Origin of the sequence: Uliginosibacterium sp. 31-12 (assembly GCF_030548425.1) — a bacterium.
Taxonomy (GTDB): domain Bacteria; phylum Pseudomonadota; class Gammaproteobacteria; order Burkholderiales; family Rhodocyclaceae; genus Uliginosibacterium; species Uliginosibacterium aquaticum.
The window spans coordinates 113070-168886 of record NZ_JAUOOA010000006.1; the positions used below are offsets into that span (position 1 = coordinate 113070).

Here is a 55817-nt window from a genome sequence, read left to right on the forward strand (position 1 = left end):
CTCGCCCCTGCCTGAGGTAATCAGCGCACTGCAAGCCGCGCCGGACATCTTCTGGCTACACGCGCACCTGCCCGATGTTTCCCCGAATTCTTCTCTCGCCTGATCCCGCCATGACCCAAGTCTTCAACATCCAGCCTCTCTCCCGCTCCCTCGCCAGCGCCCTTCAGCAGCGCATCGACACCCGCACCAAGCCGCTCGGCAGCCTCGGCAAGCTTGAAGCCATCGCCCTGCAGATCGGCCTGATCCAGCAGAGCCTGCATCCGGAAATCCGTCAGCCGCGCATCGCCGTGTTTGCCGGTGACCACGGCGCGGCCAAAGCCGGTGTGGGCGCCTATCCGCAGGAAGTCACCGCCCAGATGGTGCTGAACTTCCTCGCCGGTGGCGCCGCCATCAATGTGCTGGCACGCCAGGCGGGGCTGGAAGTTTCGGTGATCGACTGCGGCGTGGCGAGCAAGGTGGCCGGAGCCAGTCGACCCGGCGTGGAGTACGTCATTGCCAAACAAGGGCTGGGCACCGCCAACTACCTTGAGCAAGCGGCGATGACGCCCGCCCAGCGCGATGCGGCAATCGCCAAGGGCGCCGAACTGGTACGCGGTTGGCATGCAGCGGGCAGCAATGCCATCGGCTTCGGCGAGATGGGCATCGGCAACACCTCCACCGCCAGCCTGCTGACCCACTTCGTCACCGGCGCGGATCTCGATGCAGTGATCGGCCGTGGCGCCGGGCTGGACGATGCGGGGTTGGCGCGCAAGCGCGGCCTGCTCGCTCAAGCAGCGGCCCGTGTGGGCGAGCGCAAGCTGAACGCACTGGAGGCTCTGGCCGAGTTCGGCGGTTTCGAAGTCGCCACCATGGTCGGTGCCTATCTGGCTGCGGCCGAGGCGCGCATGCTGATCGTGGTGGACGGCTTCATCGTCACCAGCGCACTACTGGTCGCCCATGCCATCAACCCGGCAGTACTGGATTACTGCGTATTCGCCCATGGCAGCGCCGAGCCGGGGCATGTCGCACAACTCGCCCACCTCGGCGCCGAGCCGCTACTGCAACTGGGGATGCGTCTGGGTGAGGGCACGGGCGCCGCCAGTGCCTTCCCGTTGATCCGCGCCGCCATCGCCTGCATGAACGAGATGGCCGGGTTTGAAGATGCGGGGGTCAGCGAAGCCCATTGATGCAGGGGCGACGCCACCAGGCGCTCCTGCGATACCACTCCCGACGCTCGAAACCATGACTGAACTCCGCCGCCTCCTGATCGCACTGGGCTATTTCACCCGCCTGCCCATCCCGGCCTGGGTGGGCTGGTCGTCCAGCGAACTGAACCGTGCCACGCGTTACTTCCCACTGGTGGGCCTGCTGGTGGGCCTGATCAGCGCGGCAGCGCTGTGGGCGGCGCAGCAGTTCTGGCCCGGCCCCGTCGCGGTGCTGTTGGCCATGCTGCTCGGCCTGCTGCTGACAGGTGCTTTCCATGAGGACGGTCTGGCCGATTCAGCCGACGGTTTCGGTGGCGGCTGGGAGACGGCCAAGGTGCTGTCGATCATGAAGGATTCGCGTATCGGCACTTACGGCGCCATCGCGCTGGTGAGTGCTCTACTGCTCAAGTACACCACGCTGACGACGCTGGGCGCCAGCGCCCTACTGGCCCTGCCACTTGTGCACGCGCTCTCGCGCATACCACCGCTGCTGATCATGGCCAGCATGACTTACGTGCGCGAAGACGACAGCACGCGCGCCAAGCCGGTTGCGGAAGGGCTTGGCCCGGTCGAATGGCTGGGCGGCAGCCTGCTTGGGCTGGCGCCCCTGGCCGCGGCCGTGGCCCTGGGCCTGCTCTCGCCCGTGCGCGGGCTGGCCCTACTGCTCGCCCTGACCTGCGCCGGGCTGATCTGCGCACGCTATTTCAAGGGCCGCATCGGCGGCTATACCGGCGATGCGCTGGGCGCTGCGCAGCAGGTCTGCGAACTGACGGGTTATCTGGTGCTGTGCGCTCACGGGGCCGGATAACAAGGAACAAACTTCCCTCCATGAATTCCGATCACGCCGCCCCCTCCTCCGCACCACTTTCGCAAGACGCCACCAGCATCTACCTGATCCGCCACCCCTCTGTCGCGGTGCCGCCGGGCGTTTGCTATGGCCAGAGCGATGTGGCGCTGGCCGAACCGGTCGACGCGCTGGCGGCCGGACTGCGCGCGCAGCTGCCCGCCGAATTCGCGCTCATTTCCAGCCCGCTGACGCGTTGCCGGCAGCTGGCCGAAGCACTGGGCCAGCCTATATTCGATGCACGTCTGATGGAAATCGATTTCGGCCGCTGGGAGCTACGGGCCTGGGATCAGATCGAGCTCAGCCTGATTGATGCCTGGGCTGCCGATCCACTGCACTTTTGCGGGCATGGCGGCGAGAGCGTACTGCAGATGGCGGCGCGGGCACAGGCGGCACTGGCGGCAGCACTGAGTGGTGACACCCGTGCGCTGGTAATCGTTGCCCATGGCGGCCCGCTGCGAGCCATCGCCGGCCAGCTGCTGGGCCTTAAGGAAGAGGAATGGATGCAGCTCCGTTTTGCGTGCGGCGAGCTGCAGTTGATCACCAGGGGCTGATCAGCCTATCGAAGGAATACTCTCCGGCGGCTGACTGCGCGCAAACTGCTGCATCTGGAAGGCAAGTGCCGCATCCATGGTCGAGGAGTGATGCTGGAACCAGTCTCCCAATGATTCGGTGAGCTCACGCCCGGCGCCATGCTGACCACGCTTCAAGTCGCTCAGGGCGCTCTGCAGCAGGCTCACCACACCTTCGTGATCGCGCTGATGGTTTTCCGCCCCGACGATGCCGGACTCCCGCATCCAGAACTCTTCCTGCGCAAAGTGGGCCTCGCAGTGTGCCAGCAACTGCTGCAGGCTGCGGATCTCATCCTCGTCATCGGAAGCGGCAAGGATGTTCGTCAGCGTCAGGAACTCCTGATGGGCATCATCCATCGGGCCTGAAGCCAGGGCGTGCCGGGCCGGATTCCAGTCGAGCTTGCTCATGTGTCTCATCTCCATGTTTCTAGATTTCTGGCCACTTTGACAAGCAGCTTCTCTTGTTAGTGCCAGCGTAGCAGTTCGGAGCGCCCACGTCGCCTGCGATGCAACATGGCGCGCTCCGCTACAATCCGCCCATGCTCAACCCGCCCGCCACCACCTATCTGGCTGATGCCATCGATCCCGCGCAGCTGCGTCGGGCACTGGTGATCAAACTGCGCCATCACGGCGACGTGCTGCTCAGTTCGCCCGTGCTCTCCAGCCTCAAGGCCGCTGCGCCGGCCTGCGAAATAGATGCCCTGGTCTTCGCCGATACCCGTGCGATGCTCGAGGGCCACCCGGATCTCGCCCGCCTGCACAGCATTGGCCGCCACTGGAAGAAACTGGGCCCGCTGGCTCAGCTGCGTCATGAATGGACGCTGCTCAAGGCCCTGCGTGCCCGCCAATACGATCTGGTCATCCACCTCACCGATCATCCGCGCGGCGCCTGGCTCACCCGCCTGCTCGCACCACGCTGGGCAGTCGCCCCGCAACGCGCGGGCAAGGCCAAGTGGTGGAAAAACTCCTTCAGCCACCTGTACCGCACGGTCGGCGGCGGGCGCCGCCATACCGTCGACACCCATCTGGATGCGCTGCGCCGCCTTGGCATCCAGCCCGCCCCGGAGGCGCGCCGACTACAGATGGTGCCGGGCGCCGAAGCCGAAGCGAAGATCGCTGCGCTGCTGGCCGACCATGACCTCACGGCCGGCCGTTTCATCCAGCTGCACCCGGCCTCACGCTGGTTCTTCAAGTGCTGGCCGGCCAGCCTTAACGCTCAGTTGCTGCAGGCCCTGGCTGCACGCGGCGAGAAGATCGTGATCACTGCCGCACCCGATCCGCGCGAGCAGCAAATGGTGGAGGAAATCATTGCGGCAGCTAAGGTGCCGGTGGTGAATCTCGCCGGCCAGTTCAGTCTGCGCGAACTCGCTGCGCTGACGGCCCGCGCCAGATTGTTCATCGGTGTGGATTCCGCCCCGATGCACATCGCAGCCGCCGTCGGCACGCCTTGCGTGGCCCTCTTCGGGCCCTCCGGCGACAAGGAATGGGGGCCATGGATGGTGGCGAGCGAGATTGTCAGCAGCCAGCACAGCTGCCGCCCCTGCGGTCAGGATGGCTGTGGCGGCGGCAAGATGTCAGAATGCCTGTATGCCATCGGCGTGCAGCAGGTGCTGGATGCCATCGACCGGGTTGCCCCCTGATGAAAGAAAGCCACGACGCTGCCGCACCGCTGCACCTGGCCCTTGTACGCCAGGCCTACAACCCCTACGGCGGCGCCGAACGCTTCATTGAGCGCGCACTGAAGGCGCTCGGCGAAGACGCCGTACAGATCACCCTGATCACGCGCAACTGGGGCGGCGAGCACAAACCGGGTGTCAAGGTGAAGCTGCTCGGAGCCCCGCGCCTGGGCCGCCTGCTGCGCGACATCACTTTCACGCGCAGCGTGCGCTCGCTGATCAAGACCCAAGTCTTCGATCTGGTGCAGAGCCACGAGCGCATTCCTGGCTGCGACATCTTCCGCGCCGGTGACGGCGTACATGCCAGCTGGCTCGAGCAGCGTGCCCGCACGCTGGGCCCGCTGGGCCGCCTCGCCCAGAGCCTGTCGCCCTGGCATCGCTACATTCTGCGCATGGAAGACCGCATGTTCCGCGATGCCAAGCTGCGCGCGGTGATCTGCAACTCCGAGATGGTGCGGCAGGACATTGCCCACCGTTATCCCCAGCTCGCCAGCAAGCTCCACGTGATCCACAACGGTGTGGATCACGTTCATTTCCACCCGGGCCTGCGCGAACTGCATCGCGAGAAGGTCCGTGAACAGCTGGGAGTGCCCGAGTCCACCCGTGTGCTGCTCTTCGTCGGCTCCGGCTTCGAACGCAAGGGGGTGCCGCAGCTGATCGAGGCACTGGCCCAGCCGGCGCTGGCGCAGGCCGAACTGTGGGTAATCGGCAAGGACAGGCATGCCCGCCGCCTCCAGAAGCGCGCCGAGCGCCTGGGCGTGGCCAGCCGGGTGCGCTTCCTTGGTCCGAAGAAGGACGTTGCCCCCTACCTCGGCGCAGCCGACGTGTTCGCCCTGCCCACGCTCTACGATCCGATGCCCAATGCGGCCATCGAGGCTCTTGCCAGCGGTCTGCCGGTTCTGACCTCGACCAGCTCCGGCGCAGCCGAACTGGTGCGTCTCGGCGAGAACGGCGAGCGCGTCGATGCCCTGGACATCCCCGGCATGGCCGCCGCCGCTCACCGCCTGCTCGAAGCCATGCACGATCCGCTGCGTTGCAGCACCTTCCGCAACGCCTCCAGAGCCAGTGTGGACACCCTCAGCAACGAAGCGATGGCCGCTCAATTGGTGGCGCTTTACCGGCAACTGCTCGGCGGAGCCAGCCAGCTATAATCCACCCTTACTTTCTTCGGCACCTGCACCCATCATGGCGCAATACAACACCCTGCTATCCGTACGCTCGCTGCATATCGTGCACACCGAGTCCTCCTGCGGCTGGGGCGGTCAGGAAATCCGCATCCTCGAAGAATCGCGCGGCATGATGGAGCGCGGCCACCGCGTGACCATCCTCTGCCCGGTGGAATCCACCCTCTACGCGCGTGCCCGCGACTGGGGCGTAAAAACCGTCTCACTGCCGATCCGCGAAAAGCGCTGGCCGGACTTCAAGGCCATGCGCGCCTGGATCGTCGCCAATCGTGGCGAGATCGACGTCATCAACACCCACAGCTCGACCGATTCCTGGCTCGTCGCGCTGGCCAACCTCTCGCTCGGCAAGAAATCCGTGCCAGTGCTGCGCACCCGCCACATTTCGGCGCCGGTGGCCAACACCTTCGCCAACCGCTGGCTCTACGGCAAGGCCGCCTCGCACATCATCACCACCGGCGAAGGCCTGCGCCATGAGCTGATCGACGGCCTGGGCCTGCCGGCCTACCGTGTGCAGTCCGTATTCACCGGCATCAACACCAAGCGCTTCGTGCCCGGCAACAAGGTCGAAGCGCGCGAAAAGCTGGGGCTGGACGTGAATGCCGTATGGATCGGCATCATCGCCACCCTGCGCTCCTGGAAGGGCCACAAGTTCCTGCTCAAGGCCGTCGCCGAACTCAACGATCCGCGCATCCGCCTGGTGATCGTGGGTGATGGCCCGCAGCGCGACAAGCTCAACCGCCTCACCGTGGAGCTGGGCCTCACCCGTGTGGTGCGCTTCGCCGGCCAGCAGCGCGACGTGGTGCCCTGGCTGCAGGCGCTGGATGTGTTCGCCCTGCCTTCCTTCGCCAACGAAGGCGTGTCTCAGGCCGTGATGCAGGCCATGTCGGTCGGCCTGCCGGTGATCACCACCCCGATCGGCAGCTCGGCCGACGTGGTCAAGGCCGGCCTCACCGGCGTGCTGGTGCCGCCCAAGGACAGCAAGGCCCTGGCCAGCGCAATCCGCAAGCTGCTCGACAATCCGCAGGACGCCGACAAGCTCGGTGCCGCTGCACGCGAGTTCGCCGTCGAAAACTGTGGTCTTGAGCGCATGATCACGCGCATGGAAGCAGCCTTCCAGCGCGTGGCCGGATGAGTCGGGCCCGCGCGCGGCTGAGCATTTTCGGCCGCCTCGCTCGTCAGCTTCTCAATCCCAGCGCCTGGCGGCGCCGCAAGCCCGAGGCGCCGCAAAGCATCCTCGTCCTGCACCATCTGCTGCTGGGCGACACCCTGATGCTCACGCCCTTGCTGGCCCGCATCGCCGCCCGCTACCCGCAGGCCAGGCGTAGTCTGAGCTGCCCGACCGCACTGGCGCCACTCTACGCCGGGCAGCCCTTCGGCTTCACCGCCCTGCCCTGGAACCCGCGCCAGGGCGACATTGCCAGCATATTGGCAGCGGCCCCTTTCGATCTGGTGGTCATCCCGACAGAGAATCGCTACAGCCCGCTGGCCCGTGCCCTGAGCCAATGGGTGCTCGGTTTTTCCGACGACACACCGCGCTGGAAGAACTGGCTGCTCGACGAAGCACGTCCCTTCCCGGACGCACCTGCTGCTTTCGGTGACTTTTGCGCCGATCTGGTCGAAGGGCCGGCGCAACACTATCAACCAACAGACTGGCCCTTGCCTGCGGCAGCGCCTTTCAGCGCTCCCCCCACGCCCTATGTAGTGCTCCATCTGGGCGCTTCCTCCCCCCTCAAATACTGGCCGAGCGAACGCTGGTCCGCGCTGGCCAACTGGCTCGCGGCGCAAGGTAGCACCCCGGTATGGAGCGCCGGAGCCAGGGAAACCGCGCTGGTCACGGCGGCCGATCCCAAAGGGCGGTTTGCCAGCTATGCCGGTCAGCTCGACCTCGCCCAGCTCGCCCAGCTGTTTTCCGGCGCAAGTCTGATCGTCTGCCCGGACACGGGTGTGGCACACCTGGCCCGCATCGTCGGCACCCCCACCGTGGCGCTGTTCGGTCCCGGTTCGAGCCTCATCAGCGGCGCCGGCAAGTACTGGGCGACCAGCCCCTTCACCGCAGTGTCGATCGAGATCGCCTGCCGCAACCAGACCAACACCTTCCGCCGCCATCGCGACTGGATCCAGCGCTGCTCACGCAGCTTCGGTGAGCAGCCCGCTCAGTGCGCAGAGGCGCGATGCATGCAGGGCATTACGCTGGAGCAGGTAAAAACCGCCTGCTCTGCCTATCTCGCGCGCTGAACGTCGTGCCATTAGGAAGTATCGCGGAAGCGCTCATCGGAGGGGTAGCCGAATTTGTGGGCGAAATCGTGCTCCGCTGGCCTGGCCAAAAACTCTGTCAGCGCTTCCGGCGCGATACCGAGCTGGAGAGCCCATGGGCTTTCTGGGCTGGATTGGGATTCTGGCTCGCCACGATGGGTAGCACCTGGCTGATCCACGCCCTGCTCTGGCGCTGAACCAAACAAAACGGCCGCATCAGCGGCCGTTTTTCATTCAAGCAGGGAAAGCTCAGAGCACCGCCAGTGCGGCTTCGTAATCCGGTTCCTGCTTGATTTCCGGCACCAGCTCGGCGTGCAGGACCTTGTTGTCGGCATCCAGCACCACCACAGCGCGGGCGGTGAGGCCGGCGAGCGGGCCGCTGGTGATATCCACGCCGTAAGCGCCCTTGAAGGCGGCATCGCGGAAGGTGGACAGGGTCTTCACGTTGGCAAGGCCTTCAACTTCGCAGAAGCGCTTGGCCGCGAATGGCAGGTCAGCAGAAATCACCAACACCACGGTGTTGGCCAGGCTGGAGGCCTTCTCGTTGAACTTGCGGGTGGAAGCCGCGCAGACACCGGTATCAAGGCTCGGCACGATGTTCAGCACCTTGCGCTGACCGACAAAGCTGGCCAGACCGTATTCAGCCAGATCCGCACCGACCAGCTTGAATTCAGCGGCGCCATCGCCCTTCTTGGGGAAAGAACCAGCCACTTCGATCGGGTTGCCACCCAGGGTCACAGTCGTCATCTTGTTTGCTCTCGTCAAATGGGGAATCGCGCGGGTACGCGAAGCCTGAATCCTGAAGGATGATCAGGCACTTGCCAACCCCGCGCAGAACAGGGGAAAGTGTTCTGCAGGAACATGGCGCTTCTGCAGCCGGCACGGAGAAGGATCTTCAGGACAGATACTGCCAACCCGCGCAGGCGTCGCAGGGGCACGCCACGTTACGGATAGAAGACGTAGAGACGATATCCAGAAGCCGGTAACTGCCCCAGATTCAGGGTCAGGTTAGCGGTGACTTCGCTGTGCGACTCGAAGGCCGGCAGGCTGGCATAGGCCGGTGGCAGCCATTCGGCAGGCGCCAGCACACGGCGCGCGATGGCGATGTCGAAGCGATCCGTGATGGTGAGCTCGAGGTGTGGCCAAGCCTGGTTGAAGCCCGCCTTGTTGAGCACCGTAGCATTCAGGCGGAAGCTGGTTTCCTGGGTGCTGTCCGGCGTGAAACTGCTGGATTCGATGACGATCAGATCGTCGCCATCAGCCTTGATCACTTGCGGATAAGGCACGCTGCAGCCGGCCAGCGCGCAGGCCTTTTCGAGCAGCGGACGACTTTCCGGCACCCAACGCGTGAGTTCGCTGCGAAACAGCCAGGCGAACTGCAGGCTGCCCAGCAACAGCAGCAGAGCCAGCCCGCCGGCCCACACCCAATGGCGCTGGCCACGACGACGGTCTTCGACCTGGGCCGGCGGTGTCTTGAGCTGGCGCTGGCGTTCATCAAAAAGGGAAGCCGGGCCATGATCCGGTTCGCCATCCGGGATACCCGGGATGTCGATCGGCTCTTCAAGCATGACTGTCTGGCCAAAGACCATGTCGGCGGACGCATCGTAACGCCCGACCCCGAGTTCCTTGGCAATCTGCGAGACATAGGGCTCGCTGCGCACCTCAGCCACGGGCTCCGGCGGCGCCGCAGCGACATCAGCCTCGTCCAGACCGTCGATATCGAAGTCCAGCCCGCCCGCCATTTCGGCGCGGACCTCGGCCGGCGAAGGGCCGTCGAGCTGGATGTTCATGGTGAAATCGTCACCTACCGCGGGCGCCTCGATAGGCTCGGTCACCTGAGCTACAGGCGCGGCACTGACTGACGGGGTCCGGGGATGCGCCGTTTCAGCCGGAATGGTGATCGAATTGCTGCGCGTAGCCTCAGGCACCAGCGGCTTGGCACGGGAAACCGCGGTTTGCGCAACGGCCGGTGACGCGATGGTCGCAGTTGGCGCCGGGGCCACAGGCCGGGCAGCAGGCGCAGGCGTGACCGGGGCGGCCTGCACGACGACTGGCGCAGCTGGCGGCGTACCCGCAGGGGCGCCGGCGGGTGCTGACGGCGCCGGATCGTTTTCGTCGTCGAGTTCTTCCAGATGGGCCAGCGCCGAGAAAGGCTGCTGGCAGTGGCCACAACGCACCCGCCCGCCACGCACCGAGAGCTGTTCCGGACGAATCCGGAACTGGGTGCTGCAGTGCGGGCAGCGCGTTGTCAGCATGCGCGCTGGCCTTCCAGGCGAATCCAGCCTTCATGCTCGGCGCCCACCGTCAGCGCAATGTACGGGGCATAGGCGTCAATGACCTGCTGCGCCTGGATGGCGAGCACGCCGGAGAGAGCCAGACGGCCACCGGTCTTCACGCGAGCGGCGATACCGGGAGCCAGAACACAGAGCGGATTGGTGAGAATGTTGGCCACCACAAGATCGAATTCGCCAGCGATATGCTTGGCACTATTTTGCCACGTTGCATTCGTAACGCCATTCCGTTCGGCGTTGGCATGACTGGCTTCAACGGCATGCGGATCGATGTCGCAACCGGTCACCGTGCCTGCACCGAGCTTGGCCGCAGCAATCCCGAGGATGCCGGAACCACAGCCATAATCGAGCACGGTTGCGCCGGGCGTCACCACATCGCACAGCCACTGCAGACACAAACGGGTGGTCGGGTGCGAGCCGGTGCCGAAAGCCATGCCCGGATCCATCTCGATGTTGATGGCATTCGCGTCAGGCGACTGGTGCCAGGACGGCACAATCCACAGCCGGTCTGTGATATGGATCGGGTCGAACTGAGCCTGAGTGAGCTGCACCCAGTTCTGCTCGGCCACATCCTCGACCGTGAAGGGCGGCACATCATCGAGACCGGCTTCGTCAGCCGCTGCAGCCAGCGCCGCCGGCAGATCGACACCGGCATCGAACAGCGCGATCACCACGCTGTGATCCCAGAGTTTCTCGTTAACGCTGCCGGGCTCACCGAACTGCGGTGTTTCGCGCTCGGTACCGGCATCGGCATCCTCGATCGAGACGGACAATGCGCCCGCCTCCATCAGGGCTTCGGACAATGCCTCGGCCTGCTCTGCTGCAGCCTTGAGGGAGACGGAGTGCCACATCGATCAGGTATTCCCGGCGAGTTTCTTTTCCAGGTAGTGGATGCTGGTACCGCCTTGCACGAAATGGGTATCCATCAGCATTTCCTGGTGCAGCGGGATGTTGGTCTTGATGCCTTCGACCGCCATCTCCGACAGCGCAATGCGCAGGCGACGAATTGCCTGCTCGCGGGTGTCACCGTAAGCGATGACCTTGCCGATCATCGAATCGTAATGCGGCGGCACGGTGTAGCCGGTGAACACGTGCGAATCGACGCGGATGCCGGGGCCACCCGGCGTGTGCCAGGTGAGGATCTTGCCCGGCGAGGGCGTGAACTTGAACGGGTCTTCCGCGTTGATGCGGCATTCGATGGCATGACCACGCAGGTGCACTTCCTTCTGCGTGTTGCGCAGCTTCTCGCCCGCGGCAACGCGGATCTGCTCCTGCACGATATCAATGCCAGTGATCAGCTCGGTGACCGGGTGTTCCACCTGCACGCGGGTGTTCATCTCGATGAAGAAGAACTCGCCCTTTTCATACAGGAACTCGAAAGTGCCAGCACCACGGTAGTTGATACGCTTGCAGGCGGCCACACAGGCCTCGCCCACCTTGGCGATCAGCTTGCGGTCGATGCCCGGAGCCGGCGCCTCTTCGATCACCTTCTGGTGACGGCGCTGCATGGAACAATCGCGCTCGCCCAGATAGATCGCGTTGCCATGCTGGTCGGCAAGCACCTGGATCTCGATATGGCGCGGGTTCTCGAGGAACTTCTCCATGTACACGGTCGGGTTGCCAAAGGCAGCACCGGCTTCCGAACGCGTCATGGCCACGGAAGAAATCAGCGCGCCTTCGGTATGCACCACGCGCATGCCGCGACCACCACCACCACCAGCAGCCTTGATGATCACCGGGTAACCGATGGCCCGGGCGATCTTGACGATTTCCTTGGGATCATCCGGCAGGGCACCACCCGAACCCGGCACGCAAGGCACGCCAGCTTCGATCATGGACTGCTTGGCAGAAACCTTGTCGCCCATCAGGCGGATGGTTTCCGGCCGCGGGCCGATGAATACGAAGCCAGAGGACTCGACGCGCTCGGCAAAGTCGGCATTCTCGGAGAGGAAACCGTAACCGGGGTGAATCGCCTCGGCATCAGTCACTTCAGCGGCGGCAATGATGCGCGGCACGTTGAGGTAGGACTGGGCGGAAGAGGCCGGACCGATACACACCGACTCATCGGCCAGCTTCACATACTTGGCCTCGGCATCCGCCTCGGAGTGCACCGCCACGGTGCGGATGCCCATCTCGCGGCAGGCGCGCAGCACGCGCAGCGCAATCTCGCCGCGGTTTGCAATCAGGATCTTGTCGAACATGGTTTTTCTGAGGACTGAATACCGGGGACGGAGAACTGAGTGATGTTGGCGGTCAGCAACGCTAACCGGGATTCAACTCAGTCCCCAGACCTCAGATCCCTGCCCTCTTCCTCCTATTAGCCAATGATGAACAGCGGCTGACCGAATTCGACCGGCTGGCCGTTTTCAACCAGGATGGCCTTGATGACGCCGGCCGCATCGGCCTCGATTTCGTTCATCAGTTTCATGGCTTCAATCAGGCACACGGTCTCGCCCTGGGCCACGTTCTGGCCAACTTCGGCGAAAGGCTTGGCGCCCGGCGAGGAGGAGCGGTAGAAGGTGCCTACCATCGGCGATTTCACGACATGGCCTTCAGGCTGGGCAGCAGCGGCCGGGGCGGCAACCACCGGAGCGGCAACCGGGGCAGCAGGCGCAGCGGCCGGCATCTGGGTCATGTAACTCATCGGAGCGCTGTTCGCCACATGCTTGGCGATGCGTACCTTTTCCTCGCCCTCGGTCACTTCCAGTTCGGCAATGCCGGACTCTTCCACGAGGTCGATGAGTTTCTTGAGTTTCCTGAGGTCCATGTCTCACTCCAATGGTAAAGATGGCGCAGCAGCAAGGCGGCGCCAGTTGAATCGGGATTCAGCGTGCCAGCAGCTTGTTCAACGCGTAGTCGAGGGCGTACTGGTAACCTTCTGCACCGAGGCCACAGATCACCCCCACGGCAATCGCCGAGAGGTAGGTGTGGTGGCGGAAGGGCTCACGAGCGTGGATGTTCGAAAGATGAACTTCCACGAAGGGAATCGAAACGGCAGCCAGCGCATCGCGCAAAGCCACGCTGGTATGGCCGAAGCCACCCGGGTTGATGATGATGAAGTCCACACCCTCGGTGTAGGCCGCCTGGATGCGATCGATCAGCTCGCCTTCGTGATTGCTCTGGAAGGATTCGAGCAGCGCACCGGAGGCGCGAGCGCGGTCTTCCATGGCGCGATGGATGTCAGCCAGAGTAGTACTGCCGTAGACGGCCGGTTCCCGCACACCGAGCATGTTCAGGTTCGGGCCTTGCAGAACCAGAATGCGCGCGGCGTGGGACGAAACGTCAGCCTGTTGGGCCTCGGCAGACTTCTTCGTCTTCTTGGTCGAGCTGTTCTTCATGGCCGCGAGTTTGCCGCACTTCGCTGCACGTTGTCCATCTTTCACTTCAAGTTACGCCCATTCGCTTCCGCATGCTGGGCTACCAGGCGGGCCACTTCGCCTGCCCTGAAAGCCCCCAGTTTCACGGCTTGCAGGCGTCCGCCGGCATCCACCAGCAGCGAAAAAGGCAGGCCGCCAGCAGGGTTACCCAAAGCTGTCAGAATTTCACGTACGCCGCCGTTAGCCACCAGAACCGGATAGGAAACCTGCGTTTCGTGCACAAAGGCCGCAGCGCTGGCCGGATTCTCCCAGGCCAGGCCCAGCACCTGCACACCGTGGCGGGCTTTATCCTGCGCGAAGGCTTCCAGTTGTGGCATTTCCTCGCGGCAAGGCCCACACCAGCTGGCCCAGAAGTTGATCAGCAGCGGCTGTCCGCGCCAGCGGGCCAGCGGCTGGGGCTGTCCGGCCACATCCGGCCACTCACGCGCCAGGAGTTTCTGCAATGCAGCATCAGCCTGCTCCGGCCCAGCCTGAGTCATCCGCTCACGCAGCAGCCCCCCCAGCAGCGCACTCAACAGAATCGCAGCGAACAGTCCCGCCACGCGCGCCAGCTTCATTTTTGCAGCCCGAGCAGAGCCTCGAATGCGTCCAGGCGTAACTTTTCCTGAATGGCACCGGCATGGTTGCGACGCGGCGTGCGCTCGGCGACGTGATTGTGCACATAGAGCTTGACCGGAACCTCATCGCACTCGAAGACCAGAATCGCCTCCGGCGCGTCGTGGCCAGTGCTGCGCACTTCCTGATGCTCATAGGGCACATCGCGGCCAAGCAGATAGATTTCCACGTCCTTGGCGCTATCGGCATAGACCTCGACCTCGACTTCGGAGAAGGCATCCACCATGCCGTCGATGACCGCCCCCGTCACATACGGGCGAAACGGTGTCAGCAGACGCAGCACCACCAGCGCCGCGGCGCGCATCTGCTGCAGGCGCTCGGCATCATCTTCATCACTGAAGATGGTGCGCCATTCGCGCAGCGCTCCTTCGATCTCGGCATTGCTCGGCAGATCCCGCTCCGGTACGCCCAGCTGGCGCGCAGCCTTGCGTTTGGCGAAGGCGTAATCCTCGATGCCTTCTTCAGCAATCAGGCGCGCGGCCTGGTGGGCGATGCTGCGGCGCAGATCGCCAACGACGGTATCCGGGGTATTCGAGCGGGCAGGCATGCGGGCGGCTCGCGAGAGGTAGAATCGAGGCCATTGTACACAGGCAGGCTCCAGCTCCATGCATATCCACATCCTCGGCATCTGCGGCACCTTCATGGGCGGCATCGCCCTGCTGGCCCGTGCCGCCGGCCATACCGTGACCGGCTGCGACGCCAACGTCTACCCGCCGATGAGCACCCAGCTCGCCGAGCAGGGCATCGCCCTCGTGGAAGGCTATTCGCCGGACCAGCTGGCCATGGCACCAGACCTCTTCGTGGTCGGCAATGCCGTCTCGCGCGGCAATCCGCTGCTGGAAGCCATCCTCGATCGCGGCCTGCCCTACACCTCCGGGCCACAATGGCTGGCGGACAACATTCTGCAGGGCAAGTGGGTGCTCGCTGTGGCCGGCACCCACGGCAAAACCACCACCGCTTCGCTGCTGGCCTGGATCCTCGAAGATGCGGGCCTCAACCCCGGCTTCCTGATCGGTGGCGTGGCCAGTAACTTCGGCATCTCGGCACGCCTGACCGACACCCCCTTCTTCGTGGTCGAGGCCGACGAGTACGACACCGCTTTCTGCGACAAACGCAGCAAGTTCGTGCACTACCGCCCACGCACGGTGATCCTGAACAACCTCGAATTCGACCACGCCGACATCTTTGCGGACTTGGCCGCCATCGAGACCCAGTTCCATCACCTCGTGCGAACCATCCCGCAACACGGCCGCATCCTCGCCAACGGCAACGAAGATTCGCTGCGCCGGGTACTCGCACGCGGCTGCTGGAGTGAGCTGGAGTATTTCGGTGGCGACGGGATCTGGCAGGTACATGAAGATGACGGCCGCGACCAGGTCGCATTCAGCCTCAGCGGCCGCGAAGCCGCCCAGTGCATCCTGCCGCTGGCCGGCCAGCACAACCGTTTGAATGCGCTCGCCGCGATGGCCGCCGCCCGCCATGTGGGCGTCACACCTGCCACAGCAGCCGACGCGCTGTCGCGCTTTGCCGGCGTGAAGCGACGCCTGGAAGCGCGCGGCAATGCTCGCGGGGTCACCGTGTATGACGACTTCGCCCACCACCCTACGGCAATTGCCACCACGCTTGCCGGACTGCGCAAGCGTGTGGGCAAGCGGCGCATCCTGGCAGTGCTGGAGCCGCGCTCCAACACCATGAAGCTCGGCACCATGAAAGCCCAATTGCCGGTCAGCCTCACCGAGGCCGACAAGGTGTATTGCTTTGCCAAGAACCTCGGCTGGGATGCCGCCGAGGCCCTGACCCCGCTCGGCGACAAGGCACAGAGCTTCGATGAGCTCGCCGCGCTGGTCGCCGCAGTCGCTCAGGAAGCCAGGCACGGCGACCAGATCCTGGTGATGAGTAACGGCGGCTTCGGTGGCGTGCATGAGAAGCTGCTTGATGCACTCAAGGCAGGCGCCTGAAATGCAGCGTCGCACTCTGCTCCACAGCCTGCTGAGCCTGCCGGCCCTGCTAATACTGGGCGCCTGCGAACAGGGCCCGAGCTTCAATACCACCGACGTCACCGGCGCCAGCTACGGCCCGGCGCTGCGCCTGAAGGATCAGCATGGTCAGGCGCGCACCCTCGCCGATTTTCGCGGCAAGGTGGTGGCCATTTTCTTTGGCTACACCAACTGTCCGGACGTGTGCCCGACCAGCCTGATGATGCTCAAGGAAGCCCTGCAACTGATGAGCCCGGCCGAGGCCGAACGCGTTCAGGTGCTCTTCGTGAGCGTGGATCCGGCCCGCGACACTCCCGAACGCCTCACGATGTACATGAACGCCTTCGATCCGCGCTTCCTGGCGCTGACCGGCTCGGACGCTGAAATCGCCGCCGTGGCCAAAGAGTTCAAGGTGTATTACGAGAAGAAGGGCGATATCGCCAGCGGCCGCTACACCATCGACCACAGCGCCGGCTGCTACCTCTTCGGGCCGGACGGCCGGGCCCGCCTCTTCGCCCGCCACGGTGAAACTGCAGCGCGCGTGGCTGCCGATCTCAAGCTGCTGCTGACGCAAACATGAAAAAGCCCGGCTCGTGGCCGGGCTGAAGCCCCGCGGACAGGCCGCAAGCCTTACTTGGTACGCAGGATACTCAGCACCGTCTCGAGTTCATCACGATCGGTGATGTACTTCGAGTACAGCTTCACTGCGAAACCCTCGATGCCGGACATCGACATACGGGATTTGTCGGTGATCACCGCCCCTTCCTTCTTCGCCTTGGCCAGCGATTGCAGCTCGCTGTCAGCCCACAGCGTCTTCATCTGAGCCGAGGAGCTCGCAGCGGCGCTCGACAAGGCCTGCTGCTGGGCAACACTCAGCCCCTGCCAGGTCTTGCGCGACACCACCAGCACCTCGGGCACCGCTGAGTGTTCGTCGAAACTGTAGTGCTTGGCCAGCTTGTAATGGCCGCTGGAGACATAGGACGGCACATTGTTCTCCGCCGCGTCGATCTCGCCCTTCTGGAAAGCCTCGCCCACCTTGTCATACGGCAGCACCACCGGCGTGCCACCCAACTGCAGGATCAGATCCTTGTAGACCGGTGAATCCTGTACCCGCACGCGCAAGCCGTTGAAATCAGCAAGGCTGCGGATCGGTTGCTTGGTCGAATAGAAGGAGCGCGTGCCGCTGTCGTAATAGGTCAACACCACGGCGCCCACCTTCTCCGCCTCACTCTGGATGCGCTTGCCGAACTCACCCTCCAGCACGCGCCACATGTGCTCGCGGGAGCGGAACAGATAGGGCAGGCTGACCAGCTTCACCGCCGGCATGTCCTTCGCCAGCATCGCCAGATTGACGCGCGCGATGTCCAGCGTACCGGCTTTGACCTTGTCCCAGGCCTGCGCCTCATTGCCTGCCTGGCCACTGTGCTTGACCTGGACCTGCAACTCCCCCTTGGTCAGCTCGGCCAGCTTGTTGTGCAGCACTTCCTCCGACTGCACGATGACATGCCCCGGCGGATGGATTTCAGCCAGAACCAGATCCTTGGCCGCAACCTGCGCCATCCCCAGACCGGCCAGCAGGCCACATGTCCAGAGCCCTGCAATGCTTCTACGTACCACGTTGCCACTCCCTTGCCGCACACCCCGTCAGGCCCCTCCCGACGATCCCATGTGCACAAAGTGGGCAATCGTGAATTAGTTCACACTTTCGGGCATCAGTGCTTTCCCCTACAAGCCACGAAGAATATCGCCCCCGATCGACACTCAAAGCAAACCGGGCAAGTACGGCAAACACCAAACCAGCAGCAAACCGACAGCAATCGTCGCCAGCACACTGCGCGTCTTCCACGCCACCAGCGCCGCCGCCAGCGCTGCCCACAAACGGGGATTGGCCGGATCGCTCAGCAACACGCCCTTGCTCACGAAAATCTCGGGTGCAATCAGGGCCGCCAGCACTGCCGGTGGCACATAGCCCAGCATCAGACGAAAGCGCGGTCCGGGATGAAAACGCCGGCCCCCCAGCAGAAAGGCGGCGCGCGTGGCGAAGGTCAGCAACCCGCCCGCCAGCATGCACAGCCACAACAGCAGATTCTCACTCATGGGATTTGCCTCGCTGCAGTGCCTGCGCCAGCATCCCGGCGAGCATCCCGGCCAGCGCCGCCAGCAGGATCCACAACTTGTAGGGCACACCCTGAGCCAGCAAGGCCACTGCGCCAGCCACCGCAGCCGCCACACACTCGCTACGCCGGCGCAGCGAAGGCACCAGCAAAGCAATAAAGGTCAGTGCAATCGAGAAGTCCAGCGCCCAGCCGGCCGGAATCGTCGCCCCCAGCAATACCCCTCCCAGGGTGGACAACTGCCAGCCTGCCCACAACGTGAAACCGGTGCCGAACAGAAACCAGTGGCGCACTGCGCTGCGCGGCCCGCTCGTCAAACGGCCTACCGCTGCCATATAGGCCTCGTCAGTCAGCAGATAGGCCAGCAGAAGCTTCCAGCGCAGTGGCAGCTCGGCCAGCAACTGGGCCACGCTGGCGCTGTAAAGCGCATGCCGCAGATTGACCACACCCACCGTGCCGACGATCACCGGGGCCGGCACACCCGCCCCCCACAACTGCGCAAACACCACCTGAGAAGAACCACCGAACACGATCGACGACATCAGCACCACAGCCCAGCCCGGCAAACCGGCCTGCAAGCCCAGCACCCCATACACCAGGCCGAAAGGGAGCACCCCCAGAAGCAGCGGCAACTCAGCCCGCGCCCCCGCCCAACACTCGCCGCGCCAGCTGGCGCCGACAAGATGATCCCAATTCCCCACACCGATCTCCCTGAATTCAAGCGTCGTGCACGCGCACCTTGGCAAGCACACCAGATCATCATTAGAATCCAAGCTGAACGTGGGGGGGTAGCTCAGTTGGGAGAGCGCGTCGTTCGCAATGACGAGGTCGTGAGTTCGATCCTCATCCTCTCCACCACAAACATCGGAAAAAACAAGGCACTGGCTCGCAAGAGTGAGTGCCTTGTTTGCTTTGCACCGGATCATTCCTGCCGGCACTCCGACGCCCTCGAGACTGAACTCCGCAGCCGCTTCAGCAGCTAAAAACAGCTTGCCGCCTTCCGGCCGGGCATCGCGACTGAGGCGGGCGACTTCAAGCTCGGCGCTCACACTGACGAATGGAACGGCAGGCCTGTCGCGATCAGCATGGGCAAGCCAGGCTACGGGGGCTTGCACGGCCAGAGCAGATCATTCACTGACGAGCGCTTCGCCGCCGTACCAGACTCGGCTTTGCAACAGCCCAGCGGGATGACAAGCGCCTGAACAGTACGAGCCAGCTGAACACCAGGGGGCTAGACTGAATCAGCACACCGCCACCGGAGTCTTCGCCATGAGCCCCCACCACCGCCTGGAGCACGATTCTTTCGGCGCCATCGCCGTTCCCGCCGAAGCCTTGTGGGCGGCCCAGACCCAGCGCTCGCTGGAGCATTTCAGCATTTCCACCGAGCGCCTGCCGCTAGCGCTGGTGCAGGCACTGCTGCATGTCAAACGGGCGTGTGCCCAGGTCAACGGCGAGCTGGGTCTGCTCGACGCGGCGCTGGCTGAGGCGATCACGCGTGCGGCGGATGAGCAGCTGGCCGGCGCCCATGCCGACGCTTTCCCGCTCTCGGTGTGGCAGACCGGCTCGGGCACCCAGAGCAACATGAACGTCAATGAGGTGCTGGCCAATCGCGCTTCTGAACTACTTGGCGCCGGACGGGGGGAGGCGCGCTGCGTGCATCCGAACGATCACGTCAATCTCGGCCAGTCCTCCAACGACATCTTTCCCACCGCGATGCATGTGGCCGCGGCCGTCGAACTGACCCAGCGGCTGCTACCGGCGCTGGTGACCCTGCGCACGACCCTGGCAGCGAAGGCTCTGGCGTTTGCCGACATTGTGAAGATCGGCCGCACTCATCTGCAAGACGCCACGCCACTCACCCTGGGGCAGGAAATGTCTGGTTGGGTAGCGCAACTGGAGCACGCCGAGCGTGCCATCCGGATGAACCTGGAGGCCGTGTTCGAGCTGGCAGTGGGCGGCACAGCGGTCGGTACCGGCTTGAACACCCACCCGCGCTTCGGTGCCGAAGTGGCGGCACGCCTCGCCGCGGAGTCCGGCTTACCGTTCTGCTGCGCGGCCAACCGCTTCGCGGCGCTGGCGGCTCATGATGCGCTGGTCAGTGCGCATGGCGCACTCAAGACCCTCGCCGTGGCGCTGATGAAGATCGCCAACGATGTGCGCTGGCTGGCCTCCGGCCCGCGCTGTGGGCTGGGCGAGCTACGCCTGCCGGAGAACGAGCCCGGCAGTTCGATCATGCCGGGCAAGGTCAATCCCACCCAGTGCGAGGCGCTGACCATGGTCTGCTGTCAGGTGCTGGGCAATGACGTAGCTCTGAGTATCGGCGGAGCCTCGGGCAACTTCGAACTGAATGTGTTCAAGCCGCTGATCGCGCACAACTTCCTGCAGAGCGTGCGTCTGCTTGGTGACGCGATGGCGAGTTTCGACACGCATTGCGCGCAGGGCATCGAGCCGGACCGGGCACGCATTGCCGAGCTGCTCGGCCACTCGCTGATGCTGGTGACGGCCCTCAGTCCGCATATCGGCTACGACCGCGCCGCCGCAATCGCCAAACACGCGCATGCCAATGCGTTATCGCTGCGGGATGCGGCGCAGGCCCTCGGCTACGTGAGCGCGGCGCAGTTCGATGCCTGGGTGCGGCCCGAGAAAATGCTCTGAGACGCTGTTCACGATCTTACTGCGAAGCCGTGATCAGGGCTGGTTCCGCGCGCTCTGGCGGGTGAGGGCCGGATTGCCCCCCATCTGCGCATTGAAGAAGGGGCCGCGAGCGGCCAGAGCCTGCAGCTTGTCGCGATTGCGCAGGGGCTGGTCGGCGAGCAGCACACTCCAGCCCAGGTAGCCTTCGGCGGGCAGCTCCTGACGCTTGCCGGTCTGCTCGACGAACCAGGCCGGATCCAGCACGCCGTCGGTGACTTTTTCGGCCAGACGCAGCAGGCGGCCATCACCGCGCGCATACCAGTCCTCATGGCGGCTGTGCGCCAGTTCAGCCATGGCCGCAAGCGGCATCAAGGCGTAATTGTGATAGTGCAGGGCTCGGCCAGCACGAGCCATTTCCATCTCCAGCGTGCCATCGGCGGCGATGTGGGCCAGGGCTTCGTCGTAGATGCTTCGCGCCCGGCCCCACAGAATCGCATCGTCGGTCGCAGCCGCTGTAGCGGCAACAGCCAGGCCGGTCCAGTAAAGATGGTTGTTGCGCTTGTGGCGAGCATCGTCCCAGAAGACAAGGCTGCGTTCGGCCTGGGCCTTGAGCCAGGGGTCGAGCAAGGCGTGATCGGCAGGCGTCAGCTGACTGCGGACTTTGAAGCTGGCCATGGCAAGGCCGGCGAGGGTCCATTTCTGGATGTAGTTGGCCTGACTGCCCCGCTCGTTGATCAGTGCACCGAGCAGTGCCCCGCCTTGCGCCCAAGCGCTCAGCCAGTCAATCGTGCAGCGGGCCTGCGCAATATCACCGGTGGCGACGAAAGCATCGGCGCGCTCAAGCACGCGGCGATGAAAATCAGTGATCGGATCAATATTGCGCTTGTACTGGGCGTGCAGCGCCGGATCGATGATGGAGCCAGCGGCATCCGAGTAATAGGAATTGGCACGGATATCCCGCACAGCTGGGGGCGGAGGCGGGCAGGCGGCGCTCGCCCCGGCCGGGGTGATCAGGCTGGCAAGAAACAGAAAGGCTAGCAGGCGTTTCATGACGGGTGACGAGTCCTGGTTTTTGCTGAAGAAGCACTGCTGCGGCTGCGCCGGGGCGGAATCGGGACAGATTCAGCGGGTCAGCATCTGCGCGTACATATTCTGCAGCCTGATTGCGCCAGACGTGCTGGATCCATCAGCAATTCATTTCCCACCCTCGCCATGATTGATCTGCCCGCAGCCTTGAAAGCTCCAGACAGCAGGCCCCGCAATGCATCAAACAACTATGTCCCCATTATCTAATGCACCGCAAGTGTGCAAGAATCAAATTACACTCTGACCCCGTTTTATAGTGCTTGAGGGGGGTGGGCGCTCGTCCTATAGTTCAAACCCTTACGGTTGCGGAAGCTACGCCTTTTGGTATAGCGAGCCGCAGATTTTCCGGTTTTATCTGGAGTATGAGCATGCAAGAGCGCCAGGGACTTTACGACCCAGCCAACGAACATGATGCCTGTGGTGTGGGTTTCGTTGCCCACATCAAGGGCAAGAAGACCCATGAGATCGTTCAGGGGGGGCTGCAGATCCTCAAGAACATCGATCACCGCGGTGCCGTGGGTGCGGACCCCTTGATGGGCGACGGCGCCGGCATCCTGATCCAGATTCCGGACCAGCTCTACCGTGAAGAGATGGCCGCTGCCGGCGTAAAGCTGCCACCGGCCGGCGAATACGGCGTGGGCATGGTCTTCCTGCCCAAGGAAGCCGCTTCTCGTCTGGCCTGTGAGCAGGAGCTGGAGCGTGCCGTACGTGCCGAAGGCCAGGTGCTGCTGGGCTGGCGTGATGTGCCGGTGGATAGCGAAATGCCGATGTCGCCGCGCGTGCGTGCCAAGGAACCGGTGATCCGCCAGATCTTCGTCGGTCGCGGCCCGGACGTAATGGTCACCGAAGCGCTGGAACGCAAGCTCTACGTGATCCGCAAGATGGCCAGCCACGCCATTCAGCAACTCAAGCTCAAGCACGGCGCCGAGTACTACGTACCGTCGATGTCCGCCCGCACCGTGATCTACAAGGGCCTGCTGCTGGCCGATCAGGTCGGCGTGTATTACAAGGATCTGGCCGATGCGCGCTGTATCTCCGCGCTGGCGCTGGTGCACCAGCGTTTCTCGACCAACACCTTCCCGGAATGGCCGCTGGCGCACCCCTACCGCATGATTGCCCACAACGGCGAAATCAACACCGTGAAGGGCAACTTCAACTGGCTGCGTGCCCGCGAAGGCGTGATGAAGTCCGCCGTGCTGGCCGACGACCTCAAGAAGCTCTACCCGATCGCCTACGCTGGCCAGTCCGACACCGCCACCTTCGATAACTGCATCGAACTGTTGACGATGTCCGGCTACCCGCTGGCACAGGCCGCGATGATGATGATCCCGGAAGCCTGGGAACAACACACCACGATGGACGAGAACCGTCGCGCCTTCTACGAATACCACGCAGCCATGATGGAGCCGTGGGACGGCCCCGCCGCGATTGCCTTCACCGATGGCCGCCAGATCGGCGCCACGCTGGACCGCAACGGCCTGCGCCCGGCTCGTTACATCGTCACTGATGACGACATCGTCATCATGGCCTCGGAAGCCGGCGTGCTGCCGGTGGCTGAATCGAAGATCGTCAAGAAATGGCGTCTGCAGCCGGGCAAGATGTTCCTGATCGACATGGAAGCCGGCCGCATCATCGATGACAAGGAACTCAAGGACGCGCTGGCCAATGCCAAGCCCTACCGCGAGTGGATCAGCCGCATCCAGGTGAAGCTCGACGAAGTCGACGGTCCGGAGCCGGTGATCGAGTCCAGCACCTCCCTGCTCGATCGTCAGCAAGCCTTCGGCTACACCCAGGAAGACCTCAAGTTCCTGATGGCACCGATGGCCGCCACCGGCGAAGAAGCGATCGGCTCGATGGGCAATGACTCGCCGCTGGCCGTCATGTCCAACAAGCACAAGACGCTCTACAACTACTTCCGTCAGCTCTTCGCGCAGGTGACCAACCCGCCGATCGATCCGATCCGCGAAGCCCTGGTGATGTCGACCGTGTCCTTCATCGGCCCGAAGCCGAACCTGCTGGACCTGAACAACATCAACCCGCCGATGCGCCTCGAAGTCTCCCAGCCGGTGCTGGACTTCAAGGACATGGCCAAGCTGCGTGACATCGGCGCCTACACCGACAACAAGTTCAAGTCCTGCGAACTGGATATCTGCTATCCGGTGGCCTGGGGCAAGGAAGGTGTCGAAGCCCGTCTCGCCTCGCTGTGCGCGCAAGCGGCAGAAGCCGTGCGCTCGGGCTACAACATCCTGATCGTGTCGGACCGCAAGCTTGATGCACAGAACGTGGCCATCCCGGCCCTGCTCGCCACCAGCGCGATCCACCAGCATCTGGTGAAGCAAGGCCTGCGCACCTCGACCGGTCTGGTCGTGGAGACCGGTTCGGCGCGCGAAGTGCACCACTTCGCCTTGCTCGCCGGCTACGGCGCCGAAGCCGTGCATCCGTATCTGGCCATGGAAACCCTGCGCGAAATGGCGCTCGGCATGGCCGACGTGGATGGCGACAAGGCCATCTACAACTTCATCAAGGCAGTCGGCAAGGGCCTGTGCAAGGTCATGTCCAAGATGGGCATCTCGACCTACATGTCCTACTGCGGCGCACAGATCTTCGAAGCCATCGGCCTCAACAAGGATCTGATCGACAAGTACTTCGCCGGCACCCCGTCGAACGTCGAAGGCATCGGCATCTTTGAAGTGGCGGAAGAAGCCATCAAGCTGCACGCTGACGCCTTCAGCGCGGCTCCGGTGCTGGCAGACCAGCTCGACGCAGGCGGCGAATATGCCTTCCGCATTCGCGGCGAAGAGCATATGTGGACCCCGGACGCGATTGCCAAGCTGCAGCACTCCACGCGCACCGGCAACTTCCAGAACTACAAGGAATACGCGCAGATCATCAACGATCAGAGCAAGCGTCACATGACGCTGCGCGGCCTCTTCGAGTTCAAGTTCGATCCGGCCAAGGCGATCCCGCTGGATGAAGTCGAGTCTGCCAAGGACATCGTCAAGCGCTTTGCCACCGGCGCCATGTCGCTCGGCTCGATCTCCACCGAAGCGCACTCCACGCTGGCGATTGCCATGAACCGCATCGGCGGCAAGAGCAATACCGGCGAAGGCGGTGAGGACGACAAGCGTTACCGCAACGAGATGAAGGGCATCTTCATCAAGAAGGGTGAAACGCTGGCCGGCATCGTGGGCAAGAACGTGATCGAGCGCGACATCGTGCTGCAGGAAGGCGACTCCCTGCGCTCGAAGATCAAGCAGGTGGCGTCGGGCCGTTTCGGTGTGACCACTGAATACCTAACCTCGGCTGATCAGATCCAGATCAAGATGGCCCAGGGCGCCAAGCCTGGTGAAGGCGGTCAGCTGCCCGGCGGCAAGGTCTCCGAATACATCGGCAAGCTGCGCTTCTCGGTACCGGGTGTGGGCCTGATCTCGCCGCCCCCGCACCACGACATCTACTCGATCGAGGATTTGGCCCAGCTGATCCACGATCTGAAGAACGTCAATCCGAAGGCTGACATCTCGGTCAAGCTGGTGTCCGAAGTGGGCGTCGGCACCGTGGCTGCAGGCGTTGCCAAGTGCAAGGCCGACCACGTGGTGATCGCCGGTCACGACGGTGGCACGGGCGCTTCGCCCCTGTCCTCGATCAAGTACGCCGGTTCGCCTTGGGAACTTGGTCTCGCCGAAACCCAGCAGACCCTGATGATCAACGGCCTGCGCGACCGTATCGTGGTTCAGGCTGACGGCCAGATGAAGACCGGCCGTGACGTTGTCATCGCCGCCCTGCTCGGCGCGGATGAAATGGGCTTCGCCACCGCACCGCTGGTGGTCGAAGGCTGCATCATGATGCGCAAGTGCCACCTCAACACCTGCCCGGTCGGCGTCGCGACGCAAGACCCGGTGCTGCGCCAGCGCTTCTCCGGCCAGCCCGAGCATGTGGTGAACTACTTCTTCTTCGTTGCTGAAGAAGTGCGCGAGCTGATGGCTCAGCTGGGCATCCGCAAGTTCGAAGACTTGATCGGCCGTGCCGATCTGCTCGACAAGAAGGCTGCGATTTCGCACTGGAAGGCTCAGGGTCTGGACTTCGCCAAGATCTTCCACGTGCCGCAGGTGGATTCGCCGCTGCGTGTGGTGGCCAGCCAGAACCACGGGCTGGAAAAGTCGCTCGACCACAAGCTGATCGAGAAGGCCCGCCCGGCACTGGACAAGGGCGAGCGCGTCTCCTTCATCCAGCCGATCATCAACGTCAACCGTTCGGTCGGCGCGATGCTCTCCGGCGAAGTGGCGCTCAAGTACGGCATCGAAGGTCTGCCGGATGACACCATCCATGTGCAGATGACCGGCACCGCCGGTCAGAGCTTCGGCGCCTTCCTGGCCCACGGCGTGACCCTGGATCTGGTCGGCGAAGGCAACGACTACGTCGGCAAGGGCCTCTGCGGCGGGCGCGTGATCGTGCGCTGCCCGAACGACTTCCGTGGCTTCGGCCCGGAGCACATCATCGTCGGCAACACCGTGCTGTTCGGTGCCATCGCCGGTGAGGCCTACTTCAACGGCGTCGGTGGCGAGCGTTTCGCGGTGCGCAACTCGGGCGCCGCAGCCGTCGTCGAAGGCACGGGTGACCACGGTTGCGAATACATGACCGGCGGCACCGTCGTCGTGCTGGGCGAAACCGGCCGCAACTTTGCCGCTGGCATGTCGGGTGGCGTGGCCTATGTGTATGACCCGGAAGCGCTGTTCGCCAAGCGGGCCAACACCGCGATGGTCGATCTGGAGGCCGTGCTGCCCGCAGCCGAGCAGACAGACAAGATCGATCGCGACGTGTGGCATGCCGTCAAGCGTGGCGGCGTGGGTGAAGCCGATGACGTGATCCTCAAGCGTCTGATCGAGAACCACTTCCGCTACACCGGCAGCCTGCGTGCCAAGGCACTGCTCGAGAACTGGGACGAATCCCGCAAGGCTTTCGTCAAGGTCATGCCGAAGGAATATCGTCGTGCGCTGAAGGAACTGGCCGTCGCTGCGCGCGCCAAGACCGAAGCAGCCACCGCCTGAGAATCGGGAAGGAATAGAAATGGGAAAAGTTACCGGCTTTCTTGAATTCGAGCGCCAGGAAGAGGGCTATCCGGCCCCCGAATTGCGCAAGAAGAACTACAAGGAATTTGTCATCGCCCTGAGCGATGAGCAGGCCAAGGTTCAGGGCGCGCGCTGCATGGACTGCGGCATTCCGTTCTGCAACAACGGCTGCCCCGTGAACAACATCATTCCGGACTGGAACGATCTGGTTTACAAGCAGAAGTGGGAAGAGGCGATCGGAGTGCTGCACTCCACCAACAACTTCCCCGAGTTCACCGGCCGCATCTGCCCGGCCCCCTGCGAAGCCGCCTGTACCCTGGGCATCAATGTGGCGCCGGTGGGCATCAAGTCCATCGAGCACGCCATCGTCGACAAGGCCTGGGAAAACGGCTGGGTCGTGCCGCAAGTGGCCGCCGAGAAGACCGGCAAGAAGGTCGCCATCGTCGGCGGCGGCCCCGCTGGCCTCGCCGCAGCTCAGCAGCTGGCCCGTGCCGGCCATGCCGTGACCGTGTTCGAGAAGAGCTCGCGCGTCGGCGGCCTGCTGCGCTATGGCATTCCTGACTTCAAGCTCGACAAGTCGATCATCGACCGTCGCATGAAGCAGCTGGAAGCCGAGGGTGTGGTCTTCAAGACCGGTGTGTACATCGGTGAGGCCGAGTTGCCCCGCGGCATCAACTCCGATGCCAAGGAAAAGATCAGCCAGAAGAAGCTGATGAAGGATTTCGATGCCGTGCTGATCACCGCCGGCTCCGAAGTGCCGCGCGATCTGCCGATCCCGGGCCGCGAGCTGGCCGGCGTGCACTACGCGCTGGAATTCCTGATTCCGCAGAACAAGGAAGTCGCCGGCGACGGCGCCAACCCGATCAGCGTGAAGGGCAAGAACGTGCTGGTCATCGGCGGTGGTGACACCGGCTCCGACTGCGTGGGCACTTCCAACCGCCACGGCGCGGCGAGCATCCTGCAGATCGAGCTCATGCCCAAGCCCCCGGCGCAGGAAAACAAGTCCACCACCTGGCCCTACTGGCCCAATAAGCTGCGCACCTCTTCGTCGCATGACGAAGGCTGCCAGCGCGAGTGGGGCGTGACCACCAAGGAATTCAAGGGTGAGAACGGCAAGCTCAAGTCCGTAGTGCTGGCCAACGTCGAGTGGGCCAAGGACGAGAAGACCGGCCAGATGAAGATGACCGAAGTCGCCGGCTCCGAGCGCGAAATCCCGGTCGAGGCCGTGTTCCTCGCCATGGGCTTCACCAACCCGGTGGCGTCCTTGCTCGAAGGCTTCGGCATCGAGAAGGATGGTCGTGGCAACGCCAAGGCCACCACCGATGGCCTGGGCTGCTACGCCACCAACGTCGCCAAGGTCTTCGCTGCGGGCGACACCCGTCGCGGCCAGTCGCTGGTGGTGTGGGCGATTCGCGAAGGTCGTCAGGCCGCCCGCGAAGTCGACCAGTTCCTGATGGGCTCGACCGTTCTGCCGCGCTGATCAACACCTGCGCTAGCTGCAAAGGCCTCCAGAAATGGAGGCCTTTTTCCTTTCGGGCTACACGATGACTCTCCCACCGGCTGGCTGGCTCAGCCTACCCGCCAATTACCTCAACGAATCCGGTCAGATCTGGCTGCGCGAGCCGGCGGACAAGAACCGCCAGTTGCTGATCCGCCAGCTCATGGACGGCATCTATCCGCATCCCTTCGTGATCGACGATGGCAAGGTGCGGCGCCTGCATTTCAGCCTCAAGCTGGTGCAGAGCGAGATGCGCCTCGATGCACCGGACGAGCTGGCGATTGCCTACACCCGGGCGATGCTGGGCTTCCTGCTATTCCAGCCACTGCCCAAGCATGTGCTGATCGTCGGGCTCGGCGGCGGCTCGCTGACCAAGTACTGCTACCGGAATCTGGCGCGCAGCCGGGTCACCACCGTGGAATTGATGGAGGGCGTGATCGCCTGCCGCAACTGGTTCCTGATCCCGCCTGATGACGAACGCCTGAAGATCGTGCAGGCCGATGCCGCGGATTACTTTGCCGGTGAGCCGGACGGGGCCGACGCGATCCTGCTCGACGCCTATGTGGAAGATGGCCTCGCCCCGCAGCTATGCACTCTGGGCTTTTACGAAAAGGTGAGCGCCCATCTCAAGCCACGTGGCGTACTGGTGACGAACATTTCCGGCCATAGCCTGACGGCCGAGACGCACATCGAACTGATCCGCGAGGTATTTGCCGAACGCGTGGTGGTGGTGGATGTGATGGCCGATGGCAACCGCATCGTCTATGCCTTCAAGGACCCAGCCTTCCCGCCTGACTGGCAGCGCCTCGGGCGCAGTGCACGCGAGCTGGAAGCGAAACATCCACTGGAATTTGCCAAGCTGCTGCGCGACATGGAGCGCAGCGCGCAACGCGCCAAGCGCAAGGGCCGGCGCTGAGAAATATCCGGCGGGGTTTGCCCCCCCGGCCCTACGAGCGGAACACCCGCAAAGCTAGGACGGAGTACGCACTCCGCCATCAGAGCTACAGCCGAGACGTTCAGCCCGGCTCCAGCACGCTGGAAGCTGGCCGGGTCGGGTCGTAATAGACCTGCAGCTTGCTGCCCGGTGCATAGCGCGCCAGTTGCATCCGCGCTTCGTCTTCGCTGCGCCAGCCCTCACGGGTGATGCGGATGCGGGTCCCGATAAAGCGCTGGCCATCCACGACATAGGCATACTCCAGCTCGACGTGATAGCGCACGCTGGTTTCCGGATTGTTGCTGCCGTCATCAGTGCGCTCAATGCGCGCGGCGAGGATCTCGCCCTGCACCGATGGCCAGGCCTGACTGGCCCGCTGCTGCTGCCAGGCGTACCAGCTGGCCACCGCAATCACCAGCAGTACGAGGCCGATCAGCAGTGCATCCATGGGCTTGCTCATGCCTTGGAGAGCAACTTCAGCGCGGCACGGATGCCGTCGGAGACGCCGATGTCGGCCGGCAGCTGCTTGAGTGCCGCGGCCGCTTCCTTCTCGTTGTAGCCCAGCGCCAGCAAGGCATGGCCGATGTCGCCCTGAGCGCTGGCCGGGCTACTAAGGCCGGCGGCGGTCACGCCCGGCAAGGTCTTGGCGAGTTTGTCCTTCAGCTCCAGCAGCAAGCGCTCGGCCGTTTTCTTGCCGATGCCCGGAATCTTCACCAGCCGCCCGGTTTCCTGCAGCGCCACGGCGCTCGCCAGATCGCTCACTGACATGCCCGAGAGCACGGCCAGCGCGGTGCGTGCGCCGATGCCGGAGATCTTCAGCAGCTGGCGGAAGGTGGCACGCTCCTCTTCGGCGCCAAAGCCGTAGAGGAAGTGGCCATCTTCGCGTACGGCCAGATGGGTCACCAGGGTCACTCGCTCGCCCAGATTGGGCAGGTTGTAGAAAGTGCTCATCGGCACCTCCAGCTCGTAGCCGATGCCATTCACATCCATCAGGATCTGGGGCGGGTTCTTTTCAAGCAACAGTCCGGAGAGGCGTCCGATCATGGAGGAATTCCGCAAAAGCGTTCACAATCCCGCAGGATAACAAAGCCGGCCATCCTCCACCGCCTCATGTATCAGTGCGCCTGTCCCGCCTGCGGGGCCCAAGTCGAATTCAGGTCTGCCGCCTCGGTGATGGCAGTGTGCGCCTATTGCCGCAGCACCCTGCTGCGCGAGGCCGATGCAGTGCGCTCGATCGGCCGCATGTCCGATATCGTCGAGGACCACACCCGCCTGCAGATCACCAGCTGCGGCCAGTATCAGGGAACGAACTTCAGCGTGGTCGGGCGGATCCAGCTGCGCTATGACGATGGCTTCTGGAACGAGTGGTACCTGCTGTTCGACGATGGCTCGGCCGGCTGGCTGGCGGATGGCTCTGGCCAGTATGTGATCACCCGACCAGGCGGCACACCGGGCAAGGCGCCGGCCTTCGAAACGATCCGCCCTAATGCCACGATCCCCTTCAAGGATGAACGGTATACCGCCACCGATGTGCGCACGGCGCAATGTACCGGCGGCGAGGGCGAGCTGCCTTTCCAGGTGGGTGCCGGCTGGCAGGCGCGGGTGGCGGATTTCCGCAACGGCGACAAATTCCTGACCCTCGATTATTCGGAGAGTGATACCCCGCAGGTTTTCCTCGGCGAAGCCACCAGCCTCGAAGCCCTCAAGTGCCAGTTGCTGCGCGAAGAAGAGCAGGTCGCAAGCAGCGCCGGCAAGCTCAAGGGCAAGGCACGCACGCTCGAATGCCCCGCCTGCGGCAGCGGCATCGACACGGTGCCAGGCCGCGCCGAGCATCTGGTGTGTCCGGCCTGCCACGCCGAAGTGGCACTCTCGGCGGAGAAGGCTGAGGTGCTGGCCTTGCACAAGGAGCTGACGGAGTTCAAAAGCACTCTGCAGCTCGGCGACAAGGCCACTATCGATCGCTCAAAATGGCAGCTGATCGGCCTCATGCGGGTGCGTGAAACCGGCGAAGAGCCCGATCCGCCGTGGACCGAGTACCTGCTCTTCAACGCCAGCAAGGGTTTCCTGTGGCTGGTGGAAAGTCATCAAGGTTGGAGCCGCACCGAGGTGCTCAACGCCCTGCCGGAAATCACCGGGGGCGCCGGCCTGCGCTTTGGCGGCAAGGGCTACACCAAGAAATGGACTTACGGCTCCGAAGTGATCTACGCCGCTGGCGCCTTCAATTGGCGCGTAAAGATCGGCGATCAGAGCCGTGTGACCGACTACTACGGCCCGGATGGCATCCTCTGCGAGGAAGTGACGGCACAGGAGGTCACCTGGTCGCGCAGCCGCGAGGTAGATGCCGCGCAGGTCGCGCGCTGGTTCGGCAAACCGGCGGACAGCCTGCCGACGCCGAGTGTGGAAGAGCCTCCGTCGGAACTGAAGAGTTACGCGCTGGGGGCCAGCCTGATCCTGCTGAGCCTGAACTTCGACCAGATCGTGAGCTTCAGTCCGATGGTCTGGATCGTTAGTGCACTCGCGCTGATGCTGCTGTGGCTGCCGACCTGGGTCACCAGCGGCACGGCGGGCAGCAGCGATTCCGGCAGTGGTGACTGGGATACGGATAGTTCAGACAGCGACTCTGGCGGAGGCGACGACTGATGCACCGCATCGTCTATTTCCTGTATGCCGCCATCGTGGTGCTCGCCACCACCGGCATCAATTCACACGTCGACAACATATCCAGTGGCAGCTATCGCTCCTGGGGCAGCTCTTCGGGCTACAGCTCCGGCGGCGGCAGTGGCTGGAGCGGTGGCAGCAGCCACAAATAGCGCCCGCCTGTGCGGACATCTTTCGCGGCAGGCAACGGCCGCAACAGGGCCAATGATGCTCATCTCTACGCGTTTCCTCCAAGCCACCCGACTGCTCCTCCTGCTATCCGGCTGCATGCTGCCCACATTCAGCCAGGCTCAGGTCTACAAGTGGGTGGACGCCCAGGGCAAGACCCACTACTCGGAGCGCAAGGAAGGCAGCGAGGGCAACAAGCTCACCGAGCTCAAGCTGACACCTGCGGCCTCCACCTCGCAGCCGGCCCGCAACTGGGAAGAGGAAGAAGCCCAACTACGTCGCCGTCAGCTTGAAAAACAGTACGCCACACCGCCGGCTTCGCGCACACCTGATCGGCCGAAATCACTCTCGAACGGCACCGAAGATGGTTCCGACGCCTCACGCTGCAGGCTGGCACGCGACATCCTGAGCGGTGCCGTGCGGCACGCCAACGGCAAACCACTCGACCAGTACGACCGCGAGGTGGCCGAGAACGACGTGCGCCGCTTCTGTCATTAGGGCGCGGCACCTTGGGCTACACTGGCACTCGTATCCCGCTGGAATCTTCTGCGCATGAAACGTCTTGCCCTGCTGGCCTCCTCCCTGTTGTGCTGTGGCCTGCTGAGTGCCCCGACCGGCGCCCAGAGCTTGCTCAAACTGCTGCCTCACACGGCAGCGCCTCAGTCCGCACCAGTCAGCCAGGCTGAGGACACGGCCAGCCGGATCAGCCGTCTGCGCGAAAAGCAGGCTGCCCTGCTCAAGATCCTGCAGCGCCTCGAAGCGCCGGACGGCCTCGCCAGCGGCGCACCGAGCGATGCCACGGCGGCCGAGCTCGACGAACGCCACTTGCGCATCGCCTTCTCCGTCAGCCTGATCGACCGCCAGCTGGCCGACCTCGCCCGCCTTGCCAAAGTGCGCGCCAGCCGCGCTGCGCTGGACAAGGAAATCCATGCCTGGAGCGGCCTCAGCGAAACGCCGCCCTACCCGATCCGCCTCCTCGATCGTTTCCGCGCCGAACGCGACAACGCCCAGCAATCCCTCACCGCGCTGCGCGCCCGCGAAACCCTGGTGAAGACTTTCAGCGAGCGCACCAGCCGCGAAGTGAAAGAATCCGAAGCGCGAATCCGCAAGCTCACCGAAAGCGCCGAACGCCGCTTCGGCCTCGGCGCCAGCCCCGGGCATCAGGGCTGGGCCCGGGAGCTCAGTCAGATCCAGCTCCAGACGGCCCAGATCGCGGCAGCCACATTGCAGACCATCGGGGAACTGCAGGAGGCCGAGTTGGGCGTCGCCCAGGATCAGCTCCAGTTTGCCCGCCGCAAACTCGAGCTAGCCTCCGCCGACTACCGCTTCAGTGCAGAGGAATTCGCCACCATCAACAACGAGCTGGATGCCGACTTCAGCCGCATCGAGCAACGGCGGACGGCCCTGGCCCAGCAGCAGCTTCAGCGCAGCAACAATGCCGAACTGGCCCAGGCCAGACTTGAGCAGCTCCGCAATCGGGGCGATACCAGCCCACAGCTCACCGAAGCAGCGCGCAGCCTGGAACTCGCCAACGCCCGCGTCGAAGCCAGCACCTATGGCGGCGAATTCCTGCGCGGCATGGCGGACGCCCAGCGCCTCCACCGCCGGCTCTGGAATGCCCGTTACCAGGGTCTGCACCGCGACGAAACCAGTGATCGCCTGGAAGCTGGCGAAGCACTCGAAACGGTGCGCCCCTTCATCAGCATGTGGCGCCGGGGCCTGGAGCAACAGCGCACCGTGCTGGACTTGCGCCTGCAGCGCCTCGACGCCCTGCTTGCCGACACCAGCGATCCGCTCGCCCAGAAGCACCTCATCGCCCTGCGTAACGCAGCCGAGGAAGCCCTGCCCTTGCAGCGCAGCGCCTATTCCCTGCTTGAAAGCATGGAAGCCTTGCTGGTGTACACCGACGAAGAACTCGGCACGGCCCGCAAGGAGCTGAGCGCCTCGGAACGCCTCGATGAGTGGCAGCTGCGCCTCACCCAATGGGCGCAAGCGGCCTGGAACTACGAACTGATGACAGTCGAAGATGTCATCGAAGTAGATGGCAACAAGATCACCGGCAAACGCTCGATCACCATCGGCAAGGTGCTGGCGGCGCTGCTCGCCTTCGTGGCCGGGATCATTGGTTGCCTGCTCTTCGCGCGCCAGATCTGCCGCCTGCTCATCTCGCGGCTCGGCTGGAGCGACTCAAACGCGCGCATCCTGCGGCGCTGGCTGCTGACGGTGGAATTCATGGTACTGGGCATCATCGTGCTGGCCTGGGCACGCATCCCGCTCACGGTCTTCGCCTTTCTCGGCGGCGCCATCGCCATCGGTGCCGGTTTCGCCATGCAGACCCTGCTCAAGAACCTCATGAGTGGCGTAATGATCCTTGGCGAGCGCCCCTTCCGCCCTGGCGACATCATCGAGATCGGTGGTATCAGCGGCACCGTGATGGACATCGGCATCCGCGCCTCCACCCTTCGCGACGCCAACGGCATCGAAACCATCGTGCCGAATGCCAGCTTCATCGAGCAGAACCTCACCAACTGGACTTACAGCTCACCGCGTGTGCGTTTCACGGTACGGGTCGGCGTGGCTTATGGCGCACCGGTCAAACGCGTGATCGAACTGCTCGACGAGGCCGCCCAGCGCCACGGCCTGATCCTCAAGGACCCCGCGCCGGAAGTGATCTTCGAGGATTTCGGGGCTGATGCGCAGGTCTTCGCGCTGCACTACTGGCTGGAGATGGGGCCCAATGTCACCTCACGGGTGGTGGCCAGCGATCTGCGCCGGATGATCGAGCACACCTTCTCCGAGCAGGGCATCGTCATCGCCTATCCGCAGCGCGACGTGCATCTGGACGCCAGCCAGCCCCTGCCGGTGACCCTCGTCAGCCCGGTCCGGGAAAGCTGAGCGTCTCAGAACGGCACCGAGAGCCCCAGCAGCAGCTCCCCCTGGCCCAGGCTCTGGCCGCTGATCGAGACCACGCAGCCCCCCGAGCAGAACAGGCTGCCGCTGCTGTCGATGAGGCTGGCGTAATAACGCCCTTCGAGGCGCAGCGCAAGATTGCGTGCAAACAACCACTGGTAGCCAAAGCCCAGGTTCATCGAGGGCAGCACCTCCTCGCCATAGCCGGGGCCATCGAGCTGCAGCACGGCCACGCCGAGGCCGCCCACAGCGTAAGGCCCCTGACCGATCGGGCCATCGAAGAAATAGGTGCCCCCCAGATGCAGATAGGTCGCCGTGAAGGGCAGGCGCGTGGTGCCCAGCGTGTTCGTCTTGGGCGCTGCAACCTGGGAAAAATCAACATGCGAACTCTGCCGTGACAGGAAGACCTGCAACTGCCGCTGCGGGTCCAGGCCCACATCAACGGCCAGCGATACGGCGGGCGAGTTCTGCAGCTTGAGGCTGTTGCCGGTATCCACTTCCGTAAAGCTGCCCCCCACGCGGTAGCCGCCATACACCGTCAGCGCATTGCGCTCACCCAACTCTTCGGCAGACACCGCCAGGCTGGCCATCGCGGCCAGCAGACAAACCACTACGCGCTTCATGTGAGCCTCCCCGGATGAGTGTGGGCAGATCTTAGCCCACAGCGCGCACGCCTCGCAGCAGACTCAAGGCCCGGCCGGATCAGCGCATTGGCCTTGCAGACTGTGCCCGCAGACGTATGCTTGGGCTCCATCCCCGGCCCGAGAAGCTATCCGCATGCCCGCTCCCCCGGATTACCTGCGTCCCGAAGAAGTCGAATTCACAGCCATCCGCGCCCAGGGCGCAGGCGGGCAGAACGTGAACAAGGTTTCGACGGCGGTGCATCTGCGCTTTGACATCGCCGCCTCCTCCCTGCCGGAATGGCTGCGTGAGCGCCTGCTGCAACGGGGCGATCAGCGCATCAGCAAGGAGGGCGTGCTGATCATCAAGGCGCAACAGTTCCGCAGCCTGGAGCAAAACCGCGAAGACGCGCTGCGCCACCTGCAGAAGATCATTGCCAGCGCGGCCATCACCCACAAAACTCGCCGGCCGACCCGCCCCACGCGCGGCTCAATCAAGCGGCGACTGGAGGGCAAGGCCCGCCGCGCCTCAGTGAAGGCCGGACGGGGCAAGGTCGAGAGCTGAACGTGCGCCGGTGCCGCGCCGCCGCGTCCACTCAGGCGCAGCCCTCACACGCCCCCGAGCCGCAGCCCTCGTCAAGCGATGCCGCCGGGATCTCGTTATTAACAAAGCGGGTCAGGAAGGCGCCCACGCTGTCTGCCGGCAAGGGGATCCACACCCGGTGGCCGCTGCCGGGCGCGATCGGCGTGGCGCTGCCATCGGCCTGCTCCATGCGCTCGAGTTCCAGCACGCGGTTGCCTTGTGCCTGCACCAGCTCCAGCCGGTCCCCCACGGCAAAGCGGTTTTTCACCACCACTTCGGCCAGGCCGCGTGCCGCGTCGTACTGCACCACGTCTCCCACATACAGGCTGCGTGAGGATTCCGAACTGCCGCGCGCATAGTTCTGATAGGCCGAAGCCTCCTGGTGGCGGTCGAAAAAGCCGCCGGTATAACCCCGGTTGGCCAGCCCGTCGAGCGAGTCGATCAGGGCCGGGTCAAGTGGCTGCCCCGCCACCGCGGCGTCGATCGCAGCGCGATAGGCCTGGGCCACGCGGGCCACGTAATACGGGCTCTTGGTGCGGCCCTCGATCTTCAGCGAATCGACGCCGATCTCCACCAGCCGCTGCACATGCTCGATGGCGCGCAAATCTTTTGAGTTCAGGATGTAGGTGCCGTGCTCATCCTCTTCGATCACGTTGTAGCTGCCGGAACGACGCTCGCGCTCCTCGATCAGGAACACGTCACCACTGGCGTCGGCACGCCCCTGATGCACCTTGAAATCCCAGCGGCAGGAATTGGTACAGCTGCCCTGGTTCGGATCGCGGTGGTTGAAGTAGCCCGAGAGCAGGCAGCGCCCCGAATAGGCGATGCACAAGGCGCCATGCACGAAGACTTCGAGCTCGGTGTCCGGGCAGGCCTGGCGAATGTCGGCCACCTCGTCGAGCGACAGCTCGCGCGACAGGATCACGCGGGAGACACCATTCCGCGCCCAGAACTTCACCGCTGCCGCGTTTACCGTGTTGGACTGCACCGAGAGGTGGATCGCCTGCTCCGGCCACTCTTCACGCACCATCATCATCAGACCGGGGTCGGACATGATCAGCGCATCCGGCTTGAGCGCGATCACCGGTGCCATGTCGCGGAGATAGGTCTTGAGTTTGGCGCCGTGCGGGTAGATGTTGGAGACGAGGTAGAACTGGCCGCCGGCCGCATGTACCCGGTCGATGCCGGACTTCAATACCGCCAGATCACCGAAATCATTGTTGCGCACGCGCAGCGAATAGCGTGGCTGGCCGGCATAGATCGCGTTGGCACCGTAGGCCAGGGCGGTATCGAGCATGGCCAATGAGCCGGCCGGGGCCAACAGCTCGGGGCGACGGAGCAAAGTGGAGGACATTTTTCTGGTTTTCCGGGGTTTCTGCGGGGGTGCGCCATTATAGGGAGTCGGGCGGGGAGATTCGGGAGTCGATAGCCCGCACCCGCGCCTCCGGCAATGCCCTCACGGCGATCAAAATTAAAGCTTTCCCACAACAAACCGTTGATTTTCATGGGGATGCCTTCACCGTCCCCTGCAAGGAGATCTGCACCGTGGGTGATGTCACCGAAATGAAGGACATCTTCAGCTGGTCTGCCCGCTTCGAAACCGGGCTGCACGAGGTTGACCAGCAACATGCCCGTCTCGTCCAGCTCATCAACGAACTCGCACGTATCTCAGCCGGCCGCTCGGACCCGACCCGCCTGCTGGGCCTGCTCGACGAGCTGCAGGATTACACCGGCTACCACTTCCGCACCGAGGAAGACCTCATGGCGAAATACGCGCTGGAGCCGGAAGCCACTGCGGCGCACATCCACGCCCATGAATCGCTGCGCGAGCAAGTCCGCATCGTCCGCGAAGTGGCCGAAACGGCCGGCTTGCAGGCCGGCGTGGCGATTGGCCGGCTGCTGCCCTTCCTCACCAAGTGGCTGATCTTCCATGTGCTCGGCACCGACATGCGCATGGCTCAGGAAGTGCTCGCCCGCCAGCGTGGCGAATCCGCCGAAACCGCCCACCAGCTCTCAATCGCGGGCCAGACCGAGTCGCTCGTGATCGTGCTCGACGCACTCAACGATCTGAACGACAACCTCACCCGGCGCAGCAGCGAACTGACCGAGGCCTATCAGCGTCTGCGCATCTCGGAGGCCCGCTATGCCATGGCCCAGCGCGCCGCACGCATCGGCAGCTGGGAGCTGGACCTCGACCAGCTGGAGATGAACTGGTCCGATGAAGTTGAGCCGCTCTTCGGTTTCCGCCTGCGCGATCTCAGCAATCGCTACGAAGCCTTCATGGCCTGCGTACATCCGGATGACCGTGAGCGCATCAGCAGCCACCTCGAAGCCGTACGCAGCGGCACCAGCCTCTACGAACTGGAGCATCGCGTGGTGTGGCCGGATGGCTCGGTGCACTGGCTGGCCAATACCGCTGAATGCGTACGCGGCGAGCCCGGCGAAGCACTGCGCCTGGTGGGCATCGTGCGCGACATCACCGAAGAGCGGGCGGCCCAGCAACAACTGCGCGACACCAATCAGCAGCTCACCCTCTCACTCGGCGCGCTGGAGCGCCATGCGGCGGATCTCACCCGTCTCAACGAACTCAACGAAAGCCTGCAGAGCTGCCTGAACTCGAGCGAAGCCTTTGAAGTGGTCGAACACGTGCTAGCCCGCCTCAAGATCGGTAGCGGCGGCGCACTGTCCGTGCTGGATGCCGGCAACAGCGAACTGCGCACCGTAGCGCGCTGGGGCGATGGCGGTCACATTGCCGCCCACTTTGCATGCACCAGTTGCTGGGGCATGCGCCGTGGTCAGCGTCACGCCGTACGCCTCGCCGATGAAGGCCCGCTGTGCAAACATTTCGAAGGCAGCCCTCCGGGCGCCACCCTGTGTCTGCCGCTACGCGTACTCGGCGACACCCTCGGCCTGCTCAGCATGCATGCCCCCGCCGAATGCAGCGAAACCGAATGGGCGCGCATCAATCACTTGGCCAGCATGGTGGCCGAAACCCTCAAGCTCGCCCTCTCCAACGTGCGCCTGCGTGAAGCCCTGCATGAGCAGGCCACGCGCGATCCGCTCACCGGCCTGCTCAATCGCCGCTACCTGGATGAAGCCCTGCCGCGCGAACTCGCCCGCGCCGCCCGGGAGCACCGCAAGCTGGCCGTGGTGATGCTCGATCTGGACCACTTCAAGCAGGTCAATGACAGCTGGGGCCACGAAGCCGGCGATGCGGTGCTGGCCCAGCTCGCCATCACCTTGCGCGGCCATCTGCGCAGCTCCGATCTGGCCTGTCGTTTCGGCGGCGAGGAGTTCGTCGTCGTAATGCCCGGCGCCAGCCTCGAAGAAGCCCGTGAGCGCATGGAAGTGGTCGCGCGCTCGGTCCGTGAAACCCCGATCCATCTGGCCCACGCCACCCTTCCGCCGGTGCGCTTCTCCGCCGGCCTCGCCGAAGCCTTCAAACATGGCTCGACCGCCGAAGAACTCCTGCGCGCGGCGGATATCGCGCTCTACGCCGCCAAGGAAGCCGGCCGCGATTGCCTGCGCGAAGCGCTCCCACCTGAATGAGTACAGGCTTGCCAGACCCACCCAGCAAACCCTCAAACCGGGCCCATTCCGGCCTCGGCCCATCCCTGCGAAAGGACTGCGATCAAGGCTCACACGGGTCTTGCAAGGAAGGCCACCTACGGGAAACCTGAATGGTTGCCCCCCGCAGATGACACTAAGCTGCACGAGCGGGCTTCCCCCGCTTCCGGACCGCTACGCCTACGTGGATGACAAACGCCTCGCCCCCTTTCCAGCCCTCCACAGAACAGGCGCCCCCCGGCGCAGCGATCGGCCGCACCGGCTGGCTCGAGCGCCTCTTCGGCCTGCGCATGCTGATCATGCTGGCGGTGGCTTTCGGCCTCGCCGTGCCCGGCTGGCTGGTGGCGCTGCAAGAAGCCAAGGCCATCGAGAAAGAAAACATGCTGCAGTTGCAGACCGATCTGCAGCAACTCACCGAGCTGGGGGCTGAGAGCCTGCGCGAAGCCCTTTGGCAGATCTATCCGGAGCTGGGCGAGCCGATCATCCAGGCCATCTTCCGCGATCCGCGCGTAAAGCTCATGCGAGTCCAGGATTCGCGCGGCAGCAAACCCTTCTTCGAGCACCAGCGCCCACTCGAAGCCGGCGAAGCGGTCATCAGCCTCAAGCGCGAAGTACTCTATCAGGGCCGCCCGGTCGGCAGCCTCGAGCTTTCCCTCTCCACCCTGCAGGCCAGCCAGCGTGCTGAAGCGGCCCAGCGCGGCATTCTGCTGCGCACCGCTCTCAGCCTGGCCAGCTCGCTGCTGCTGGCTTTCATCGTCCTCCAGTGGCGTCTGGTGCGCCCAATCGAATATCTCAAGCGCGCCTCCGGCCGCCTCGCCCGCCAGGCACTGGACGAACCGATCCACCTGCAACGCAGCGACGAGCTGGGCCAGCTCGCCCAGAGCATGGAAGCCACCCGGGTCGCGCTGGCCCGCGCTTTCTCCGAACTCACCGCCAGCCAGCAGGCCTTGCGCGAACACGCCGGCGGACTGGAGCTGCGTGTGGCCGAACGCACCCGCGAGCTGGAAGAGAGCAACCTTCACCTGTCCGAAGTGATCAACAATCTGTCGCGCGCCCAGAGCGAGCTGATCGAAGCCGACCGCCTCGCCTCGCTGGGGCGCATGGTGGCCGGTATCGCCCACGAGCTGAACACCCCGCTTGGCTCCAGCCTGACCATGGTCAGCACCCTGCTCGATCACCATCGCAGCCTCAGTCGGGCTGTGGGGCAGGCGGCGCTGCGCCGCAGCCAGCTCGACGAGTTTCTCGCCACGCTCGGCGAAGGCCTGCACATCGCCGAACGCAACGTGAATCGCGCCGTGGAAATGGTCGACAAGTTCCGCCAGGTCGCCGTAGACCAGACCAGCGAGCAGCGCCGACGCTTCGATCTGGCCGTTTTTATGGCCGAACTGCAGCTGACCCTGAGCCCGAACTTCAAGCGCAGCGCCTATACGGTGCATGTTGCCATCCCGCCGGACCTGATCTTCGACAGCTACCCCGGCCCACTCGGCCAGGTCATCAGCAATCTGGAGCTGAACGCCCTGGTACACGGCTTCGATGGCCGCAGCAGCGGCAACATCTGGCTCAGCGCCGCGCTGGCCGACGACGGCATGGTGCGAATCAGCGTGCGTGACGACGGCGTTGGCATGAGCGCCACGGTGCGCGAACACATCTTCGACCCCTTCTTCACCACCCGCCTCGGGCGGGGTGGCTCCGGCCTCGGTCTCGCCATCGTCTACAACATCGTCACCGGCATGCTCGGCGGGCGGATCAGCGTCAACAGCCAGCCCGAGCAGGGGGCCGAGTTTGTGCTGGAGCTTCCCCTGCACGCCCCCACCGGCGACGCCCCGACACGCAGCGAGGCGCTCCCGCCCCTCAGCCAGACATCAGATTGCTGAGGGCAGACACGTGTCTATGCGGAAAAAAAAGCTCAGGAGGCCGCCATGCGAAGCATGAAAACACTGATCTGCGGGCTCGGCCTGAGCCTAGTGCTGGGCGGCCTGCCCGCACAGGCCGAGGATGTGCTGATCCGCAATCGCCCCACCATGGGCGTTGGGCAGCGCCTCGAATATACCGATCGGGTCCTGGCCGAAGCCATGCGCCGCACCCGTCACAAATACGGCCCCTATCGCATCGAGTGGATCGGCGGCACTCTCGCCCGCGAACGCATGCTCCTCGAAATGCTCAGCGGCGAACAGTTCAACACCACCGTGATCGCCAGCCAGCCCAGCTGGGAAGAGCAATTGCTGCCGATCTGGATTCCGGTGGACATGGGCCTCTCCAACTACCGCATCTCGCTCACCCACCGTAATGCCCAGGCACGCATCGCCGCCGTGCGCAAGCTGGCCGACCTCAAGGCCCTGCCAGTAGGCGTAGGCGCTGCCTGGTCCTCGCGCAAGATCATGGAAGCCAATGGCTTCAACCTGGTTACCGGCGAAAGCTTCGACCCACTTCTGAAGATGCTGATGGCCGGGCGTTTCGACTACTTCCCACGTGGCATGAACGAAGTCTTCGTCGAATTCGATGCGCGCAGCGCCGACAATCCCGATCTGGCGATCGAGAACAGCATGCTCATCGAGTTCCCGCTGCCCACCTACATCTTCGTCTCGCCGAAAACACCACGCCTGCATCAGCGCCTGCGGGAAGGCATGGAAATGATGGTGGCCGACGGCAGCCTCCAGAGAATGCTGATCGAATACCACGAGGAAATGATCCGGCGCACCAACTTCTGCCAGCGCCGCGTATTCCGCATCGAGAACCCATTGCTCACACCGGGCACCCCCTTGCAGCGCAAGGAAGTCTGGTTCAACCCCTGGGATCCAAAGACCGGCCTGTGCGCCAAACCAGCCGCCGCCAGACGGCCCGGAAAATAGGGGTGCCAGGGCGCATTCCGGCGCCAAGCGCCGGTGCGATTTCAGCCAGACGCCGGGCTGCGGCCCGGCCTCCTCAGAGGCTGTGAGCTGAAGCTCAGCCGCCCTTCATCTTGCGGCGGATTTCGTGGCGCTCCTGCGCCTCCACGCTGTAAGTCGCGGTCGGGCGGGCCAGCAGACGCGGTATGCCAATCGGCTCGCCACTCTCCTCACACCAGCCGTATTCACCCTTGTCGATCCGCTCGATGGCCTCATCGATCTTGTGCAGCATCTTGCGTTCGCGGTCGCGCACGCGCAGCTCCAGGGTGTGATCTTCTTCCTGCGAAGCGCGGTCAGCCGGGTCCGGCGTCGCCACGAAATCCTGCAGGTGCTCGGTGGTTTCATGCGCCGAGCTCAACAACAAATCACGTTCAGCCACCAGGCGGGCGCGAAAAAAGGCCAGCTGGGCCGGCGACATGTATTCATCCGCCGGTGCGGCAAGCAATTGCGCTTCGGTCATCTGGGGGCTGGCAGGATTCATGGAGGTTTCCGGGTTGCAGCGCGGAACGGATGCCCCGCGCTTCGCGACACCCTACACGCCCGCTGCAGCAAAGTCCCGCTTGTTTTTCGCCGCCAATCTGCGCCCTGCTGGCGGCGTGGTGCGGGCACAACAGGGGTTTGTGCGGATGGCGGCGGCCGCAAGGCATATTCCTTGCGAGGCTGAAAGCCTTGTTCCAGTCCGCTTCTCGCCCCATGTCCGCGCCTCCACCCAGGTCAGCTCCCCCTGCCCGCCCCGGCCTGCCCCCGGAACTGCTGGCACGCTTCAGCAGCCAGCAGTTGCCGCCGGGCTACCTGCTCAGCACGCCCGGCTCGCCCAAGGACCGCATCCTGCTGCTGCGCGAAGGCCGCATCCGCGTCTTCGTGGCCAGCGAAGACAAGGAGCTAACCCTCGCCTACCTCAGCGCCGGCGAACTCTTCAGCACCCACACCCGCGCCTATCTGCGCTGCGATAGCGCCTGCTGCGTACTCTCCATGCCCACCGCCGACTTTGCCCGCAGCATGGCCCATCAGCCGGGCATGCTGGCCCTGGTGATGCCGGTGCTGGGGCGCATTCTCGACAACAGCATCGCCCTCATCGAAGACCTCGCCTTCCGCGATGTGGCCGGCCGCCTCGCCCGCTTCCTGCTCGTCTCGGCCCGCCAGCAAGGCGTCGCCACCGCCCCCGGGATGCGCTTCGGGCTGGATCTCTCGGCCGGTGAGATCGCCCTGCTGCTGGGTTGTACGCGCCAGACCGTGTCCAGCCTGTTCAAACGTCTCGAACGCGAAGCCATCCTCACCCGGCCGGCCCGCCACCAGTTCATCGTGCTCCAGCCCGAGGCCCTGCTGCGCTGGCAGGAAGGGGAGGAAGAGCGCAGCGGCGGAACTGTCGGCTAGCCGACAATGCCGCAGCGCGCGGCTGGCTAGGATGAGGCCTTCCTCATCTCCTGCCTGTGATCACCATGAGCTGCCCCTGCCAGAACCCGCCCGCTGCCGAAGCCGGCAAGAAGGAAACCAAGCCCGAACGCTATGTCAGCTTTGTCGGCCTCGATTGCGACGCCAAGGCCGCCGAACTGATGCGCCATATCCGGCGCTATATCGACGACCCCGCGCACAGCAACGCCTTCTGGGAGTATTTCAAGAAGAAAGCCGAAGGCGGCAGCGGCCCGCGCCCGGACGACCTGTTCCTGGTCCACAGCAATCTGAACCAGATCCGCGAACTCTTCGAAGACAAGGCCGACCCCGAAGCCCTCGCCCTGCTCGACCGCATCGAACAGGAATGCTGCTGAGGCAAAAACGGAGCGGGTCAGCTTGCAGGGCAAATCCTGCGCGGCGCGGAATCCGGGCTACTCGCTGACATAGCTGGCGTCGCTGGCGTAGGGCGGAGTGCCAACTCCGCCACTCCGATCAACGCATGCGGTGCGGTGTTCACCGCACCCTACGAGTCCGCCGTGCGCGGTCGGGTTTAGCTTCGAACATCGACAAGCATTAATGCCCTGATCACATCGGCTACGACATCTGTTGGTTTGTATCTATCCCAGTAGGTTCCAAGTTCAAACATGCGAGCGATGCGCTCATCCCACTCTTTTTTCTCGTCCTCGTTGAACTCGAAAAATGGCTCCGAAGAATTAAAACCTATCATGGCTGCTAGTAAGTCAGCGGCGGATGGAGATGTGAAGTTCTGGTAAAACATTGGAGACCCGATAACCTTTGTGATCTCTGGCCCTGCAATGCGCCCCTGAGTCACCGAATAGGCTAGGTCAGGTCTAAAGCAAAATAAAAATACGCCTAGAAATCGAAGATGACGATAGCCAGGAATCATGTTGTCGGGAAAGCCGCGACGGTCAGTCAGTGACTGATAGATATCCAAATGCCGAACAAGCGACTCGACATCTCGCAGAGACAGATCGTTTGACGAGATAAGTTGTGCAGCAACCCCATCGCGCCATGAACACCGAGGAACTTCTTTCAGAAGCTTTGATTTATCAAGCAGGTCGTCGAAGTAGTGCTGCGATGCAAGCGACATCCGACGATCACTCCTATTGGAGTCAGGTGAAAGCTTGAAGCTAAAACGTAAAAACTTCTCCAGATAACGCTGCGCATCAACCGCACCACCATAACAGTGATTGATAGAGGCTTTCAGTTGAGCTGTATTGGTTACCAAAACAAACTGCACGCCGCGTACATCGAAAACGTGCTTGATGTTTTCCAGCATGGACACCGCGAAGTCAGGCCGGCATCGATCTAGCTCGTCGACAAACAAAACGATTGGCTTTTCTGAAGCCAACTCTTCCAATGCACTTTTAAGCGTCCGCAGGCTTTCTTCGGCCTTAACGTGATCTGCCAGCAAAGCTTGCACGGACTGGTTAATAGCCTCGTCACCTGCCGCCTTCAGGTCTTTATCAAAATCATCGGCAATATCAGCGGCATCCTGCTTGAGGACCCAGGACACTCCGGCCTTTAGTGCCGTCTTTATTCCAAAACGCACCACCGGAAGGGCCTTCTGAATCAAGCTGGGGCGATCTGCTTCCGGCATCAGGCTCAGAATCGCCGCGAACAATGTCATCAAAGGTTGGTCAGCGTGATCGGCCCGAAAAGCATCAACATAAACAGCTCGAAATGAGGCTTCCGTTTCGTTAGCGAGATGGATGAGCTTCTGACAGAACTCACTCTTCCCCGTCCCCCAGCCGCCATCAATTACCAACGGCGAAACGTCTGCTTCAGAGGTCAGCAAGCGGATCACCTTTTCTGCAATCGGGCGGCGCTGAAAATCGTCACGATTGTCGAAAGTCAGAGGGGAACTCTGGTCGGCCATGCACTAAATTCCTTTTCCGTTGATTGTTACCACTATCAGGAAGCAGGCCACCTTATTCAAAGTCACGTATCAGATAGGCGTACGCGACCAAGGCGTTAAACGGTGCGCAAGCCAGAGGCTTGCACACCCTACCAAGCCCTCACTCCATCAGCTTCTTCAGCACTTCCGCCTTCGCCGAATCGTAATCCGCCTGCGTGATCAGGTTCTGATCGAGCAGGGCCTTGAGCTTGGCAAGCTTGGCGCTCGGGTCTTCAGCCGCAGGCGCGGCTGCAGCAGGTTGAGCCACGCCGGCCATGGTTTGCGCCATGGTGCCCGCCATCATCTGGCCCATGCCGAGACCTACGCCGACTCCGGCGCCCATGCCGGCGAGGCCGCCTTCGTTCTGGGCGGCGAGCGGGATGGCGTTGGCCATCTGGTACTGGGTGAATTTGCTCATGTCGCCCATCATGCCCATCGAGATGCGGGTGTCGATGGCCTTCTGCAGCTCTTCAGGCAGGGAGACGTTCTCGACCGCGAAGTTATCCAGCGCCAGGCCGTATTGCTCGAAGACCGGCGTCATGCTCTCTTTCAGTTTTTCGGAGAGCAACATCTGGTTGGCGGCCATGTCGAGGAAGGGCAACTCGCTGGAGCCGAACAGGCCGGTCATGTTGGCGACAACAAGGTTGCGCAGCTGCTGCTCGATGTCTTCAACGGTGTAGGTTTCGCGCGTGCCGGAGAGTTCGGTGAAGAATTTCTTCGGGTCGGCCAGCTTGTAGGAATAGATGCCGAAGGCGCGCAGGCGCACCATGCCGAAATCCTTGTCGCGGATCGTGACCGGCTGCTGGGTGCCCCACTTGCGGCCGATCTGCAGGCGCGTGGAGAAGAAGTAGACGTCGCTCTTGAAGGGGGATTCGAAGAGCTTGTCCCAGTTCTGCAGGTAGGTGAGCACCGGCAGGGTCTGGGTGGTGAGCTTGTAGAGGCCGGGGCCGAACACGTCGGCCACCTTGCCTTCATTCACGAACACGGCCATCTGCGATTCGCGCACGGTGAGCGCGGCGCCGTACTGGATTTCGAAATCCTGCATCGGGTAGCGCCAGGCGAGCACGCCGTCGCCGTCTTCGTTCCATTGCAGGACGTCGATGAACTGCTTCTTGATGAAATCGGTGAGGCCCATGGTGTTCTCCTGTGAGTCGCGTTTCGGGTCGTCATTCCCGCGCAGGCGGGCGTGACGGATTCAAGTCGTGCTGCGCGGGTGCCGCAGCGTAGTACGCCTGTTTGGTGTGCGCATCGAAACCGGCGGATTCATAGAAGGCCCGGGTGGCGGCATCCTGCCGGCTGGTCATCAGCATCACCTTGTAGCAACGAGCCTGCCAGGCCAACGCCTTGGCGTGTTCAAGCAGGGCTTTGGCGTAGCCCTTGCGGCGCTGACTGGCGGTGGTAACGACGTTTTCGATCAGCGCATAGGGCCGCCCGCCACGCGTGAGGTTGGGCGTGATGGCGAGCGTGCAGCTCACGACCAGCGCCTCATCCACGAAACCGCCCAGCAGCTGCAGGCCGGTGGCCGCGCGCATCTGCTGCCAGATGGCTTCGACGTCATGGCGCGCGGGCAGCGGCGCGTCGGCCGGGTGCAGCTCGGCGTAGAGGCCCAGCAGGGCGTCGAGGTCGTGGTCGGCGAGTTCGCTCAGGATCAGCGGGCTCATTTCAACGGACGCCAAGCAGTCGCAAAAATGGAACGCAGCGCAGCGGAGTGCTTCTGGCAAGGCGCGCCGACGAAGACAGTACAAGCAGTACGGCAAGGAGGCGCAACGCAGCCAGAACCATTTTTTTCGACGGCTAGGACAAACAGGCGCCGCTGATGAGGCCGATGGACAGCGCCACCGCGCCGATCAGGGCGCCCATCGCGACGTTGTTGTCTTCGAGCGCGCGCTTCATCTCGGGCAAGGCACGCTGCAGCAGCAGGAAGGCGACGAGCTGGATCAACATCGCAGCGGCTGACCAGGCGAGGAACAGCAGGTAGTCCGGCAGGTGCAGCAGGCCGGAGGCGACGGTGAGCGAGAAGCCGATCAGGGTGCCGCCGAAGGACAGCGCCGGGGCTACACAGCCTTTGCGGATCAGGCTGATCTCGCAGTAAGGCGTGAGACGCAGATAGACCCATACGAAAGCGCCCACCAGCGCGAAGCCGGTGAAGAGATGCAACACATAGTTGCCGAGGGCCTGGATGAACATGTGCATTTCTCCGGCGGGGGTCTGGTTTCCCGCATAATTCCAGCCGGATATTGCCACCAAAACTGCGTTCCCCGCCATCCCGATGCCCCATCGCCTGCTGATCCTGTCGGTCTTCATCGTTGCCTCCTGCGGCCTCGCCTACGAACTAGTGGCCGCCGCGCTGGCGAGCTATCTGCTGGGCGATTCGGTGCTGCAGTTCTCGTCGATCATCGGCACCTATCTGTTTGCGATGGGCGTGGGCTCGCACCTGTCGAAATACATCAAGGATGAAGACCTGCTCGCGCGCTTCATCGATATCGAATTGCTGGTGGGCCTGATCGGCGGCGTGTCGGCCACCCTGCTGTTCGTGATCTTCGCCTGGGTCGCCGCGCCCTTCCGTGTCGTGCTCTACGCGCTGGTCTTCGCGCTGGGCGTGCTGGTAGGCATGGAGATCCCGCTGGTGATGCGGGTGCTGAATGCACGCAAGGCGGAGTTCGCCGAGATCGTGAGCCGGGTGCTGACCTTTGATTACATGGGCGCACTGGTCGTTTCCCTGCTCTTCCCGATCGTGCTGGCACCGCAACTGGGGCTGGCGCGCACCGCTTTTCTCTTCGGCATCGCCAATGCCGGCGTGGCGCTGGTGGCGGCACAGGCCTTCCGCGCCGAGCTGCGTCAAGCCACGGCGCTGCGCTTGCGCGCCAGCATCGTGCTGCTGGCCCTGATCGCCGGCTTCGTGGCTGCGGAAGCCGTGACGCGCTGGAGCGAGCGCGGCATCTACGGCGACCAGATCGTGCATGCCCAGACCACGCCTTACCAGCGCCTGATTGTGACCCAGTGGAAGGATGACCTGCGCCTCTACATCAACGGCAACCTGCAGTTCTCCAGCCGCGACGAGCATCGTTATCACGAGGCACTGGTGCATCCGGCACTGGGCGCCCTGCCCGGCGCCCGGCGCGTGCTGGTGCTGGGCGGCGGTGATGGCCTCGCACTACGCGAGCTGCTCAAGTATCCAGGTCTGGAAGCGATCACCCTGGTCGACCTCGATCCGGCCATGACCCAGCTTTTCTCCACCTCGGCCACCCTCACCGCGCTGAATCAGCATTCGCTGAGCAACCCGCGCGTGCAGGTGATCAATGCCGACGCTGGCCAGTGGCTGGAAACTGCGCCCGGCAGCTTCGATGCCATCATCATCGATCTGCCGGACCCCTCCAGCTACGGCCTCGGCAAGCTCTATTCCGAGCCTTTCTACCGCCTGGTCAGCCGCCACCTGAGCGACACCGGCCTGCTGGTAGTGCAATCCACCTCGCCGTATTTCGCGCCGCACGCCTTCTGGTGCGTGGTGACCACGCTGGACGAGGCCGGCTTCCACACCTATCCGTATCAGGCCCATGTGCCGTCCTTCGGCGTGTGGGGCTTCGTGCTGGCCGACCGCCACAGTCGCTATCAGCCGCCCACGGCCTACAGCGTGCCGCTGCGCTGGCTGGACGCGGAGCAGACGGCGAGCATGTTCCGCTTCCCGGCCGACATGCCGCGCCCGGTGGTGGAAGCCAATCACCTCAACAACCAGGCGCTGGTGCGCTACTTCGAGGAAGACTGGCGGCGGGTGATCCGCTGATCGCCGGGGCCCGAGCCATGCAGCGCCGCCACTTCCTGAAACTCGCCGCAGCCGCCAGCCTCACCGGCTGCGAGCTGCGCCTGCCCTGGCAAGCGCCGCCGCTGACGGTGCTGCGCCCCGGCATGGCCGCCGGCCACGCCCTGCGCGATGGCTTGCCGCCGCCCGATCCGGCGCGCGAGCGCGAAGTTGAAGTGGCGATACTCGGCAGCGGCGTGGCCGGGCTATTCGCGGGCTGGCGCCTGGCACAGCAGGGCTATCGCAATTTCTGCGTACTGGCTGGCCCCGAACCACAGGGCAACGCCGCCGGCAGCGCGCTCGGCGGCATCCCCTGCCCGCGTGGCGCGCACTACCTGCCGCTGCCCTCGCTCGAATCGAGCCATGTACGCGAGTTGCTGGCGGCCTTCGGCGTGCTGCGCGGCAATCCGTCGTCCGCACGCCCGGAGTTCGATGAAAACGTACTGGTGCATGCGCCGGAAGAGCGCCTGTTTATCAATGGTGTGTGGCAGGAGGGGCTGCTGCCGCAACACGGGCTGGAGGCCGAAGCGCTGGCCCAGATCGAGCGCTTCACGGCGCGCATGCAGACCCTGCGCGAGGCGCGCGGAGCGGATGGGCGGCGCGCCTTCGTGATGCCGCTGGCCCTGTCTTCACAAGACCCCGCCTGGCGCGCGCTGGCCAATGAGAGTTTCGCCAGCTGGCTGACGCGTGAAGGTTTCAGCGCCGAGGCGCTGCGCTGGTATGCGGACTACTGCTGTCGCGACGACTATGGCGCCGGCATCGAACAGGTGTCGGCCTGGGCCGGCATCCACTACTTCGCCAGCCGGGGCGGCCACGCCGCCAACGGCGAAGACGGCGCGGTGCTGACCTGGCCGGACGGCCTCGCCACGTTAACCCGCCAGATGGGCGAAACCATTGGCGCCGAGCGCCTGCTGCCGGGCATGGCCCTGCGTGTGACGCCGCGCGGGGCGGGCGTCGAGGTGCTGTGCCTGAACGGGGCGGAAGCCTTCCGCCTGCGTGCCAAGCGCGTAGTGCTGGCGATGCCGCTGCATGTGGCGGCGCATGTGCTGGATCTCGGTGAGTTCGGCTTCGACAAGGCACGCGATCTGCCGCAGAGCGCGTCCTGGCTGGTCAGCAATTTCCTGCTCGACGGTTTTCCGCGCGAGGCAAGCGAAGAGCATCCGCTGGCCTGGGACAACCTGCGTTACGGTGGCGACACCCTGGGCTGGGTGGTGGCCACGCACCAGTGGATTCGCGCGGCGCGCCCGGCACAGACCGTGTTCAGCGCCTACCACGCCCTGCCACCAACCACCGGCCGGCTGTGGCTGCAGAATGCACCGCAGGACGAATTGCTGGAGCTCGCCGGGCGTGATCTGCGCGCCACCTACGGGCGCGACTTCGAGCGGCGCATCCAGCAGGTAGAGCTCACCCTGCGCGGCCATGCCATGGCCATTCCGGCGCCGGGCTTCCTGCAGCGCCCTGGCATAGCGGCCCTGCGCGCGGCGGACCAGCGCATCCTGTTTGCGCATGCCGATCTCTCGGGTCTGTCAGTCTTCGAAGAAGCGGCTTGGTGGGGCGAGCAGGCCGCGCACAAAATTCTGACTTGACGCAGCAAAGAGTAGCCACGATGCTTTGAGGGCTGTTTTCTTTTTCCCCTAGGAGAGTTCCACATGGATAGCCGCCGCCGTTCCATCCTGTTCGCCGCCCCCGCTGTTGCCCTGGGCCTCTTGGCCTCGCGTGAAGCTGCCGCCCAGGCCAAGGTCACCGAAGACGATCCCACCGCCAAGGCGCTGGGCTACAAGGCTGATGGCAGCAAGGTCGATGCCGCCAAGTTCAAGACCTGGGCCAAGACCAACACCTGTGCCAACTGTAATTTCTACAAGTCTGCCAATGCCAACGAAGGCTCCTGTGTCGCGCTGGGCAACAAGCTGGTTTCGGCCAAGGGCTGGTGCTCGGCCTGGATCAAGAAGGCCTGATCCTCTTCTGCTCCGGACTGAACGGCCCGCCACATGCGGGCCGTTTGCATTTCCGCCCCTCCAGTCCGGTCCTCATTCCGGCTACTTGACGCGCGATAAGGCAGACTGGCGGCACGCTTGCCGACAATGCCAGCATCCCCAGAAGAAACCGGAGCCGCCATGGCCGTCATCCCCCTCACCGAACCCCGCCGCAAGCCCGCCGCCCCGCCGCGCGGCTGTGCCATTTTTGCGCTGGGCTTTCGCCCCTTCTACCTGCTCGCGGCGATCCTCGCCGTACTCTTCGTACCGCTGTGGGTGCTGCAGCTGGCCGGCGTGGGTGGCCTCAATCCGGCCCTGCCAGTGCTGCTGTGGCACGGCCACGAGATGGTGTTCGGCTTCGCCTGCGCGGTGATCGTGGGCTTCCTGTTTACCGCCGGCAAGAACTGGACCGGTCTGGCCACGCCCACCGGCTGGCCGCTGGCCGCCCTGGCCGGCTTGTGGCTGGCCGGGCGCATCGCCCTGCTGCTGGCACCACCGGCCGTGGCCGCCGTCATCGACCTGGCCTTCCTGCCGCTGGCAGGCATCGCCCTGGCGCGTGTACTGATCCGTGCCGGCAGCCGGCGCAATTACTTTGCCTTGCTGATCCTCGCCGCGCTGACCCTCGCCAATGCCCTCAGTCACGCCGGTGCACACGGCTGGCTGGCAGTTTCGCCCCTGCTCGGCCTGCATCTGGCGATTGCCCTGATCGCCACGCTGTGCACCGTGATCGCCGGGCGCATCGTGCCGAGCTTCACCGCCAATGCGCTCAAGACGGTGCCCTGGAAGAATGCCTGGGCGGACCGCATCGCGATTACTGCCACCGTCGCCAGCCTGCTGGCCTGGGCCGTATCCGCCCCGGCCGCGGTGCTGACGCCGCTGGCGCTTATCGCCGCCATGGCCCAGGCGGTGCGTTGCTGGGGCTGGCGCCCGGGCCCGACCTTACGCGTGCCGCTGCTGTGGAGCCTGCATCTGGCGCATGGCTGGCTGATCGTGGCCTTGCTGCTGCTGGCTGCCGGCCAGCTTACGGCCGCAGTACACGTGCTGACCGTAGGCCTGATCGCTGGCCTGATCCTGGGCATGATCACGCGCACCGCGCTGGGCCATACCGGCCGCCTGCTCAAGGCCGGTCGCCTCGAAACCAGCTGCTACGTGCTGCTCCAGCTGGCCCTGCTGGCACGCGTGTTGCCGGCGCTGCTGTGGCCGGCCGCCTACATGCCGGGCCTGCACCTGTCGGCCACCCTGTGGGCGGCATGTTTCGCACTGTATCTGTGGAAGTACGCGCCGATGCTGTGGCATCCGCGGGTGGACGGGCAGGAGGGCTGAAGTCATCAGGCTCTGGCTCGGCTTCAGCCACCAGGGCCCGGCAGGAGGTACGGCGCGCGGCTGAAACCGCTGCGACGGGTATTCAGGCAGCGACCTGCGGTGTTGCCTCGATCTCGCCGGCTTCAACGCGCTCAAGGCGATAGCCGAAGTTGTAGGTCGGCACCAGGCGGTAGCCATTCTCGGGGCGCAGTTGCAGCTTGCCGCGCACGCGTGAGACATGGGTATCCACCGTGCGGGTCGCCAGATCCGGATTGCGCCCCCACACGGCTTCGAGCAGATGGCCGCGCGAGAGCAGGCGGCCAAGATTGCGGAACAGGAACAGGGCCAGATCGAACTCCTTTTCGGTGAGCTCGACTTCCACCCCCTGCAGGCGGATCCGCTTCTGGGCGGTATCGATGGTGTAGGGCGAGAGCTCCAGCACTTCACCGGCCACTCGCGGTTTGCTCCGCCGCAGCACAGCTTCGATGCGCGACATCAGCACGCGCTGGCTGATCGGCTTGACCATGAAGTCATCCGCCCCGGCAGACAGGCCGGTCACGATGTCATCCTCGGTGTCACGGGCGGTGATGAAGATTGCGGGGGTGTTGTCATGGCGTTCTTCGCGCAGCCAGCGCAGGAATTCCTCACCGGAGATGTCCGGCATCATCCAGTCGAGCAGGTAGAGGTCCACGCTTTCGCGGCTACAGAAGCGCTGCAGTTCGCGGGTCAGCGCAAATTCATGCACGTCATGGCCGGCACCGCGCAACAGCGAGGCAACCAGGGTGGATTGAGTAAGGTTGTCTTCCAATACGACGATGCGCATGGCGTGCTCCAGACGTGAAATTTTGTTTCTTCGTCTGTGCTTTCACGGCATGAAGCTCACCGAACTTGAGTGCCCTCAGGGCAGATCCTGATGGGTCTGCGGCAATTCGAGGATGAAGCGGCAGCCGCCGTCGGCCGGGAACTCGGCGCTCACCCGGCCACCATGGCGGGTGGCTACGGTACGCACCATCAGCAGGCCGAGGCCAGAGCCGGGCAGGCCGCGCCGCACTGCATCCGGCAGGCGGGCGAAACGCTCGAAGAGGCGGCCACGCTGCGCCTCGGGGATGCCCGGGCCATGGTCGCGCACCGCCAGCAGCCAATGGGCGCCCTCTGCCCGCAGACTGATCTCCACCGTGCGCTCGGGGCCGCCGTACTTGATGGCATTCGAGAGCAGGTTGGCGACTGCCCGATAGAGCAGCTCATGATGGCCGCGAACCAAGGCTTCGGCATCACCGCCGGCATCCACCTGGAACGTCACCCGCGCCGCGCGCGCCTGGCTCCAGCACAGCTCGCAGGCATCCACGATCACGGTCTGCAGGTCTGTCAGCTCGAAGCTTCCCTCGCTCACGGCTTCAGCCCGGCTCAAGCGGAAGAGCTCGTCAATGAGGTTCAGCGCGCGTTCGGAGATACCTCGGATCGCAGGCAGCGGCTCGAAATTGTCCGGCGGCGTGTCGATCAGGCTGATGATCGAGGCCAGCGGCGCGCGCAGATCGTGGGTCACGAAACGCAGGGTGTCTTCCCGGGCCTGGCGAGCTTCTTCGACATGACTCAGATCGGCCAGGCCCAGCACCCAGCCCTCTCCCAGAGCGGCCAGACGCAGCAGTAAGGGGCGACCAGCGCCGCTCTGCAGCTCGGCTTCCAGCGGCTCGGCCGGACGGGCTGGCAAGCCCGCCTGCGGCTGCAAGCTGGCAGGCCAGCGCAACTGACGCAGAGCCATCGTCAGGTCTGCCCCGGCGGGCAGGTCGAGCAGGCTGTACGCGGCGGGATTGGCCAGCCGCAGGCTGCCATCGCCATGCAGGGCGATCACGCCGACCGGCAGATGGGCAATCACCGCCTCGACCAGGGCATGCGCCTCGCGCCCCAGCGCTGCCGCCGAGCGCAGCAGGGTCAGGCGCTGCTGGAAGGGATCCGGACCGCTTTCGGGTGGTGGCAGCAGGCTGTCGCGCTGCAAGGCCTGCAGCTCGCCATCCATATAGCGTTGCGTGGCTTCGAGGCGCCGCCAGCTCCACAGGGGGTAGGCCAGCAGGCAGATCAGCAGGGCCGCTCCCGGTGCCAGCCAGAAGCCCAGATGGCGCAGACCCAGCCAGCTCGCAAGCAGCACGCCAAGCAGCATCGCCAGTGTCCATAACAAACCGCTGCGCGCGCTGCTGCGGCGCAAGCCCAGCATCAGGCCCAGGCTCACGCACAATGCAAAAGCGGCGTTGAGCCAGGGCGGCATCAGCGCAATGCCACTGCCCGCGCGCAGCGCAGCGAGCACATTGGCATGCACCTCCACGCCGGGCATCGGGCGGCTGAAGCCCGAGCCAGGCACCGGCACGGAATCGGTAAGGCCCGGTGCAGTGGCGCCAACCAGCACCAGCTTGTCGCGCAGGCGCTCCGCCGGCACCCGCCCGGCGATCACGTCGGCATAGGAAACTCGCGCAAAGCTGCCGGGTGGCCCGGCAAAGGGGATCCGCAACCAGCCACTGCGGCGCCAGCCCGGGCCCGGATTGAGCGGCGCCGGTTGCGCCTCGCCACGCGCCAGACGATCAAGCGCCAAGGCCAGCTGGGGATGCGCGGCCCGCTGCCAGCCTTCCTGCAGATACACGCTGCGCGCCAGGCCATCCGGATCGAATTCCATCTGGATATGGCCGAGGGCCGCTGCTGCCGCGCGTAAGGCCGGGGCCGGCAGGTTTTCGCCGACGATGAGTTCGTCTTGC

At 64.2% G+C, this 55817-nt stretch carries 54 protein-coding genes and 1 tRNA gene (2 of these 55 cut by a window edge); 30 read left to right on the forward strand and 25 right to left on the reverse strand.

The features are described from left to right. The 4 genes in view from Q3Y64_RS12635 to Q3Y64_RS12650 are tightly spaced (at most 55 nt apart) and all read left to right on the forward strand, a layout consistent with a single transcriptional unit that may run on beyond the window. On the forward strand, positions 1-103 hold the 3' end of the coding sequence (locus tag Q3Y64_RS12635; RefSeq protein ID WP_303562344.1) for a transglutaminase family protein. The gene continues 509 nt to the left of window position 1, outside the view; 103 of the gene's 612 nt are visible here — the last part of the coding sequence; its start codon lies beyond the left edge, outside the window; it ends in the stop codon at positions 101-103. 7 nt (positions 104-110) lie between these two features. Further along, positions 111-1166, forward strand: coding sequence for a nicotinate-nucleotide--dimethylbenzimidazole phosphoribosyltransferase (gene cobT / locus Q3Y64_RS12640; protein WP_303562346.1), 1056 nt, complete (start codon positions 111-113; stop codon positions 1164-1166). Positions 1167-1221: 55 nt separating this feature from the next. Continuing rightward, the gene (locus Q3Y64_RS12645; RefSeq protein ID WP_101940886.1) at positions 1222-1992 is read left to right on the forward strand and encodes an adenosylcobinamide-GDP ribazoletransferase; all 771 of its coding nucleotides are present in this window, start codon (positions 1222-1224) and stop codon (positions 1990-1992) included. 20 nt (positions 1993-2012) lie between these two features. Further along, entirely contained in the window at positions 2013-2582 is a 570-nt protein-coding gene (locus Q3Y64_RS12650) for a histidine phosphatase family protein (RefSeq protein ID WP_101940885.1), read from the forward strand. Here the strand turns inward: Q3Y64_RS12650 and Q3Y64_RS12655 are convergent, their stop codons facing one another. Beyond that, a complete protein-coding gene (locus Q3Y64_RS12655) occupies positions 2583-3008 on the reverse strand; it encodes a hemerythrin domain-containing protein (protein WP_101940884.1) in 426 nt (141 codons plus the stop codon). A 131-nt stretch (positions 3009-3139) separates the two neighbouring features. Between Q3Y64_RS12655 and rfaQ the strand changes: the two genes are divergently transcribed. Genes rfaQ through Q3Y64_RS12680 form a run of 5 tightly spaced genes read left to right on the forward strand, consistent with a single transcriptional unit; the run spans position 3140 to position 7910 of the window. Beyond that, complete coding sequence (rfaQ, locus tag Q3Y64_RS12660; RefSeq protein WP_303562347.1) at positions 3140-4240, forward strand: putative lipopolysaccharide heptosyltransferase III; 1101 nt, start codon at positions 3140-3142, stop codon at positions 4238-4240. Beyond that, positions 4240-5427, forward strand: coding sequence for a glycosyltransferase family 4 protein (locus Q3Y64_RS12665; RefSeq protein ID WP_101940883.1), 1188 nt, complete (start codon positions 4240-4242; stop codon positions 5425-5427). The genes rfaQ and Q3Y64_RS12665 overlap by 1 nt, the downstream gene beginning before the upstream one ends. 34 nt (positions 5428-5461) lie before the next feature. Then, positions 5462-6592 (forward strand): glycosyltransferase family 4 protein, encoded by a 1131-nt coding sequence (locus Q3Y64_RS12670; RefSeq protein ID WP_101940882.1) that lies wholly within the window; start codon positions 5462-5464, stop codon positions 6590-6592. Next, entirely contained in the window at positions 6589-7695 is a 1107-nt protein-coding gene (locus tag Q3Y64_RS12675) for a glycosyltransferase family 9 protein (RefSeq protein WP_303562348.1), read from the forward strand. Before Q3Y64_RS12670 ends, Q3Y64_RS12675 begins: the two co-directional genes overlap by 4 nt. A 5-nt stretch (positions 7696-7700) precedes the next feature. Further along, complete coding sequence (locus tag Q3Y64_RS12680) at positions 7701-7910, forward strand: hypothetical protein (RefSeq protein WP_303562350.1); 210 nt, start codon at positions 7701-7703, stop codon at positions 7908-7910. A 52-nt stretch (positions 7911-7962) separates the two neighbouring features. Here the strand turns inward: Q3Y64_RS12680 and tpx are convergent, their stop codons facing one another. The 8 genes from tpx to Q3Y64_RS12720 all read right to left on the reverse strand — a co-directional run bounded on the left by tpx (position 7963) and on the right by Q3Y64_RS12720 (position 14543). Beyond that, the gene (gene tpx / locus Q3Y64_RS12685) at positions 7963-8460 is read right to left on the reverse strand and encodes a thiol peroxidase (protein WP_101940880.1); all 498 of its coding nucleotides are present in this window, start codon (positions 8458-8460) and stop codon (positions 7963-7965) included. Positions 8461-8657: 197 nt separating this feature from the next. Further along, entirely contained in the window at positions 8658-9968 is a 1311-nt protein-coding gene (locus Q3Y64_RS12690) for a DUF3426 domain-containing protein (protein ID WP_101941039.1), read from the reverse strand. Further along, complete coding sequence (prmA, locus tag Q3Y64_RS12695) at positions 9962-10855, reverse strand: 50S ribosomal protein L11 methyltransferase (RefSeq protein ID WP_303562353.1); 894 nt, start codon at positions 10853-10855, stop codon at positions 9962-9964. Before prmA ends, Q3Y64_RS12690 begins: the two co-directional genes overlap by 7 nt. Positions 10856-10858: 3 nt before the next feature. After that, positions 10859-12205 carry an acetyl-CoA carboxylase biotin carboxylase subunit gene (gene accC, locus Q3Y64_RS12700; protein ID WP_101940878.1) on the reverse strand — a complete coding sequence of 449 codons (1347 nt, stop codon included), beginning with the start codon at positions 12203-12205 and terminating at the stop codon, positions 10859-10861. A 116-nt stretch (positions 12206-12321) separates the two neighbouring features. Next, positions 12322-12771: an acetyl-CoA carboxylase biotin carboxyl carrier protein gene (accB, locus tag Q3Y64_RS12705; RefSeq protein ID WP_303562355.1), complete on the reverse strand. Its 450-nt coding sequence runs from the start codon at positions 12769-12771 to the stop codon at positions 12322-12324. Between the two features lie 58 nt (positions 12772-12829). Then, positions 12830-13342 (reverse strand): type II 3-dehydroquinate dehydratase, encoded by a 513-nt coding sequence (aroQ, locus tag Q3Y64_RS12710; protein WP_101940876.1) that lies wholly within the window; start codon positions 13340-13342, stop codon positions 12830-12832. A gap of 41 nt (positions 13343-13383) precedes the next feature. Next, a complete protein-coding gene (locus Q3Y64_RS12715) occupies positions 13384-13938 on the reverse strand; it encodes a TlpA disulfide reductase family protein (RefSeq protein WP_303562357.1) in 555 nt (184 codons plus the stop codon). After that, the gene (locus tag Q3Y64_RS12720; RefSeq protein WP_101941037.1) at positions 13935-14543 is read right to left on the reverse strand and encodes a hypothetical protein; all 609 of its coding nucleotides are present in this window, start codon (positions 14541-14543) and stop codon (positions 13935-13937) included. Before Q3Y64_RS12720 ends, Q3Y64_RS12715 begins: the two co-directional genes overlap by 4 nt. Positions 14544-14601: 58 nt before the next feature. On the opposite strand from Q3Y64_RS12720, the gene mpl reads away from it, so the two are divergent. Both mpl and Q3Y64_RS12730 read left to right on the forward strand, forming a co-directional pair. Continuing rightward, on the forward strand, positions 14602-15954 hold the full coding sequence (gene mpl, locus Q3Y64_RS12725) for a UDP-N-acetylmuramate:L-alanyl-gamma-D-glutamyl-meso-diaminopimelate ligase (RefSeq protein ID WP_101940875.1): 1353 nt from the start codon (positions 14602-14604) through the stop codon (positions 15952-15954). 1 nt (position 15955) lies between these two features. After that, complete coding sequence (locus Q3Y64_RS12730) at positions 15956-16552, forward strand: SCO family protein (RefSeq protein ID WP_303562359.1); 597 nt, start codon at positions 15956-15958, stop codon at positions 16550-16552. A 50-nt stretch (positions 16553-16602) separates the two neighbouring features. On the opposite strand, the gene dctP is transcribed toward Q3Y64_RS12730, so the two are convergent. From dctP to Q3Y64_RS12745, 3 genes are all read right to left on the reverse strand, one after another. Continuing rightward, positions 16603-17589: a TRAP transporter substrate-binding protein DctP gene (gene dctP, locus Q3Y64_RS12735; RefSeq protein WP_254048177.1), complete on the reverse strand. Its 987-nt coding sequence runs from the start codon at positions 17587-17589 to the stop codon at positions 16603-16605. 144 nt (positions 17590-17733) lie between these two features. Further along, a complete protein-coding gene (locus tag Q3Y64_RS12740; RefSeq protein WP_101940872.1) occupies positions 17734-18069 on the reverse strand; it encodes an AzlD domain-containing protein in 336 nt (111 codons plus the stop codon). Further along, the gene (locus Q3Y64_RS12745; RefSeq protein ID WP_101940871.1) at positions 18062-18787 is read right to left on the reverse strand and encodes an AzlC family ABC transporter permease; all 726 of its coding nucleotides are present in this window, start codon (positions 18785-18787) and stop codon (positions 18062-18064) included. Before Q3Y64_RS12745 ends, Q3Y64_RS12740 begins: the two co-directional genes overlap by 8 nt. A gap of 81 nt (positions 18788-18868) precedes the next feature. Between Q3Y64_RS12745 and Q3Y64_RS12750 the strand changes: the two genes are divergently transcribed. Further along, a tRNA-Ala gene (locus tag Q3Y64_RS12750) sits at positions 18869-18944 on the forward strand. A 411-nt stretch (positions 18945-19355) separates the two neighbouring features. After that, positions 19356-20741 carry a class II fumarate hydratase gene (gene fumC, locus Q3Y64_RS12755; protein WP_303562364.1) on the forward strand — a complete coding sequence of 462 codons (1386 nt, stop codon included), beginning with the start codon at positions 19356-19358 and terminating at the stop codon, positions 20739-20741. 33 nt (positions 20742-20774) lie between these two features. Here fumC and Q3Y64_RS12760 read toward each other — a convergent pair whose 3' ends face one another. Next, positions 20775-21770 (reverse strand): alginate lyase family protein, encoded by a 996-nt coding sequence (locus Q3Y64_RS12760; RefSeq protein WP_303562366.1) that lies wholly within the window; start codon positions 21768-21770, stop codon positions 20775-20777. Positions 21771-22168: 398 nt separating this feature from the next. Here Q3Y64_RS12760 and Q3Y64_RS12765 point away from each other — a divergent pair, with 398 nt between their 5' ends. The 3 genes from Q3Y64_RS12765 (at position 22169) to Q3Y64_RS12775 (ending at position 29286) form a co-directional block, all read left to right on the forward strand. Continuing rightward, positions 22169-26851 (forward strand): glutamate synthase-related protein, encoded by a 4683-nt coding sequence (locus Q3Y64_RS12765; protein WP_101940868.1) that lies wholly within the window; start codon positions 22169-22171, stop codon positions 26849-26851. A gap of 19 nt (positions 26852-26870) precedes the next feature. Beyond that, on the forward strand, positions 26871-28352 hold the full coding sequence (locus Q3Y64_RS12770) for a glutamate synthase subunit beta (RefSeq protein WP_303562369.1): 1482 nt from the start codon (positions 26871-26873) through the stop codon (positions 28350-28352). A gap of 64 nt (positions 28353-28416) precedes the next feature. Continuing rightward, positions 28417-29286 carry a spermidine synthase gene (locus Q3Y64_RS12775; RefSeq protein ID WP_158239126.1) on the forward strand — a complete coding sequence of 290 codons (870 nt, stop codon included), beginning with the start codon at positions 28417-28419 and terminating at the stop codon, positions 29284-29286. 100 nt (positions 29287-29386) lie between these two features. Here the strand turns inward: Q3Y64_RS12775 and Q3Y64_RS12780 are convergent, their stop codons facing one another. Both Q3Y64_RS12780 and ruvA read right to left on the reverse strand, forming a co-directional pair. Further along, positions 29387-29752 (reverse strand): DUF3592 domain-containing protein, encoded by a 366-nt coding sequence (locus Q3Y64_RS12780; protein WP_303562372.1) that lies wholly within the window; start codon positions 29750-29752, stop codon positions 29387-29389. Between the two features lie 8 nt (positions 29753-29760). Next, a complete protein-coding gene (gene ruvA / locus Q3Y64_RS12785; RefSeq protein ID WP_303562374.1) occupies positions 29761-30348 on the reverse strand; it encodes a Holliday junction branch migration protein RuvA in 588 nt (195 codons plus the stop codon). 129 nt (positions 30349-30477) lie between these two features. Here ruvA and Q3Y64_RS12790 point away from each other — a divergent pair, with 129 nt between their 5' ends. Genes Q3Y64_RS12790 through Q3Y64_RS12805 form a run of 4 tightly spaced genes read left to right on the forward strand, consistent with a single transcriptional unit; the run spans position 30478 to position 35025 of the window. After that, on the forward strand, positions 30478-31944 hold the full coding sequence (locus Q3Y64_RS12790) for a DUF4178 domain-containing protein (RefSeq protein WP_303562376.1): 1467 nt from the start codon (positions 30478-30480) through the stop codon (positions 31942-31944). After that, positions 31944-32114, forward strand: coding sequence for a hypothetical protein (locus Q3Y64_RS12795; protein ID WP_303562378.1), 171 nt, complete (start codon positions 31944-31946; stop codon positions 32112-32114). Before Q3Y64_RS12790 ends, Q3Y64_RS12795 begins: the two co-directional genes overlap by 1 nt. 52 nt (positions 32115-32166) lie before the next feature. Further along, entirely contained in the window at positions 32167-32628 is a 462-nt protein-coding gene (locus Q3Y64_RS12800; RefSeq protein ID WP_101940862.1) for a DUF4124 domain-containing protein, read from the forward strand. A gap of 54 nt (positions 32629-32682) precedes the next feature. Further along, a complete protein-coding gene (locus Q3Y64_RS12805; RefSeq protein ID WP_303562381.1) occupies positions 32683-35025 on the forward strand; it encodes a mechanosensitive ion channel domain-containing protein in 2343 nt (780 codons plus the stop codon). Between the two features lie 5 nt (positions 35026-35030). Here the strand turns inward: Q3Y64_RS12805 and Q3Y64_RS12810 are convergent, their stop codons facing one another. Beyond that, positions 35031-35663, reverse strand: a complete 633-nt coding sequence (locus tag Q3Y64_RS12810) for an outer membrane beta-barrel protein (RefSeq protein WP_101940860.1) — start codon at positions 35661-35663, stop codon at positions 35031-35033. Positions 35664-35817: 154 nt separating this feature from the next. On the opposite strand from Q3Y64_RS12810, the gene arfB reads away from it, so the two are divergent. Further along, positions 35818-36225, forward strand: coding sequence for an alternative ribosome rescue aminoacyl-tRNA hydrolase ArfB (gene arfB, locus Q3Y64_RS12815; RefSeq protein ID WP_303562384.1), 408 nt, complete (start codon positions 35818-35820; stop codon positions 36223-36225). 31 nt (positions 36226-36256) lie between these two features. Here the strand turns inward: arfB and Q3Y64_RS12820 are convergent, their stop codons facing one another. Beyond that, positions 36257-37597: a U32 family peptidase gene (locus Q3Y64_RS12820; protein WP_101940858.1), complete on the reverse strand. Its 1341-nt coding sequence runs from the start codon at positions 37595-37597 to the stop codon at positions 36257-36259. Between the two features lie 191 nt (positions 37598-37788). Between Q3Y64_RS12820 and Q3Y64_RS12825 the strand changes: the two genes are divergently transcribed. Beyond that, entirely contained in the window at positions 37789-39792 is a 2004-nt protein-coding gene (locus Q3Y64_RS12825; protein ID WP_158239123.1) for a bacteriohemerythrin, read from the forward strand. A 116-nt stretch (positions 39793-39908) separates the two neighbouring features. Here the strand turns inward: Q3Y64_RS12825 and Q3Y64_RS19515 are convergent, their stop codons facing one another. Beyond that, positions 39909-40655, reverse strand: a complete 747-nt coding sequence (locus Q3Y64_RS19515; protein WP_368506655.1) for a LolA-related protein — start codon at positions 40653-40655, stop codon at positions 39909-39911. On the opposite strand from Q3Y64_RS19515, the gene Q3Y64_RS12830 reads away from it, so the two are divergent. Continuing rightward, positions 40581-41684: a sensor histidine kinase gene (locus Q3Y64_RS12830; RefSeq protein ID WP_368506656.1), complete on the forward strand. Its 1104-nt coding sequence runs from the start codon at positions 40581-40583 to the stop codon at positions 41682-41684. The two genes, Q3Y64_RS19515 and Q3Y64_RS12830, sit on opposite strands and share 75 nt — an antisense overlap. Before the next feature lie 45 nt (positions 41685-41729). Then, positions 41730-42659 carry an ABC transporter substrate-binding protein gene (locus Q3Y64_RS12835; RefSeq protein ID WP_303562389.1) on the forward strand — a complete coding sequence of 310 codons (930 nt, stop codon included), beginning with the start codon at positions 41730-41732 and terminating at the stop codon, positions 42657-42659. A gap of 94 nt (positions 42660-42753) precedes the next feature. On the opposite strand, the gene dksA is transcribed toward Q3Y64_RS12835, so the two are convergent. Beyond that, positions 42754-43176 carry an RNA polymerase-binding protein DksA gene (gene dksA, locus Q3Y64_RS12840; protein ID WP_216821633.1) on the reverse strand — a complete coding sequence of 141 codons (423 nt, stop codon included), beginning with the start codon at positions 43174-43176 and terminating at the stop codon, positions 42754-42756. A 212-nt stretch (positions 43177-43388) separates the two neighbouring features. Between dksA and Q3Y64_RS12845 the strand changes: the two genes are divergently transcribed. After that, positions 43389-44069, forward strand: coding sequence for a Crp/Fnr family transcriptional regulator (locus tag Q3Y64_RS12845; protein WP_303562392.1), 681 nt, complete (start codon positions 43389-43391; stop codon positions 44067-44069). A 65-nt stretch (positions 44070-44134) separates the two neighbouring features. Beyond that, a complete protein-coding gene (cowN, locus tag Q3Y64_RS12850) occupies positions 44135-44461 on the forward strand; it encodes a N(2)-fixation sustaining protein CowN (RefSeq protein ID WP_170022396.1) in 327 nt (108 codons plus the stop codon). 176 nt (positions 44462-44637) lie between these two features. Here cowN and Q3Y64_RS12855 read toward each other — a convergent pair whose 3' ends face one another. The 4 genes from Q3Y64_RS12855 to Q3Y64_RS12870 form a co-directional block, all read right to left on the reverse strand. Continuing rightward, the gene (locus Q3Y64_RS12855) at positions 44638-45987 is read right to left on the reverse strand and encodes a KAP family NTPase (RefSeq protein WP_303562395.1); all 1350 of its coding nucleotides are present in this window, start codon (positions 45985-45987) and stop codon (positions 44638-44640) included. Positions 45988-46126: 139 nt separating this feature from the next. Then, positions 46127-47140, reverse strand: a complete 1014-nt coding sequence (locus Q3Y64_RS12860; RefSeq protein ID WP_303562397.1) for an SPFH domain-containing protein — start codon at positions 47138-47140, stop codon at positions 46127-46129. A gap of 31 nt (positions 47141-47171) precedes the next feature. Continuing rightward, on the reverse strand, positions 47172-47666 hold the full coding sequence (locus tag Q3Y64_RS12865; RefSeq protein WP_303562400.1) for a GNAT family N-acetyltransferase: 495 nt from the start codon (positions 47664-47666) through the stop codon (positions 47172-47174). 133 nt (positions 47667-47799) lie between these two features. Further along, positions 47800-48192, reverse strand: coding sequence for a DUF350 domain-containing protein (locus Q3Y64_RS12870; RefSeq protein WP_216821632.1), 393 nt, complete (start codon positions 48190-48192; stop codon positions 47800-47802). A gap of 82 nt (positions 48193-48274) precedes the next feature. Here Q3Y64_RS12870 and Q3Y64_RS12875 point away from each other — a divergent pair, with 82 nt between their 5' ends. The 4 genes from Q3Y64_RS12875 to Q3Y64_RS12890 all read left to right on the forward strand — a co-directional run bounded on the left by Q3Y64_RS12875 (position 48275) and on the right by Q3Y64_RS12890 (position 53097). Next, positions 48275-49786 (forward strand): polyamine aminopropyltransferase, encoded by a 1512-nt coding sequence (locus Q3Y64_RS12875; RefSeq protein WP_303562403.1) that lies wholly within the window; start codon positions 48275-48277, stop codon positions 49784-49786. A 17-nt stretch (positions 49787-49803) separates the two neighbouring features. Then, complete coding sequence (locus tag Q3Y64_RS12880; RefSeq protein WP_303562406.1) at positions 49804-51387, forward strand: NAD(P)-binding protein; 1584 nt, start codon at positions 49804-49806, stop codon at positions 51385-51387. A 63-nt stretch (positions 51388-51450) separates the two neighbouring features. After that, a complete protein-coding gene (locus Q3Y64_RS12885; RefSeq protein WP_101940846.1) occupies positions 51451-51756 on the forward strand; it encodes a high-potential iron-sulfur protein in 306 nt (101 codons plus the stop codon). 159 nt (positions 51757-51915) lie between these two features. Beyond that, the gene (locus Q3Y64_RS12890; protein ID WP_303562408.1) at positions 51916-53097 is read left to right on the forward strand and encodes an NnrS family protein; all 1182 of its coding nucleotides are present in this window, start codon (positions 51916-51918) and stop codon (positions 53095-53097) included. 82 nt (positions 53098-53179) lie between these two features. Here Q3Y64_RS12890 and Q3Y64_RS12895 read toward each other — a convergent pair whose 3' ends face one another. Beyond that, the gene (locus Q3Y64_RS12895; protein WP_101940844.1) at positions 53180-53899 is read right to left on the reverse strand and encodes a response regulator transcription factor; all 720 of its coding nucleotides are present in this window, start codon (positions 53897-53899) and stop codon (positions 53180-53182) included. A gap of 75 nt (positions 53900-53974) precedes the next feature. Next, on the reverse strand, positions 53975-55817 hold the 3' portion of the coding sequence (locus Q3Y64_RS12900) for a CHASE2 domain-containing protein (RefSeq protein WP_303562410.1). Its footprint extends 377 nt past the window's final position; the window shows 1843 of its 2220 coding nt (coding positions 378-2220); its start codon lies off the right edge, out of view; its stop codon occupies positions 53975-53977.

Coding starts and splice junctions, on each gene's coding strand:
- cobT (WP_303562346.1), top strand. CDS start 111: ATGACCCAAGTCTTCAACATCCAGCCTCTCTCCCGCTCCCTCGCCAGC.
- Q3Y64_RS12645 (WP_101940886.1), top strand. CDS start 1,222: ATGACTGAACTCCGCCGCCTCCTGATCGCACTGGGCTATTTCACCCGC.
- Q3Y64_RS12650 (WP_101940885.1), top strand. CDS start 2,013: ATGAATTCCGATCACGCCGCCCCCTCCTCCGCACCACTTTCGCAAGAC.
- Q3Y64_RS12655 (WP_101940884.1), bottom strand. CDS start 3,008: ATGAGCAAGCTCGACTGGAATCCGGCCCGGCACGCCCTGGCTTCAGGC.
- rfaQ (WP_303562347.1), top strand. CDS start 3,140: ATGCTCAACCCGCCCGCCACCACCTATCTGGCTGATGCCATCGATCCC.
- Q3Y64_RS12665 (WP_101940883.1), top strand. CDS start 4,240: ATGAAAGAAAGCCACGACGCTGCCGCACCGCTGCACCTGGCCCTTGTA.
- Q3Y64_RS12670 (WP_101940882.1), top strand. CDS start 5,462: ATGGCGCAATACAACACCCTGCTATCCGTACGCTCGCTGCATATCGTG.
- Q3Y64_RS12675 (WP_303562348.1), top strand. CDS start 6,589: ATGAGTCGGGCCCGCGCGCGGCTGAGCATTTTCGGCCGCCTCGCTCGT.
- tpx (WP_101940880.1), bottom strand. CDS start 8,460: ATGACGACTGTGACCCTGGGTGGCAACCCGATCGAAGTGGCTGGTTCT.
- Q3Y64_RS12690 (WP_101941039.1), bottom strand. CDS start 9,968: ATGCTGACAACGCGCTGCCCGCACTGCAGCACCCAGTTCCGGATTCGT.
- prmA (WP_303562353.1), bottom strand. CDS start 10,855: ATGTGGCACTCCGTCTCCCTCAAGGCTGCAGCAGAGCAGGCCGAGGCA.
- accC (WP_101940878.1), bottom strand. CDS start 12,205: ATGTTCGACAAGATCCTGATTGCAAACCGCGGCGAGATTGCGCTGCGC.
- accB (WP_303562355.1), bottom strand. CDS start 12,771: ATGGACCTCAGGAAACTCAAGAAACTCATCGACCTCGTGGAAGAGTCC.
- aroQ (WP_101940876.1), bottom strand. CDS start 13,342: ATGAAGAACAGCTCGACCAAGAAGACGAAGAAGTCTGCCGAGGCCCAA.
- Q3Y64_RS12715 (WP_303562357.1), bottom strand. CDS start 13,938: ATGAAGCTGGCGCGCGTGGCGGGACTGTTCGCTGCGATTCTGTTGAGT.
- Q3Y64_RS12720 (WP_101941037.1), bottom strand. CDS start 14,543: ATGCCTGCCCGCTCGAATACCCCGGATACCGTCGTTGGCGATCTGCGC.
- mpl (WP_101940875.1), top strand. CDS start 14,602: ATGCATATCCACATCCTCGGCATCTGCGGCACCTTCATGGGCGGCATC.
- Q3Y64_RS12730 (WP_303562359.1), top strand. CDS start 15,956: ATGCAGCGTCGCACTCTGCTCCACAGCCTGCTGAGCCTGCCGGCCCTG.
- Q3Y64_RS12740 (WP_101940872.1), bottom strand. CDS start 18,069: ATGAGTGAGAATCTGCTGTTGTGGCTGTGCATGCTGGCGGGCGGGTTG.
- fumC (WP_303562364.1), top strand. CDS start 19,356: ATGAGCCCCCACCACCGCCTGGAGCACGATTCTTTCGGCGCCATCGCC.
- Q3Y64_RS12760 (WP_303562366.1), bottom strand. CDS start 21,770: ATGAAACGCCTGCTAGCCTTTCTGTTTCTTGCCAGCCTGATCACCCCG.
- Q3Y64_RS12765 (WP_101940868.1), top strand. CDS start 22,169: ATGAGCATGCAAGAGCGCCAGGGACTTTACGACCCAGCCAACGAACAT.
- Q3Y64_RS12770 (WP_303562369.1), top strand. CDS start 26,871: ATGGGAAAAGTTACCGGCTTTCTTGAATTCGAGCGCCAGGAAGAGGGC.
- Q3Y64_RS12775 (WP_158239126.1), top strand. CDS start 28,417: ATGACTCTCCCACCGGCTGGCTGGCTCAGCCTACCCGCCAATTACCTC.
- Q3Y64_RS12780 (WP_303562372.1), bottom strand. CDS start 29,752: ATGGATGCACTGCTGATCGGCCTCGTACTGCTGGTGATTGCGGTGGCC.
- ruvA (WP_303562374.1), bottom strand. CDS start 30,348: ATGATCGGACGCCTCTCCGGACTGTTGCTTGAAAAGAACCCGCCCCAG.
- Q3Y64_RS12790 (WP_303562376.1), top strand. CDS start 30,478: ATGGCAGTGTGCGCCTATTGCCGCAGCACCCTGCTGCGCGAGGCCGAT.
- Q3Y64_RS12795 (WP_303562378.1), top strand. CDS start 31,944: ATGCACCGCATCGTCTATTTCCTGTATGCCGCCATCGTGGTGCTCGCC.
- Q3Y64_RS12800 (WP_101940862.1), top strand. CDS start 32,167: ATGATGCTCATCTCTACGCGTTTCCTCCAAGCCACCCGACTGCTCCTC.
- Q3Y64_RS12805 (WP_303562381.1), top strand. CDS start 32,683: ATGAAACGTCTTGCCCTGCTGGCCTCCTCCCTGTTGTGCTGTGGCCTG.
- Q3Y64_RS12810 (WP_101940860.1), bottom strand. CDS start 35,663: ATGAAGCGCGTAGTGGTTTGTCTGCTGGCCGCGATGGCCAGCCTGGCG.
- arfB (WP_303562384.1), top strand. CDS start 35,818: ATGCCCGCTCCCCCGGATTACCTGCGTCCCGAAGAAGTCGAATTCACA.
- Q3Y64_RS12820 (WP_101940858.1), bottom strand. CDS start 37,597: ATGTCCTCCACTTTGCTCCGTCGCCCCGAGCTGTTGGCCCCGGCCGGC.
- Q3Y64_RS12835 (WP_303562389.1), top strand. CDS start 41,730: ATGCGAAGCATGAAAACACTGATCTGCGGGCTCGGCCTGAGCCTAGTG.
- dksA (WP_216821633.1), bottom strand. CDS start 43,176: ATGAATCCTGCCAGCCCCCAGATGACCGAAGCGCAATTGCTTGCCGCA.
- Q3Y64_RS12845 (WP_303562392.1), top strand. CDS start 43,389: ATGTCCGCGCCTCCACCCAGGTCAGCTCCCCCTGCCCGCCCCGGCCTG.
- cowN (WP_170022396.1), top strand. CDS start 44,135: ATGAGCTGCCCCTGCCAGAACCCGCCCGCTGCCGAAGCCGGCAAGAAG.
- Q3Y64_RS12855 (WP_303562395.1), bottom strand. CDS start 45,987: ATGGCCGACCAGAGTTCCCCTCTGACTTTCGACAATCGTGACGATTTT.
- Q3Y64_RS12860 (WP_303562397.1), bottom strand. CDS start 47,140: ATGGGCCTCACCGATTTCATCAAGAAGCAGTTCATCGACGTCCTGCAA.
- Q3Y64_RS12865 (WP_303562400.1), bottom strand. CDS start 47,666: ATGAGCCCGCTGATCCTGAGCGAACTCGCCGACCACGACCTCGACGCC.
- Q3Y64_RS12870 (WP_216821632.1), bottom strand. CDS start 48,192: ATGTTCATCCAGGCCCTCGGCAACTATGTGTTGCATCTCTTCACCGGC.
- Q3Y64_RS12875 (WP_303562403.1), top strand. CDS start 48,275: ATGCCCCATCGCCTGCTGATCCTGTCGGTCTTCATCGTTGCCTCCTGC.
- Q3Y64_RS12880 (WP_303562406.1), top strand. CDS start 49,804: ATGCAGCGCCGCCACTTCCTGAAACTCGCCGCAGCCGCCAGCCTCACC.
- Q3Y64_RS12885 (WP_101940846.1), top strand. CDS start 51,451: ATGGATAGCCGCCGCCGTTCCATCCTGTTCGCCGCCCCCGCTGTTGCC.
- Q3Y64_RS12890 (WP_303562408.1), top strand. CDS start 51,916: ATGGCCGTCATCCCCCTCACCGAACCCCGCCGCAAGCCCGCCGCCCCG.
- Q3Y64_RS12895 (WP_101940844.1), bottom strand. CDS start 53,899: ATGCGCATCGTCGTATTGGAAGACAACCTTACTCAATCCACCCTGGTT.